The 57,671-nt window shown below is 70.5% G+C and carries 44 protein-coding genes, 1 tRNA gene and 1 pseudogene (1 of these 46 only partly in view); 22 read left to right on the top strand and 24 right to left on the bottom strand.

What is annotated here, in order from left to right:
* The first annotated feature begins 216 nt into the window (after nucleotides 1-216).
* A complete protein-coding gene (locus OG456_RS17530) occupies nucleotides 217-1,077 on the top strand; it encodes a hypothetical protein (protein ID WP_266562047.1) in 861 nt (286 codons plus the stop codon).
* A 326-nt stretch (nucleotides 1,078-1,403) separates the two neighbouring features.
* On the opposite strand, the gene OG456_RS17525 is transcribed toward OG456_RS17530, so the two are convergent.
* A tRNA-Gly gene (locus tag OG456_RS17525) sits at nucleotides 1,404-1,477 on the bottom strand.
* A gap of 525 nt (nucleotides 1,478-2,002) precedes the next feature.
* On the opposite strand from OG456_RS17525, the gene dcd reads away from it, so the two are divergent.
* Together dcd and OG456_RS17515 are read left to right on the top strand one after the other, a co-directional pair.
* Nucleotides 2,003-2,578, top strand: coding sequence for a dCTP deaminase (gene dcd / locus OG456_RS17520; protein ID WP_100596440.1), 576 nt, complete (start codon nucleotides 2,003-2,005; stop codon nucleotides 2,576-2,578).
* An 8-nt stretch (nucleotides 2,579-2,586) separates the two neighbouring features.
* Nucleotides 2,587-3,096, top strand: coding sequence for a phosphoribosyltransferase (locus tag OG456_RS17515; RefSeq protein ID WP_116513529.1), 510 nt, complete (start codon nucleotides 2,587-2,589; stop codon nucleotides 3,094-3,096).
* Nucleotides 3,097-3,311: 215 nt separating this feature from the next.
* Here the strand turns inward: OG456_RS17515 and OG456_RS17510 are convergent, their stop codons facing one another.
* The 9 genes from OG456_RS17510 to OG456_RS17470 all read right to left on the bottom strand — a co-directional run bounded on the left by OG456_RS17510 (nucleotide 3,312) and on the right by OG456_RS17470 (nucleotide 16,036).
* Nucleotides 3,312-3,935, bottom strand: coding sequence for a hypothetical protein (locus tag OG456_RS17510; RefSeq protein ID WP_266562042.1), 624 nt, complete (start codon nucleotides 3,933-3,935; stop codon nucleotides 3,312-3,314).
* A gap of 384 nt (nucleotides 3,936-4,319) precedes the next feature.
* The gene (locus OG456_RS17505; RefSeq protein WP_266562040.1) at nucleotides 4,320-5,936 is read right to left on the bottom strand and encodes an MFS transporter; all 1,617 of its coding nucleotides are present in this window, start codon (nucleotides 5,934-5,936) and stop codon (nucleotides 4,320-4,322) included.
* Nucleotides 5,937-6,095: 159 nt separating this feature from the next.
* Nucleotides 6,096-7,097, bottom strand: coding sequence for a Yip1 family protein (locus OG456_RS17500; protein WP_266562038.1), 1,002 nt, complete (start codon nucleotides 7,095-7,097; stop codon nucleotides 6,096-6,098).
* Between the two features lie 264 nt (nucleotides 7,098-7,361).
* On the bottom strand, nucleotides 7,362-8,810 hold the full coding sequence (locus tag OG456_RS17495; RefSeq protein ID WP_266562036.1) for an FG-GAP-like repeat-containing protein: 1,449 nt from the start codon (nucleotides 8,808-8,810) through the stop codon (nucleotides 7,362-7,364).
* Nucleotides 8,811-8,832: 22 nt separating this feature from the next.
* Nucleotides 8,833-8,979: a hypothetical protein gene (locus OG456_RS17490; RefSeq protein ID WP_266562034.1), complete on the bottom strand. Its 147-nt coding sequence runs from the start codon at nucleotides 8,977-8,979 to the stop codon at nucleotides 8,833-8,835.
* Nucleotides 8,980-9,056: 77 nt separating this feature from the next.
* Nucleotides 9,057-10,529, bottom strand: a complete 1,473-nt coding sequence (locus OG456_RS17485; protein ID WP_266562032.1) for an FG-GAP and VCBS repeat-containing protein — start codon at nucleotides 10,527-10,529, stop codon at nucleotides 9,057-9,059.
* A 200-nt stretch (nucleotides 10,530-10,729) separates the two neighbouring features.
* Nucleotides 10,730-12,106: an FG-GAP repeat protein gene (locus tag OG456_RS17480; protein ID WP_266569318.1), complete on the bottom strand. Its 1,377-nt coding sequence runs from the start codon at nucleotides 12,104-12,106 to the stop codon at nucleotides 10,730-10,732.
* Nucleotides 12,107-12,239: 133 nt separating this feature from the next.
* Nucleotides 12,240-13,529: a VCBS repeat-containing protein gene (locus OG456_RS17475; RefSeq protein ID WP_266562030.1), complete on the bottom strand. Its 1,290-nt coding sequence runs from the start codon at nucleotides 13,527-13,529 to the stop codon at nucleotides 12,240-12,242.
* Nucleotides 13,530-13,753: 224 nt separating this feature from the next.
* Nucleotides 13,754-16,036, bottom strand: coding sequence for a (Fe-S)-binding protein (locus tag OG456_RS17470; RefSeq protein WP_266562028.1), 2,283 nt, complete (start codon nucleotides 16,034-16,036; stop codon nucleotides 13,754-13,756).
* A 275-nt stretch (nucleotides 16,037-16,311) separates the two neighbouring features.
* Between OG456_RS17470 and OG456_RS17465 the strand changes: the two genes are divergently transcribed.
* The 5 genes from OG456_RS17465 to OG456_RS17445 all read left to right on the top strand — a co-directional run bounded on the left by OG456_RS17465 (nucleotide 16,312) and on the right by OG456_RS17445 (nucleotide 21,748).
* Entirely contained in the window at nucleotides 16,312-17,340 is a 1,029-nt protein-coding gene (locus OG456_RS17465; protein WP_266562026.1) for an MraY family glycosyltransferase, read from the top strand.
* Between the two features lie 163 nt (nucleotides 17,341-17,503).
* Nucleotides 17,504-19,357 (top strand): molecular chaperone DnaK, encoded by a 1,854-nt coding sequence (gene dnaK, locus OG456_RS17460; RefSeq protein WP_266562024.1) that lies wholly within the window; start codon nucleotides 17,504-17,506, stop codon nucleotides 19,355-19,357.
* The gene (gene grpE, locus OG456_RS17455) at nucleotides 19,354-20,055 is read left to right on the top strand and encodes a nucleotide exchange factor GrpE (RefSeq protein WP_266562022.1); all 702 of its coding nucleotides are present in this window, start codon (nucleotides 19,354-19,356) and stop codon (nucleotides 20,053-20,055) included. Before dnaK ends, grpE begins: the two co-directional genes overlap by 4 nt.
* 33 nt (nucleotides 20,056-20,088) lie before the next feature.
* Entirely contained in the window at nucleotides 20,089-21,279 is a 1,191-nt protein-coding gene (dnaJ, locus tag OG456_RS17450) for a molecular chaperone DnaJ (protein ID WP_266562020.1), read from the top strand.
* Nucleotides 21,280-21,283: 4 nt separating this feature from the next.
* Nucleotides 21,284-21,748, top strand: coding sequence for a helix-turn-helix domain-containing protein (locus OG456_RS17445; RefSeq protein WP_266562018.1), 465 nt, complete (start codon nucleotides 21,284-21,286; stop codon nucleotides 21,746-21,748).
* A gap of 70 nt (nucleotides 21,749-21,818) precedes the next feature.
* Here OG456_RS17445 and OG456_RS17440 read toward each other — a convergent pair whose 3' ends face one another.
* From OG456_RS17440 to OG456_RS17430, 3 genes and pseudogenes are all read right to left on the bottom strand, one after another.
* On the bottom strand, nucleotides 21,819-22,067 hold the full coding sequence (locus OG456_RS17440) for a hypothetical protein (protein ID WP_266562016.1): 249 nt from the start codon (nucleotides 22,065-22,067) through the stop codon (nucleotides 21,819-21,821).
* Nucleotides 22,060-22,239: pseudogene (locus OG456_RS17435) on the bottom strand (peptidoglycan-binding protein); the annotation flags it as partial. The pseudogene OG456_RS17435 and the gene OG456_RS17440, both read right to left, overlap by 8 nt.
* Before the next feature lie 141 nt (nucleotides 22,240-22,380).
* Nucleotides 22,381-24,141, bottom strand: a complete 1,761-nt coding sequence (locus OG456_RS17430) for a DUF2207 domain-containing protein (protein WP_266562014.1) — start codon at nucleotides 24,139-24,141, stop codon at nucleotides 22,381-22,383.
* A gap of 490 nt (nucleotides 24,142-24,631) precedes the next feature.
* Here OG456_RS17430 and OG456_RS17425 point away from each other — a divergent pair, with 490 nt between their 5' ends.
* Nucleotides 24,632-25,486, top strand: coding sequence for a helix-turn-helix domain-containing protein (locus OG456_RS17425; protein ID WP_266562012.1), 855 nt, complete (start codon nucleotides 24,632-24,634; stop codon nucleotides 25,484-25,486).
* On the opposite strand, the gene OG456_RS17420 is transcribed toward OG456_RS17425, so the two are convergent.
* Complete coding sequence (locus tag OG456_RS17420; protein WP_266562010.1) at nucleotides 25,479-26,264, bottom strand: hypothetical protein; 786 nt, start codon at nucleotides 26,262-26,264, stop codon at nucleotides 25,479-25,481. The genes OG456_RS17425 and OG456_RS17420 overlap by 8 nt on opposite strands.
* Nucleotides 26,265-27,029: 765 nt before the next feature.
* Between OG456_RS17420 and OG456_RS17415 the strand changes: the two genes are divergently transcribed.
* Entirely contained in the window at nucleotides 27,030-28,157 is a 1,128-nt protein-coding gene (locus OG456_RS17415; RefSeq protein WP_266562008.1) for a substrate-binding domain-containing protein, read from the top strand.
* A 46-nt stretch (nucleotides 28,158-28,203) separates the two neighbouring features.
* Here the strand turns inward: OG456_RS17415 and OG456_RS17410 are convergent, their stop codons facing one another.
* The 3 genes from OG456_RS17410 to OG456_RS17400 form a co-directional block, all read right to left on the bottom strand.
* Complete coding sequence (locus OG456_RS17410; RefSeq protein WP_266562006.1) at nucleotides 28,204-29,658, bottom strand: hypothetical protein; 1,455 nt, start codon at nucleotides 29,656-29,658, stop codon at nucleotides 28,204-28,206.
* A 121-nt stretch (nucleotides 29,659-29,779) separates the two neighbouring features.
* Nucleotides 29,780-30,757 carry a helix-turn-helix transcriptional regulator gene (locus OG456_RS17405; RefSeq protein ID WP_266562004.1) on the bottom strand — a complete coding sequence of 326 codons (978 nt, stop codon included), beginning with the start codon at nucleotides 30,755-30,757 and terminating at the stop codon, nucleotides 29,780-29,782.
* Between the two features lie 23 nt (nucleotides 30,758-30,780).
* Nucleotides 30,781-31,764 carry a helix-turn-helix transcriptional regulator gene (locus tag OG456_RS17400; RefSeq protein ID WP_266562003.1) on the bottom strand — a complete coding sequence of 328 codons (984 nt, stop codon included), beginning with the start codon at nucleotides 31,762-31,764 and terminating at the stop codon, nucleotides 30,781-30,783.
* Between the two features lie 309 nt (nucleotides 31,765-32,073).
* Here OG456_RS17400 and OG456_RS17395 point away from each other — a divergent pair, with 309 nt between their 5' ends.
* Nucleotides 32,074-32,418 carry a hypothetical protein gene (locus OG456_RS17395; RefSeq protein ID WP_266562002.1) on the top strand — a complete coding sequence of 115 codons (345 nt, stop codon included), beginning with the start codon at nucleotides 32,074-32,076 and terminating at the stop codon, nucleotides 32,416-32,418.
* 100 nt (nucleotides 32,419-32,518) lie between these two features.
* Here the strand turns inward: OG456_RS17395 and OG456_RS17390 are convergent, their stop codons facing one another.
* Complete coding sequence (locus OG456_RS17390) at nucleotides 32,519-32,947, bottom strand: pyridoxamine 5'-phosphate oxidase family protein (protein WP_266562001.1); 429 nt, start codon at nucleotides 32,945-32,947, stop codon at nucleotides 32,519-32,521.
* Nucleotides 32,948-33,087: 140 nt separating this feature from the next.
* Here OG456_RS17390 and clpB point away from each other — a divergent pair, with 140 nt between their 5' ends.
* Nucleotides 33,088-35,703 carry an ATP-dependent chaperone ClpB gene (gene clpB, locus OG456_RS17385; protein WP_266561999.1) on the top strand — a complete coding sequence of 872 codons (2,616 nt, stop codon included), beginning with the start codon at nucleotides 33,088-33,090 and terminating at the stop codon, nucleotides 35,701-35,703.
* Between the two features lie 193 nt (nucleotides 35,704-35,896).
* Nucleotides 35,897-36,433 carry a YbjN domain-containing protein gene (locus OG456_RS17380; protein ID WP_266561997.1) on the top strand — a complete coding sequence of 179 codons (537 nt, stop codon included), beginning with the start codon at nucleotides 35,897-35,899 and terminating at the stop codon, nucleotides 36,431-36,433.
* A gap of 16 nt (nucleotides 36,434-36,449) precedes the next feature.
* Here OG456_RS17380 and OG456_RS17375 read toward each other — a convergent pair whose 3' ends face one another.
* A complete protein-coding gene (locus OG456_RS17375) occupies nucleotides 36,450-37,559 on the bottom strand; it encodes a hypothetical protein (protein WP_266569316.1) in 1,110 nt (369 codons plus the stop codon).
* Between the two features lie 829 nt (nucleotides 37,560-38,388).
* On the opposite strand from OG456_RS17375, the gene OG456_RS17370 reads away from it, so the two are divergent.
* On the top strand, nucleotides 38,389-40,272 hold the full coding sequence (locus OG456_RS17370; RefSeq protein ID WP_266561989.1) for an HEXXH motif domain-containing protein: 1,884 nt from the start codon (nucleotides 38,389-38,391) through the stop codon (nucleotides 40,270-40,272).
* 48 nt (nucleotides 40,273-40,320) lie between these two features.
* On the opposite strand, the gene fxsT is transcribed toward OG456_RS17370, so the two are convergent.
* The 4 genes from fxsT to OG456_RS17350 form a co-directional block, all read right to left on the bottom strand.
* Nucleotides 40,321-44,571 carry an FxSxx-COOH system tetratricopeptide repeat protein gene (gene fxsT, locus OG456_RS17365; protein ID WP_266561987.1) on the bottom strand — a complete coding sequence of 1,417 codons (4,251 nt, stop codon included), beginning with the start codon at nucleotides 44,569-44,571 and terminating at the stop codon, nucleotides 40,321-40,323.
* Nucleotides 44,568-45,683: a MoxR family ATPase gene (locus OG456_RS17360; protein WP_266561985.1), complete on the bottom strand. Its 1,116-nt coding sequence runs from the start codon at nucleotides 45,681-45,683 to the stop codon at nucleotides 44,568-44,570. The genes fxsT and OG456_RS17360 overlap by 4 nt, the downstream gene beginning before the upstream one ends.
* A 94-nt stretch (nucleotides 45,684-45,777) precedes the next feature.
* Nucleotides 45,778-47,280 carry a hypothetical protein gene (locus OG456_RS17355; RefSeq protein WP_266561983.1) on the bottom strand — a complete coding sequence of 501 codons (1,503 nt, stop codon included), beginning with the start codon at nucleotides 47,278-47,280 and terminating at the stop codon, nucleotides 45,778-45,780.
* A gap of 218 nt (nucleotides 47,281-47,498) precedes the next feature.
* The gene (locus OG456_RS17350) at nucleotides 47,499-48,701 is read right to left on the bottom strand and encodes a pyridoxal phosphate-dependent aminotransferase (protein ID WP_266561981.1); all 1,203 of its coding nucleotides are present in this window, start codon (nucleotides 48,699-48,701) and stop codon (nucleotides 47,499-47,501) included.
* A gap of 231 nt (nucleotides 48,702-48,932) precedes the next feature.
* On the opposite strand from OG456_RS17350, the gene OG456_RS17345 reads away from it, so the two are divergent.
* Entirely contained in the window at nucleotides 48,933-50,636 is a 1,704-nt protein-coding gene (locus tag OG456_RS17345; protein WP_266561979.1) for a calcium-binding protein, read from the top strand.
* A gap of 186 nt (nucleotides 50,637-50,822) precedes the next feature.
* Here the strand turns inward: OG456_RS17345 and OG456_RS17340 are convergent, their stop codons facing one another.
* Entirely contained in the window at nucleotides 50,823-51,203 is a 381-nt protein-coding gene (locus OG456_RS17340; RefSeq protein WP_266561972.1) for a hypothetical protein, read from the bottom strand.
* Between the two features lie 350 nt (nucleotides 51,204-51,553).
* On the opposite strand from OG456_RS17340, the gene OG456_RS17335 reads away from it, so the two are divergent.
* The 7 genes from OG456_RS17335 to OG456_RS17305 all read left to right on the top strand — a co-directional run.
* Nucleotides 51,554-52,075, top strand: a complete 522-nt coding sequence (locus OG456_RS17335) for a DUF2617 family protein (RefSeq protein ID WP_266561970.1) — start codon at nucleotides 51,554-51,556, stop codon at nucleotides 52,073-52,075.
* Between the two features lie 192 nt (nucleotides 52,076-52,267).
* Nucleotides 52,268-53,812, top strand: a complete 1,545-nt coding sequence (locus OG456_RS17330) for a polyamine aminopropyltransferase (RefSeq protein ID WP_266569314.1) — start codon at nucleotides 52,268-52,270, stop codon at nucleotides 53,810-53,812.
* A gap of 53 nt (nucleotides 53,813-53,865) precedes the next feature.
* Nucleotides 53,866-54,678, top strand: a complete 813-nt coding sequence (locus tag OG456_RS17325; protein WP_266561968.1) for an SRPBCC domain-containing protein — start codon at nucleotides 53,866-53,868, stop codon at nucleotides 54,676-54,678.
* A 20-nt stretch (nucleotides 54,679-54,698) separates the two neighbouring features.
* Nucleotides 54,699-55,493 carry an aldose 1-epimerase gene (locus OG456_RS17320; protein ID WP_266561966.1) on the top strand — a complete coding sequence of 265 codons (795 nt, stop codon included), beginning with the start codon at nucleotides 54,699-54,701 and terminating at the stop codon, nucleotides 55,491-55,493.
* 10 nt (nucleotides 55,494-55,503) lie between these two features.
* Nucleotides 55,504-56,055 carry an orotate phosphoribosyltransferase gene (gene pyrE, locus OG456_RS17315; RefSeq protein WP_266561964.1) on the top strand — a complete coding sequence of 184 codons (552 nt, stop codon included), beginning with the start codon at nucleotides 55,504-55,506 and terminating at the stop codon, nucleotides 56,053-56,055.
* A gap of 168 nt (nucleotides 56,056-56,223) precedes the next feature.
* Nucleotides 56,224-57,255 carry a class II fructose-bisphosphate aldolase gene (gene fbaA, locus OG456_RS17310; protein WP_266561962.1) on the top strand — a complete coding sequence of 344 codons (1,032 nt, stop codon included), beginning with the start codon at nucleotides 56,224-56,226 and terminating at the stop codon, nucleotides 57,253-57,255.
* Between the two features lie 73 nt (nucleotides 57,256-57,328).
* Nucleotides 57,329-57,671, top strand: partial view of a MalY/PatB family protein gene (locus tag OG456_RS17305; protein ID WP_266561960.1) — the beginning only. The gene runs 860 nt beyond the window's last position; 343 of the gene's 1,203 nt are visible here — the first part of the coding sequence; it begins with the start codon at nucleotides 57,329-57,331; the stop codon falls past the right edge of the window.

Raw genomic sequence — 57,671 nt, 5'->3', positions numbered from 1 at the left:
TAGCCGGGACTGCCCTGTGCGACTGAATCGCGGATCGTCCCCTGTCGGCCATCGGACGGAAACGGCTAAACCGTCCGGGTGGACATCCTTCTCGAGCCCGTAACGGCTGTGCGTCGACGTGGGCAACATCAACACCGCTCCCCGAGATGCGGCGCCGCTGCCTTCAGTGCCGGGAGCACCCGGTGGACCCGGGACTTCCGAAGGAGCTACCCATTCATGTTCAGCCGTAAGACGTCAGCACTCGTTGCGCAGGCAATGTGTGCCGGAGCCCTGGCGTCGGTCGTCGCCACCGCCACTCCCGCATCGGCGCAGACAATCGTCCCGTGCAGTGCGAGTGCCCTGTCTACCGCCATCGCCAACGCCAACACCTCAGGGGGTGGATCCCTGGTGCTGGCGCCGGGCTGCACCTATGGGCTTAGCGCGCCGTTGCCGGACATCACCAGCCCGATCACCATCAATGCCCGCCACAGCACCATCACTCGCGCGTCCACGGTCAGCTTCGGCATTCTGTCCGTCCTCCCCGGCGGCAATCTCAAGCTCACGGATGCCACCATCACCAACGGTGACGCACCGGACTTCGGCGGCGGCATCGCCAACCGCGGGAAGCTGACCGTGGTGAACAGCGCCATCCGCGACAACCACGCCAACTTCTCGGGCGGAATCGGCGGCGGATTCGGGAGCACCACTCAGATCGTGGGTACCAACATCATGCGCAACACCGCCAATCGGAACGGCGGCGGCGTTGCCAACGACGGAAACATGACCGTCACCAGCAGCCGCATCATCGACAACACAGCCGGCATTGCGGGAGGTGGCGCGGCCAACGACGGAATGCTGCGGATCGAGACCACCAACGTCAACGAGAACAACGCCGGACGGGCCGGGGGCGTCGCCAACTTCGGGCCCGGCATGACGACCATCGTGTCCAGCAACGTCAACAACAACACGGCCACCGCCGCTCCCGGCGGCGTCCTCAACACCGGCGGCACAGTCACCCTTCTGGCGTCCCGGGTCAGGGGCAACCAGCCCACCAACTGCGTCGGCAGCGACATCGCCGTCCCGAACTGCACCGGCTGACAGGTCAGAGACCTGGCCCACCGATGGGCGGTGCCCAGTCCAGCTGACACGGACCCATCACTGGACTCTGCTGCTTGCGCAGGAAACGTCAGAGGCCCTGGATCTCTCCGGGGCCTCTCTCGATCCGGGCACTACGTGCCACTGGACAATGCCGCAACGGTGCGGGCTCAGCGTGCGAAGCACCACAAGGAGCCGCCCGAAAACCCGCCCGACAGCCGTAATGGTGCGGAGGGGGAGGTGGTGCGCGACAGCTGAAGGCCTCTGAAGACAGCTGAACAGCTCCGGACAACGAACAAGGCCCAGGTCGCTGACCTGGGCCTCAAGTATGGAGCGGGTGACGAGAATCGAACTCGCACTCTCAGCTTGGGAAGCTGATGTTCTACCACTAAACTACACCCGCGTAAGACGCCGGTTGAACCGGAGTCGTAACGTCGCACACTGTACCTCATGCCAGGCCCCCGGTGCTTTCACCGTGGGGCCCGGCTGCGTTGTGCGTGCCGGATGTGACTGCGGGTGAAGGGAGTTGAGGCGTACGGTGGGGCCAGCTTCGAGGGTCCTTCCGTGTCCGGAGTGCCGCCTGGAGCGGCGTCCCTTTCATCCCGTAATGTGACCCCTCGTTGTCGGCCAGAAATGGCTGAGTGGCTCGTGGGGAAGGGACTCTGGGACTCGATGGAGCGCACATTCGTCCGTTGTGCCGAGGGGCACGTGTTCAGCACCGCTTCGTTCCCGATGCAGCAGGCCGACCGGCTCGGACCCGGCCGGCTGATCAGATGTCCGCGGTGTGCGCGGCTGAGGAACGCGGTTCCTGTGGAGTTCGAGAAGCGGTAGTCGGCGCGTAGCCGAAGGACAGGCGCGCGGGTGCGCCACAGTCGCGGTGCAATGGCCGGATTGTGGCGGGCCCGCGCGCTCTGCGTATCCTCGCTACGTGCTTCTCTCAGACAAGGACATCCGGGCCGAGATCGACGCCGGGCGGGTCCGCATCGATCCGTATGACGAATCCATGGTGCAGCCCTCGAGCATCGACGTGCGGCTCGACCGCTACTTCCGGGTGTTCGAGAACCACCGTTACCCGCACATCGACCCCGCGGTGGAGCAGGCCGACCTGACGCGCCTCGTGGAGCCGGAGGGCGACGAGCCCTTCATCCTCCACCCCGGCGAGTTCGTGCTCGCCTCCACGTACGAGGTCATCTCGCTGCCGGACGATCTCGCCTCGCGCCTCGAGGGCAAGAGCTCCCTCGGGCGGCTCGGGCTCGTCACGCACTCCACCGCCGGCTTCATCGACCCCGGGTTCTCCGGGCACGTCACGCTGGAGCTGTCGAACCTCGCGACGCTTCCGATCAAGCTGTGGCCGGGCATGAAGATCGGCCAGCTGTGCATGTTCCGGCTGAGCTCGCCCGCCGAGTTCCCCTACGGCAACGAGCGCTACGGGTCCCGCTACCAGGGCCAGCGCGGGCCCACGGCCTCCCGTTCCTTCCTCAATTTCCATCGAACACAGGTGTGAGCAGCAGCATGAGTGACGTACGCGAGAACCTTACGTACGAGAAGTTCGGCACCGCCGTGCGCGAGCTGGCGCAGACGATCGCCGACGACGGGTACGAGCCGGACATAGTGCTGTCCATCGCGCGTGGCGGCGTCTTCGTGGCCGGCGGTCTCGCGTACGCCCTCGACTGCAAGAACATCCACCTCGTGAACGTCGAGTTCTACACGGGTGTGGGGACGACGCTCGAGATGCCCGTCATGCTGGCGCCCGTGCCCAACGCGATCGACTTCTCGGACAAGAAGGTGCTCATCACCGATGACGTCGCCGACACCGGGAAGACCCTGAAGCTGGTCCACGACTTCTGCCTCGACACCGTGGCCGAGGTGCGCTCCGCCGTGATCTACGAGAAGTCGCACTCGCTCGTGAAGTGCGAGTACGTCTGGAAGCGCACGGACGACTGGATCAACTTCCCGTGGAGTGTCTTGCCTCCAGTACATAAGTCGGGAGAGGCGCCGAAGGAGAACCGGGAAGCGCTCTGACCTGCGATTCTTCGCACGTCTAAAACCTGACGGATGCGCCAAGGCCCCTCAGGTGATCACCGAGGGGCCTTGTGCTGTTCGAGAGTCTCGCCTTCTGATCCGTAGCTCTATGCAGAACGGTCAGCGAAGCCCCAGCGGGCGTCTATGCGACTGGGGCTTCGCGCCTGCGTGACAGTGACTCAGCTCAAGACGAGTCCGGGGTGTGGCGCCACAGCTCAGGGCGCGTTCAGCCCGAAGTTCTGGTGGCTGTTGTTGCTCGCACCAGGGCTGTTGATGTTGCTGTTCGTGGTGATGTTGTTGAACATCGGGATGACGCCGTTGAGGTTGATCGGCAGGATCGAGCCCCCGCCGCCACCGCCACCGCCCCCGCCGTCGCAGTCGCCGCCGGTGATCGTCGTCGGGTCGCTGGCCGAGTGGGTGAAAGTTTCTCCGCCTTGCTCCTCGGTCTCGGTCTCGATGACCGTGACGGTGTTGCTGACGGAGCACGGTGCGTCGGCGGCGATGCTGACGGTGACGTCGAGTGGGGCAGTGAGAGCGCCGATGAAGTTAAGGCCGTCCCCGCAGTGGACCGTCGTACCGCCGTTAGTGATGTCGCAAAATTGCGCGAGAAGGCCTCCGAGGGCCGTGGCCCTGACACCCGTGGGGAGATTGTCCGTGACGTCCAGAAGGCCGGTCGCACCTGTGGCCTTCAGCGTGATGGTGTAGACGCCTTGCCCTCCCCGTGCGAAGTTCCCTTCGTGGCTCTTGGCGACGCTCAAATTCGATTGAGCGTGGGCGGGTGCGGCTAGGGCAAACGGCAACGCGACGCCCAGCCCCACCACCGTGCCGAGGGCAGACATCCGCCGCCTCAACCCGTGTCTTTTCATCTACGGTTTCTCCAGTCCGTGAGGGTCCGCTGCGGTCAGCTCCGGAAGCGAGTGGAGGAGCCGACGTGGGAACGTACTGACCCGGCAACGACCCATTGGTCGGCAAGCGACGCGAGAAACGCCCATTTCACTCGATTAACCCGTCCAAGCCTCCCGGACCGCCGAACAACCTACGGAGCGGCATCGGTCGGTGTCCTGCCCGCTTTGAGGTCGTGCGTGATCAGGGGTCCTTACGCCTGGTCCGTCGAGCCGCCCGTGGTGAGCAGGGCCGGGCAGGTTCTGGACGCCTGAGGAGCCGTATATGTGAGTGGGGCCCGGCACACACAGTGCCGGGCCCCACTCACATATACGGGCGGGCTATGGCGTTGCGGACCGTGGCTGGGTCGTCGGGATCCGTGAGCTGAAGAACATGGCGAGCAGCGCCATGAGGGCGAGGATGGCGAGTGCGGCGCGCAGGCCGTCGAGCCGTGCCTCGCTGTTCGCGTCGAGCGCCGCCTGTGAGACCTCCGTGCTCGTGCCGGACTCGTCGAGCGCGGTCTTGAGCTGAGCGTCCGAGAGGAAGGGCGCGCCGCTCTGGAGCTGGACGGAGGTCTGACTCCTGACGTCGGCCGGGACCGCCGGATTCTGCTCGATGCTGGTCACGAACGAGGTCGTGAGCGCGGCGATGAGGATCGACCCGGCGAGTGCCGTACCGAGCGAGGCGCCCAGGTTGGTGACGGCGTTCTGGACCCCGCCGACCTCCGCGCTCTGCGCCTCCGGCACCGCGGACACGGTCACCGACCCGAGCTGGGACGCCAGTGCGCCCATGCCGAGCCCGATCAGCAGGAGGGGAACGGTGACGATTTCCGCACCGGCTTCCGCGTCGAGTGCGGCCATCATGACCACCGCGCCCGTGAGCATCGCGAGGATCCCGAGCCGCACCACGCGACGCGGCGAGACATCCGGGAAGAAGCGCGGGATCAGGATCGCGGCGGCCAGCAGCGTCAGCGAGAGCGGCAGGAGGCGGGCACCGGTCTTGAGCGCGGACAGGCCCAGGGCGACCGACAGGTACAGCGGGACGACGAAGAACACGCCCATCTGCAGGAGGTACTGGAAGAAGAACATCGTCAGGCCGCCGGTGAGCTGCTTGTTCTGCAGCAGGGCCGGGTCGATGAGCGGCTCCTTGCGCTGCTTCACCAGGCGGGCCTCCCAGCGGAGGAAGAGCCAGATCAGCAGCAGACCGGCCAGCGCCAGCCATACGACCAGCGAGACCCCGAGCCACGAGGGCGCGCCGGGCTTGGGCTGGAACCAGCCCCATTCGTCCGAGCGGAGGACTCCGTAGACGGAGATCCCGAGGCCGAGGGCGGAGAGCACGCAGCCGACGAGATCGATGCGGGTGCGTTCGCCGGCCGGCGCGTCGGCGATGGGACGGGCGAGCACCAGGATGCCCAGCACGACCACCACCTCGCCGGCGAACACCCAGCGCCAGGAGAAGTACGTCGTCGCGAGCCCTCCGACGAGCGGCCCCACCGCGATCGCCACGGCCGCCGCGGCCGCGACGAGTCCGTACGCGGCGGGACGGCGTTCGGTGGGGAAGTTGCCCGCCACGAGCGCCACGATCGCGGGCAGGATGAGGGAGGCTCCGAGCCCCTCGAGCAACGCCCAGCCGAGCAGCAGTACGGGGAGGTTCGATGCGAGCGACGTGGTCAGGGAGCCGCAGCCGTAGACGCAGCAGCCGATCATGAACGCGCGTTTGCGTCCGATCAGCGCACCGACCTTGCCGCCCGGGATCATGAACATCGCCATCACGAGGGTGTACGCCGTGATGGCGCCCTGGATCCCCGTCACGGTCGTGCCCACGTCCTCGGCCACAGTGGCGATCGAGACGTTCATGACCGAGCTGTCGAGAGCCATCAGGAACTGGCCCGCCGCGAGGGTCAGCAGGACGAGTCGCGCCGTCGCCGGACTCTCAGCGGTGCCTGCCGCAGGTGCCATGGGCGAATCGTGGCAGTTTGCCGGGGGAGGGCGGTGCTTTGACCCGCCACCGGCAGCAATCTGTTGGCGGCGACGGGGTGAAGACGATGGGGTGACGCCGTCGATGCGAGTGGGGCCCGGCACTGTGTGTGCCGGGCCCCACTCGCGTTCACCAGTTCTCTAGAACGTGCCCAGCTTGATGATCGACAGGAGCGCGATCAGCTGGATCGCGGAGGCGGCCAGCGCCTTCGGCCAGGGCAGGTCGTGCGACCTGCCGACCATGAGCGTCAGCAGGAAACCGGCCAGGGCCCACGTCGCCCAGCCGAGGATCTGCACGAACGGGGCGTCGCCACCGAGGAACATCGCGAAGAGCAGGCGCGGGGCGTCCGTGATCGCGGTGATCAGCATCGCCAGTCCGACCGTGGGCTGCCATGCTCCGTCACCGCCGAGCTGGCGGGCCAGTGTGTGCGTGACCACGCCCAGGACGAAGAGGCTGATCGTGATCGCGACGCCGGTCGTGAGGACGTACGGGACCGCCGCCGAGATCGTGGCATTGATCACGTCCTCGCGGGCCGAGTCGAAGCCGAAGATCGCGAGCAGCCCGTAGAGGAACGTGACGATGAGGGCGGGGCCCCACATCGCGTAGTCCCGCATCTGGAGGTACGTCTGGCCGGGCCGCAGGACGACTCCGGACAGGAGTTGCTTCCAGTGCAGCCGCGGCCCGACGGGCGCGGCCGGGGCCGAACCCGCCCGGTACGTGTCGCCCTGGCTGTACGGGTCCTCGCCCACGGAGAACGCCTGGGTGTGCCCCGGGTTGTTCGCCGCGTACGGGTCGTAGCCCTGGCCCTGCTGACCGTTCCCCTGTGGGCCGTTCGGGTCACCGAAGTACTCCGGCTCCCCGTGACCTCCGGACTGGGGCCACTGCTGCTGACCGTACGGCTGCTGCGGTTGCTGCCCGCCGTACTGGTGCTGCTGCGGTTGCCCGTTCGGGGGCGCGGGAGGGTAGCCGTACGGGGCCTGCCCCTGGGGGGCCCGCTGTCCGTACGGTCGCGATTGCGGGGCGCGGTTGTCCCGGCCGCGTCCGATCCTGAATCCAGCCACGTCATCGAACGTACCTGGTCCCGGAGAGGGAGGTACCGGGCCCAGTGGATCGGGCCCGGGTTTGCTGCCGAGCTGTGACATCCCCTAAGGGTGTCGGGAGGGCGTCTACGGGATGGTCGGGAGTACGGATCCGTACCGCAGGGGATTGACGGACGCCGGCGGTCGGAGCGTGCTCGGGGGGATGCGTCGGGCTGGGCGCCTTCGGCGCCGCGCAGCTGGCGCACGAAGGCGCCGCCCTCCTGAGGGAGAGCGACGCCCGGGACGACGTACTCAGTGCCCGGCTTCAGGCGCCGTCCGGACTCACGACATGTCGGATCACGGGGACTGTGACGGCTGTCGCCGGAATCAAGGGGCGGACACCGACGCCCAGTTGGTGTCGCTGGTGGTGGGCAGGCCTGTCGCTCCGGCCATCACGCTGCACGAGCTGCCGAGGCTCACGCCGGTGGACGTGCCCTTGAACACCCAGATGCCGCCGGTGGGGCGTGTGGCGCCGGGGGCGACCTCGCCGGGTGTGCCGACCACGAGGTCCGCACGGCCGTCCTTGGTGAGGTCGGCGAAGCGCACCGTCGTGCCGAAGGCGTCCGAGTGCTCAGCCGTACCGGGTACGCCCGTCGAGTTCTGCGTGATGGCGTAGGAGCCCGCGCCGGTCGGTCCGGCGGGACCGCCGGGGACGATCACGACCTGACCGGCCTGCCTGACCGACCCGAGTGCCTCGCCGGGCGCGCCGACGGCGATGTCACCGAAGCCGTCGTGGTTGATGTCGGCGACGCTCAGGTCCGTCCCGAACGTGTCGTTGGACTCGGAGGTGCCGGGTACGCCGGGCGTGGACTGGTTGATGAGGAGCGGCTGCGCCGCGGGGTCGATGCCCTGCGCGCTTCCCGGCCAGATCGCGATCTGGCCGCCCTTGTGGCCGGTGCCCTCCTGCGGCGTTCCGTCGACGGTCATGTCACCCGGGTCGCCGACGACGAGATCGCCGTACCCGTCACCGTTCACGTCTCCGACGGTGGCGTTGCTCCCGTCGGTGGGGAGCGGCTCGGTGTAGGAGTTGTATGGCCGGTTGACGTATACGGCGCCCTGCGGATGGCCGCTCAGACCGACCGAGATCTCGATCTGGTCGAAGTAGTTGTCGGAGAGCCGGCCGGTCACGAGCTTCGCGGCCGAGGGCCCCATGATGCGCTCGGACCTGCTGTAGGCCTTGCCGGAGCGGGTGATGGGGCCCTGGAGGACCCACACCGAGCAGGCACCGGCGATGTGCACCGACGGGCGTGGGGCCGGCGATGCGGGGACGGCGGCGAGGTCGACGCCGAACGCGCAGCCGGAAGGGTCTCCGGCGCCGTACGTGAGGGGCAGGACGGTGCCGGAGCCCAGCCCCTGCGGGCTGCCCCAGACGACGGTGACGGAGCCCTTGTTGGACGCGCCGTCCGTGTCCTCGTACGGCGTTCCGACCAGCAGGTCGGCGTAGCCGTCGAGGTCGAGGTCGGCGGAGGCCACGGATCCGCCGAAGTGGTCGGCGGTCTCGGGTGAACCGGGGATCCCGGTGCTCGCCTGGGTGATCAGCTTGCGCTTCGCGGCGGAGGGTCCTGACGCGGTGCCGTACAGCACGACGACGGCTCCCGCCGCTTCGTGGCCGGACACGGTGGCCTGCGGGGCGGCGACCACCAGATCGCGATACCCGTCGCCGTTGAAGTCGTCCGCGTACTTGGCGGACGCCGCCGTCGCGGCCGTGGGCAGGGCGAACGGGGTGAGGCCGGCCGTGAGCAGGGCGGCCGCGGCCGTGACGACACGTATGCGCATCAGGTGAGTCTCCAAGGATGTGTCAGTGGGCAATGGCCGAGCCGAGGTCCATGTAGCCGCCCGTGAAGTCGCCCTGAAGCCCGGAGGGCGCAGCGGCCGCGGAGGTGATGGGCAGGGTGAGCAGGCCCGCGGTGAAGGCTGTTGTCAGGAGGAATGTGCGTTTGCGCAACGGTGCTCCAGGTGGGTGCTCAGTCGGAAACGGGCCCGCACCGAAGCGGTGCGGGCCCGACAGGCTGACAGCCGGCGCTAGTTCGCCGCGTTGCCGCCCAGCTGCGGGTATGCGTCCGTCGAGATGGCGAGGGACGTCGCCGAGAAGGAGCGCGCGCCCGTCGTGGTGATCTTCGTGCCGTTCGACGGGAGGTAGGTCAGCGCGCCGTTGCCGCTGTTCTCGCCGTACGCGCCGATCGTCAGGTCGGCCTTGCCGTCGCCGGTGACGTCGGTGAGCTTGACCTCGTTGCCGAAGTAGTCCTTCGTCTCGTCCGAGCCGGGGACGCCGGCCGTGGACTGGGCGAAGAACTGGCCGCCGGACTGCGTGTTGATGCCGCTGGCCGATCCGTACAGGACCGTCACGGAACCGGTGTCGGTGACGCCGCCCAGGTTCTCGCCGGCGGCGCCGACGACCAGGTCCTGGTAGTTGTCGCCGTTGACGTCGCCGAGGGACAGCTCGCCGCCGAAGTCGTCGCCGCGCTCGGAGTCGCCGGGCACGTTGCCGGTGTTCTGGCTGATGGCGGTGGTGGTGGCGGGGCCGCTCGTCGAGCCGTACGTGATGTTGACCTTGCCGCCGTCGGTCGATCCGGTCGGGTCCGGGGACCCGTCCGTGGGCTTGTCCCACTGCTGGCCGGTCACGATATCGCCGAAGCCGTCGCCGTTCACGTCACCGATGTCGGTGATGACGCCGGGCTTCAGCGTCTGCGCGGACGAGACGACGAGGCCGGACGCGCTGCCGGGGATGTAGTAGTTGGTGTTCCAGCCGTCGCTGGTGTTCGTCTCGAAGCCGTCGACCACGAGGTCGGTGGCGCCGTCGCCGTTCACGTCACCCGCGGTGAGGGTGAGCGGGCCGGTGCCGCTGCCGGACTGGATCGGGGGCTTGAGCGTGTAACGGCCGCCCGCGGTACCGGTCTTGGCGATGCCGCCCTTGTAGACGTAGATCGTGGCGGTCGAGGAGCCGACCGCGAGGTCGTCCTTGCCGTCGCCGTCGAAGTCGCCGGCGGCGAGCGTCTTGCCCCACTGGTCGTGGGAGGAGACGGCCGGGTCCGCGATCGTCGTGCCGCCGGTGAGGCCCGACGCCGAGCCCCACATGATCATGACGGTGCCGCCGTCGGTGTCGCCGTCCACGTCCTCGTAGCGCGCGGACACGGCCAGGTCGTCGTAGCCGTCGTCGTTGAAGTCGCCGTACGCGCTTACCCAGCCGAAGCCGTCGTTGGTCTCGGCGGTGCCGGGGACACCCGTCGTGTTCTGGCTGACGGTCTTGCGGGTGGCGGCGTTCAGGCCGTTCGCGGAGCCGTACAGGGCGACGAACTGGCCGGCGCCCTTCTTGCCGCCGACCGTCGACCAGCCGGCGGAGAACGCGACGTCCCCGATGTGGTCGCCGTTGAAGTCGGCCTCGTGGTGGTGGACGGAGTCGGCCGCGAGGGCCGAGCCCGTGGAGAGGGAGAGCAGCCCGCCCGTCAGCGCGACCGCGGCGGCCGAGGCGAGGGCGATACGTATGTGCTTGTGCATGCGGGATTCTCCTGCAGCATGCGGGGATGCCTGGCGGGCATCCGCAGTCAATGGGGTGCGTTCCGCGGGCGTTTGCCGGGAGTTGTCCCGGGCGTGGCCCTGCGGTTGGCGAACAGGAGACTCGTAGTGGGGCCGGAGGGTTGTATGTGGGTCACAGTTATTTCCGGCCGCCCGGGTTTTCGGTGTTCCCGGGGGCCCGTTCAGCGCAGGACTGTCCCGAAGGCGCGCCCCGCTCCGCTCGTCGCCGTCCCGAAGTCCGCGCCGTTGAAGGACGTGGCGTACGACGTGGTGACGTACGGGACCGCGCCGCGCAGGACCCAGACGGCGCCCGCGTCGGCCGAGGTGCCGATGTCCTCGCCGTTCGCGCCGATCGCCAGGTCGGCCCGGCTGTTCTTGTTGATGTCCTTGAAGCGCAGGGACGAGCCGAAGTGGTCGCCCGCCTCCTGGACGCCGGGCACCCCGGCCGTGTCCTGGTGGTAGGCGCGGCCCGCGCCCAGCCCGCCGGTGCCGCCCTTGAGGACGGTGACGCTGCCCGTCCCTGTGACCGTGCCGACGCTCTCACCGGGCGCGCCCACGGCGACGTCCGCGTACCCGTCGTGGTCGAGGTCGCCGGCGCTCAAGGCGGCGCCGAAGCGGTCCTCCGGCTCGTCGGCGCCGGGCACGCCCGCGGAGTCCTGCGTGTACGTCTTCGTGGCCCCGAAGGAGCCCTGTCCGCCGTAGCGCACGGTGACCGAGTTCGCGGCGGCGTTGCCGGTGACGAGGTCGGTGTAGCCGTCGCCGTTCACGTCGGCGGCCGCGGCCGCTTCCCGGGTGGCGCGCGGGTCGTCGCCCTCGGCGAGTACGCCCGAGTAGTAGCCGATGTCGCCGACGCCGCCCTTCATGTACACGGTGTAGGGCTTGCCGTCGGCGCGCTCCCCGTAGAGGACGTACGTGTAGCCGTCCTTGGAGAGGAACGTGGCCGCATCCATGCCCTCCAGGCGGACGCCCTCGGGCAGGAAGTCGACCTCGGGCGCGATGGCACGGGTCGGGTCCGCGCTCTCCGCGTAGTACCACCAGCTGTCGGAGCTGATCACGGCGAGGTTGGCGGATCCGTCGTCGTCGATGTCGACGAAGGAGGCGGCCTCACCGAAGCGTTCGGTGCCGGTGGTCGGGGAGTTGAGGACCTTGGCGCCCCGGTTGAAGGCCCTGGGGCCGCCCCGGACGATGGTGACGGAGCCCGTGGTGTTGCCGGTGACCCGCTCGCCGGGCGCGCCGACGATCAGGTCGGCGTAGCCGTCGTCGTCGACGTCGCCCGAGGCGACGTTCTCGCCGAACTCGTCCTCCGGCTCGGTGACTCCGGGCACTCCGACCGTGCTCTGGGTGACGGTCACGGAGTGGGACGGGCTCACGCCGCTCGCGGAGCCGAACGTGACCGTGACAGCGTTCGCGCCCGGGGTGCCGACGGCCAGGTCGCGGTAGCCGTCGCCGTTGAAGTCGTCCTTGAGCGTGGTGGCCGCGGAGGCGGTTCCGGCGAGCGGCAGGGTGAGTCCGGCCGCCGCGACGACGGCGGCACCTGCGGCGATGGCGAGCTTGCGCATGCGCACGAGAAGCACTCCCGGGAAATGGGGGGAAGGGGTTCCGGGGGTGTGACTCGTGAGGTGAGGGGATGGTTGTGTCCGGGTGGCCGTGCGGTGAACGGCGGACACGGGGGGCCGGGGTGGGCGCCGGCTCTCAGAACTCCGCTGTGGAGAAGGTGACTTGGGGCTTCCCGGCCAGGAGCGAGCCGCCCTTGACCCCGGGGTACACGGCGATCGTGTCCGTGCTCTCGCCGCGGTACGTGCGGACCACGAGGTCGGCGCGTCCGTCGCCGTCGAGGTCGGTCGTCTTGAGGACCTGGCTCGTGCCTGCGGCCTCGGGAGTGACGGTCACGGCCGCCTTGCCGTTCACGGGAAGGATCTTCGGGGCCTTCGACGCGCCGCCGGACACGACGAGTTCGGCCACGCCGTCCCCGTCGAAGTCACCCGCGGTGATGGCCGTTCCGGTGGCCTTGAGGGCGTGGGCGCCCGGCCGGGAGAGGGTGACCCCGGAGGCCGTGAGCAGTGCGGTGTCCGCGCCGGCGCCCTTGGTGAAACGGCCGACGGCGAGGCCGAGGCCGGACGGCAGCGCGGCGCCCGAACGGGCTGGTCCCTGCGGGCCGCCCAGCACGATCCGCGACGGCGACGAGCCGCCGGAGGTACGGCGCACGAGCAGGTCGTCGTACCCGTCGCGGTCGACGTCGAAGGCGGGGCCCACGGGTACGTTGCCGGGCGCGGTCAGTGGTTTCCCGGCCGCGCGCGGGGCGCCCTTGCGGGTGAAGGGGCCACGCAGGAAGCTCAGCCGACCGCCGCTCGCGTGAACCGTGAGGTCGACCGAGCCGTCCCCGTCGAAGTCGCCGCACACCGGCTGGTCCGGCCAGTCGTTGCCGAAGCGGGCCTGCGCGGGCACGACGAGTTTCACGCCCCGGTGGGTGAGTCCGCCCGGGCCGCCGAAGAGGATCTGCAGCGGCACCGGCGGCTGCCCCTGCCCGTCGAACGGCGGATCCGTCGACACGACCAGATCGGTGAAGCCGTCCTTGTCCAGGTCGCAGCTCGCCTCGGAGTCGAACGCGGCGGGCGTCTCGCCCTTGGTGGGCGCCGCGTACTTCGCCGGACGCAGCAACTGCCGCGCCCCGGGCACGAGTCCGTGCCCCTTCTTCCCGTACACGACCCCGATCCCGGCGTCGTCTCCGAGCCCGTCGTGCACGAGGTCGTCGAGTACGAGGTCGGGGGCGCCGTCGCCGTTGAAGTCGTCCGGCACCTTGCTGCCGCGGCCGCGCGGGACGGGGAGCGCGGCGCCGGACGTGCCGGACATGGCCACGGGGTGGTGCTTGGCGGCGGGCTTGTCGTCGCCCCCGCAGCCGGTGACGGCGGCGACCATGAGCAGGGTGCACCCCGCCGCGGCCCCGCGTATCGCGGCGCTGCGGCCGCCCCGTATGCCCACCATCGCCTCTGACCCCGCCCGCCTCATGTGCCACTTGACCCGTTCATGATGCCGTTGGGGTGAGGGAGGGGGTAGGGCCGGGGCCTGCCGGTTCGCTCACGGAGCGCGGCCCCTGTCCCGTAAACGCCCCTCCTGTGTCCTGTGAACGCCCCCGCGAACGCCGAAGGGGCCGACCGGGTCTCCCCGGTCAGCCCCTCCGCGTACGTCGGTACGGAACTACGGAACCGCTACTTCACCGGCTCCGGTTCCGGCGCGTCCTCGGTCTCCTGCGAACCCGCCGGGTCGACCGGCGTCTTCACGGAGTCGAGGAGCAGCTGCGCCACGTCGACGACGGTGACGGACTCCTTGGCCTGGCCGTCGTTCTTCTTGCCGTTGACCGAGTCGGTCAGCATGACGAGGCAGAACGGGCAGGCGGTGGACACGATGTCCGGGTTCAGCGACAGCGCCTCGTCAACACGTTCGTTGTTGATGCGCTTGCCGATCCGCTCCTCCATCCACATCCGCGCGCCACCGGCGCCGCAGCAGAAGCCGCGTTCCTTGTGGCGGTGCATCTCCTGCTGGCGCAGGCCCGGGACGGCGTCCATGATCTGGCGCGGGGGCGTGTAGATCTTGTTGTGACGGCCCAGGTAGCACGGGTCGTGGTAGGTGATCAGACCCTCGACCGGGGTGACCGGGATGAGCTTGCCCTCGTCGATGAGGTGCTGGAGCAGCTGGGTGTGGTGGATTACTTCGTAATCGCCGCCGAGCTGCGGGTACTCGTTGCCGATGGTGTTGAGGCAGTGCGGGCAGGTCGCGACGATCTTCTTCGCGGACTTCGGCTTCGCGGACTCGGGCACGACCTTGCCGTCGTCGTCGAGTTCCTCGCCGAACGCCATGTTCAGCGCCATGACGTTCTCCTGGCCGAGCTGCTGGAACAGCGGCTCGTTACCCAGGCGGCGCGCGGAGTCACCGGTGCACTTCTCGTCACCGCCCATGATCGCGAACTTGACGCCCGCCATGTGGAGCAGCTCCGCGAAGGCCTTGGTGGTCTTCTTCGCGCGGTCCTCGAGCGAGCCGGCGCAGCCGACCCAGTACAGGTACTCGACCTCGGTGAGGTCCTCGATGTCCTTGCCGACGACCGGTACCTCGAAGTCGAGCTCCTTGAGCCACTCCAGGCGCTGCTTCTTCGCCAGGCCCCAGGGGTTGCCCTTCTTCTCCAGGTTCTTGAGCATCGTGCCCGCCTCGGACGGGAACGCGGACTCGATCATCACCTGGTAGCGGCGCATGTCGACGATGTGGTCGATGTGCTCGATGTCGACCGGGCACTGCTCGACGCAGGCGCCGCAGGTGGTGCAGGACCACAGGACGTCCGGGTCGATGACGCCGTTCTCTTCGAGGGTGCCGATCAGCGGCCGCTCGGCCTCGGCGAGAGCCGCGGCCGGAACATCCTTGAGCTGTTCCTCGGTCGCCTTCTCCTCGCCCTCCATCGACTTGCCGCCACCGGCGAGCAGGTACGGGGCCTTGGCGTGCGCGTGGTCGCGCAGCGACATGATCAGGAGCTTCGGCGACAGCGGCTTGCCGGTGTTCCACGCGGGGCACTGCGACTGGCAGCGCCCGCACTCGGTGCAGGTGGAGAAGTCCAGCAGACCCTTCCAGGAGAACTGCTCGACCTGGCTGACACCGAAGACATCGTCCTCACCCGGGTCCTCGAAGTCGATCTCCTTGCCGCCACTGGTCATCGGCTGCAGCGCGCCCAGCGCGACGTCGCCGTCCGCCTCACGCTTGAACCAGATGTTCGGGAACGCGAGGAAGCGGTGCCAGGCGACACCCATGTCGGTCTTCAGGGCGACCGTGATCATCCAGATGAAGGAGGTCGCGATCTTCAGCCCGGCGAAGAAGTACGTGAGGTTCTGCAGCGTGGAGACGTCCATGCCGCGGAACCAGGAGACGACCGGGTACGAGACGAAGAACGAGGCCTCGTAAGCGTCCACGTGGTGCTGGGCGCCCTCCAGGGCGTGCAGCGTGAAGATGCAGATGCCGACGATGAGGATGACGGCCTCGACGAAGTACGCCTGTCCGGTGTTCGAGCCGGCGAAGCGGGACTTGCGCCCCGGCCGGTCCGGCCGGTTCAGCTGCCGGATGACGATCAGCGTCAGGATCCCGATGGTCGTCATCGTGCCGAGGAACTCGACGAAGACGTTGTACGGGGCCCATTCACCGATGATCGGGAGCAGCCAGTCGGCCTGGAAGAGCTGGCCGATGGCGTTCACGATCGTCAGCAGCAGCGAGAAGAAGCCCACCGCCACGAACCAGTGCGCCACACCCACGATGCCCCAGCGGTTCATCCGGGTGTGGCCGAGGAACTCCTTGGCCACTGTCACGGTGCGCTGTACGGGTTCGTCGGTGCGGGTGCCGGCGGGGACGTTCTGGCCGAGCCGCATGAAGCGGTAGATCTGCGCGATGGCTCGGACGAACAGTGCGACGCCGACCACGATCAGGACCAGCGACACGATGATCGCGGCGAGTTGCATTCGGGGGCTCCTCGGGCCTGCGAGGGTGGATATTCAGCGATTACTAAGCGGTAACTTATTTCAGTCCATGCTGAGACTACCCACTTGTGTGGCCGCACTGTAGCCAGCCGGGCGGTGATCTGCGTCGCTGAGGCCACCCTGGGTCGACAGCGAAAGCGGATCGTGTTATTCACCCCATATTGCGACATAAGCGACTAGCTTATGAAGGTCTCCGGCCGGGCGTGCCCCTCCGGTGTCACCCCGATACCGCAAACCGAGCTGACGGGACGTCCGCCGTGTCCTACGGGATCGCCGCCGCCGCGACCGCCCTGCTGGTGGCCTCCGCCCTCACCGCCCTGCTGCGTCTCGTCGCCCTGCGCACCGGATTCACCGTCCGGCGGATCGGCCGCACGGGGCGGCGGACGCCGCGCCTGGGAGGCGCCGCCGTCGCCACGGTGACGGCCGCCGTCACCACCGTCGGAGCCTCGACCGGACTCGCCCCCCTCGACTCCGGCACGCTCACGCTGCTGATCGCGGCCGGGGCCGTGGCCGTGCTCGGGTTCCTCGACGACGTGCGCCCGGTGGGGGCGCGGGCCCGCGTCATCGTCGAGGCGGGGGCGGCGACCTTCGTCGTGCACGCCGCTCAACTCGACTTTCTCGTCGGCGCGTTGGCCGTCCTGTGGATCGTCTTCGTCACCAACGCCTGTCGGCTCATCGACACCTCGGACGGCGTGCTCGGCACCGTCGCCGTCGTGACCGCGCTCGGCCTGAGCGCCTGCGCCGCCGCCGGAGGGCTCGGCCCGCTCGCCGCGGTCCTCGGGGTGCTCGCGGCGGCGCTCGCCGGGTTCCTCATGCACAACTGGTACCCCGCTCGGATGCACCTGGGGGGCTGCGGGTCCCTGTTCACGGGCTTCCTCCTGGCGTCCGCGGCGGTCCTGGTGAACGCGGGCCACGAGGCGCTCCCCGGTGCGGGCTCGCTGTTCGCCGTGACGGTCGTGGTGACCGCGGACGCGGCCCTGGTGACGGTGTCGCGGCGGCGCGCGGGGCGGCCTCTGCTCCAGGCCGGCGCGGACCACATCGCCCACCGGCTCCGCCGGCTCGGCCTCACCCCGACGGGCGTGGCGGTGGTGCTCGGTGTCGCGTCGCTGGCCGGTGCGGTGACCGCGCTCCTGCTGCACGACGGGACGCTGGGCCCGCTGGCCGCGCTGTGGCCGGTCTGCGCGGCAGCCGGGTCGGTCGCCGGGCTGCTGCGGGTGCCGGTCTACGGGGTGCGGCGGCGCGGTCACCGGCCCGTACGGACCGCTGTGGTGGACGTCGCCCGCTAGTGACGAAGGTCCCGACGTAGCGGCTGACCTGCACAGATGCCCTGGCTGTCCATAAGGGCCACATAAAAGTTGAGTCGGCTCGACTCAGCTCTGTTGACCGAACCGCGGTCGTCATGCATCCTTGAGCCAGATCCACTCAAGTAGTCATGCTGGAGGAATTGAAATGGCACGTGCGGTCGGCATCGACCTGGGCACGACTAACTCCGTCGTCAGCGTTCTCGAAGGCGGCGAGCCCACCGTCATCACCAACGCCGAGGGCGCCAGGACCACGCCGTCCGTCGTCGCCTTCGCCAAGAACGGTGAGGTGCTCGTCGGAGAGGTCGCGAAGCGCCAGGCGGTCACCAACGTCGACAGGACGATCCGTTCGGTCAAGCGCCACATGGGCACTGACTGGAAGATCGAGATCGACGGCAAGAGCTTCAACCCGCAGCAGATGAGCGCCTTCATCCTGCAGAAGCTGAAGCGCGACGCCGAGGCGTACCTGGGCGAGAAGGTCGCGGACGCGGTCATCACCGTCCCGGCGTACTTCAACGACTCCGAGCGCCAGGCGACGAAGGAGGCCGGCGAGATCGCCGGTCTGAACGTTCTGCGTATCGTCAACGAGCCGACGGCCGCCGCCCTGGCCTACGGTCTCGACAAGGACGACCAGACCATCCTCGTCTTCGACCTCGGTGGCGGCACCTTCGACGTGTCGCTCCTCGAGATCGGCGACGGCGTCGTCGAGGTGAAGGCCACGAACGGCGACAACCACCTCGGTGGTGACGACTGGGACCAGCGCGTCGTCGACTACCTGGTCAAGCAGTTCAACAACGGCCACGGCGTGGACCTCGCCAAGGACAAGATGGCGCTCCAGCGCCTGCGCGAGGCCGCCGAGAAGGCGAAGATCGAGCTCTCGTCCTCGACCGAGACCACGATCAACCTGCCCTACATCACGGCGTCCGCCGAGGGCCCGCTGCACCTGGACGAGAAGCTCACCCGCGCCCAGTTCCAGCAGCTCACGTCCGACCTTCTGGAGCGCTGCAAGACGCCGTTCCACAACGTCATCAAGGACGCGGGCATCCAGCTCTCCGAGATCGACCACGTCGTTCTCGTCGGTGGCTCGACCCGTATGCCCGCCGTCGCGGAGCTCGTCAAGGAGCTGACCGGCGGCCAGGACGCCAACAAGGGCGTGAACCCGGACGAGGTCGTCGCCATCGGCGCCGCCCTGCAGGCCGGTGTCCTCAAGGGCGAGGTCAAGGACGTCCTGCTCCTCGACGTGACCCCGCTGTCCCTCGGCATCGAGACCAAGGGAGGGATCATGACGAAGCTCATCGAGCGCAACACCACGATCCCGACCAAGCGTTCCGAGATCTTCACGACGGCCGAGGACAACCAGCCGTCCGTGCAGATCCAGGTCTACCAGGGCGAGCGCGAGATCGCGGCGTACAACAAGAAGCTCGGGATGTTCGAGCTCACCGGTCTGCCGCCGGCCCCGCGTGGTGTCCCGCAGATCGAGGTCGCCTTCGACATCGACGCCAACGGCATCATGCACGTGACCGCGAAGGACCTGGGCACGGGCAAGGAGCAGAAGATGACCGTCACCGGCGGCTCCTCGCTGCCGAAGGACGAGGTCGACCGGATGCGCCAGGAGGCCGAGCAGTACGCGGACGAGGACCACCGTCGCCGCGAGGCCGCCGAGACGCGCAACCAGGGCGAGCAGCTCGTCTACCAGACGGAGAAGTTCCTCAAGGACAACGAGGACAAGGTCCCCGGCGAGGTCAAGACCGAGGTCGAGGAGTCGCTCACCGAGCTGAAGGAGAAGCTCAAGGGCGAGGACACGGCCGAGATCCGCACCGCCACCGAGAAGGTCGCCGCCGTCTCGCAGAAGCTGGGCCAGGCCATGTACGCCGACGCCCAGGGCGCGCAGGCCGCGGGCGGTCCCGAGGCCGGTGCCCCGGGCGACGGGCAGAAGGCCGCTGACGACGACGTCGTCGACGCCGAGATCGTCGACGAGGACCGTAAGGACGGTGCCGCGTGACGGAGGAGACCCCGGGCTTCAGCGAGAGCGACGAGCCTGACGTCCCTTCCGGCGCCACCCCCGACGACGCCGAGCCGAAGGCCGCTCCCTCGCCCGACAAGGGCGAGGGGGCGGCCCCGGCCGGGGACGCAGCATCGGCAGGAGCCGCTTCGGCGGTTCAGAACGTAGGCCTGACGGCTCAGCTGGACCAGGTACGCATGGCGCTCGGTGAGCGCACCGCGGACCTCCAGCGGCTCCAGGCCGAGTACCAGAACTACCGTCGCCGGGTGGAGCGGGACCGGGTCACGGTCAAGGAGGTCGCCGTCGCGGGCCTCCTGACCGAGCTGCTCCCCGTACTCGACGACATCGGCCGTGCCCGTGAGCACGGAGAGCTGGTCGGCGGCTTCAAGTCGGTCGCCGAGTCGCTCGAGGTGGTCGCCGCCAAGATGGGGCTCCAGCAGTTCGGCAAGGAGGGCGAGCCCTTCGACCCGACGATCCACGAGGCCCTGATGCACTCGTACGCGCCGGACGTCACCGAGACGACCTGCGTCGCGATCCTGCAGCCGGGCTACCGGATCGGCGAGCGCACCATCCGCCCCGCGCGGGTGGCGGTGGCCGAGCCGCAGCCCGGGGCCCAGCCGGCCAAGGGCGAGTCCCCCAAGGGCGGGGAATCGGCTGCCGCCGACGACAAGGAGAGCGGTGGCCCGGACGAGGGCTGACGTCAGTAAGCAGCGAGAGGAGGGACGTCGAGGATGAGCACGAAGGACTTCATCGAGAAGGACTACTACAAGGTCCTCGGCGTCCCCAAGGACGCCACCGACGCCGAGATCAAGAAGGCGTACCGCAAACTCGCCCGTGAGAACCACCCCGACGCCAACAAGGGCAACCTCAAGGCGGAGGAGCGCTTCAAGGAGATCTCCGAGGCGAACGACGTCCTCGGCGACCCCAAGAAGCGCAAGGAGTACGACGAGGCGCGCGCCCTGTTCGGCAACGGCGGATTCCGTCCGGGGCCGGGCGGTGCGGGCGGCGGCACCTTCAACTTCGACCTGGGCGACCTCTTCGGAGGCGGCCCCCAGGGCGGTACGGCAGGGGGTGCCGGCGGGTTCGGCGGCGGACTCGGGGACGTCTTCGGCGGCCTGTTCAACCGGGGCGGCGCGGGCACCGGCACGCGCACGCAGCCGCGCCGCGGCCAGGACATCGAGTCCGAGGTCACACTCAGTTTCACCGAGGCGGTCGACGGGGCGACGGTGCCGCTGCGCATGTCGTCGCAGGCGCCCTGCAAGGCCTGTTCCGGCACCGGCGACAAGAACGGCACACCGCGCGTGTGCCCGACCTGTGTCGGCACGGGCCAGGTCTCGCGCGGTGGCGGCGGCGGTTTCTCGCTGACCGACCCGTGCGTGGACTGCAAGGGCCGCGGCCTGATCGCGGAGACACCCTGTGAGGTCTGCAAGGGCTCGGGCCGTGCGAAGTCCTCCCGGACGATGCAGGTCCGCATCCCGGCCGGCGTCTCGGACAACCAGCGCATCCGGCTGCGCGGCAAGGGCGCGCCGGGCGAGCGCGGCGGCCCCGCGGGCGACCTGTACGTGGTCGTGCACGTGGACTCCCACCCGGTCTTCGGCCGCAAGGGCGACAACCTCACGGTCACGGTGCCGGTCAGCTATCCGGAGGCCGCGCTCGGGGGCGAGGTCAAGGTCCCCACGCTCGGTGGGCCCCCGGTCACGCTCAAGCTGCCCCCGGGCACGCCGAACGGGCGGACGATGCGGGCCCGCGGCAAGGGCGCTGTCCGCAAGGACGGCACCCGTGGCGATCTGCTCGTCACGGTGGAGGTCGCGGTCCCCACGGATCTGACCGACGCCGCGAAGGACGCCCTCGAGGCGTACCGGAAGGCGACTGCGGACAGTGATCCGCGGGCAGAACTGTTCCAGGCCGCGAAGGGAGCATGAGCGTATGGACGGCCGTCGACGACAGAGTTCCTTTGTTGGCAGGGCCTATGAGCTGACCGACGAGACTCCGGTCTATGTCATCTCGGTGGCCGCCCAGCTCAGCGGGCTGCATCCGCAGACCCTGCGCCAGTACGACCGTCTCGGCCTGGTCTCCCCGGACCGCACGGCGGGCCGGGGCCGGCGTTACTCGGCCCGCGACATCGAACTGCTGCGCACCGTCCAGCAGTTGTCGCAGGACGAGGGCATCAACCTCGCGGGCATCAAGCGCATCATCGAACTGGAGAACCAGGTCGCTGCGCTGCAGGCCCGGGTGGCCGAGCTGTCCTCCGCGGTGGAGGGCGCGGCCGCCGCGATGCAGCAGCGCGAGGCGGCCGTCCACGCCTCCTACCGGCGGGACCTGGTCCCGTACCAGGAGGTCCAGCAGACGAGCGCGCTCGTTGTGTGGCGGCCCAAGCGGCCGCAGGACTGACCTGTGCACAACTGACCTGTGCACGTGAAGGGGCCCGGAGGTTGTCACCTCCGGGCCCCTTCACGTGCACCTACCGTCCCGCCGCCTCCCACAGCGCCACCACGAGTGCGGCGCAGGACGTCAGCGCCGCCAGTGACGGCAGCGGCCAGCGCGAGCGCTCCAGGGCGTTGAGGCGGTCCTCGTGCTCGCCCAGCGTCTTGTCCGTCTGGTCGGCGCGCTGGGGCACCAGCGCCAGGTTGCCCTGGGTGGCGGCGAACCCGACGTCGACGGAGCGCCGGAGCCGCTCCAGCTCCGGGGCCACGTCGACCTGTTCACTCATGACCCGCCTCCGGTACGCGCAGCCGGTCCCAGCTCACCCTGCCCGGGATGCCGTCCGCGTCCGCGCCCGCGTAGCCGTGCCCGCGCTGCCAGGCGGCGTACGAGAGGACGTCTGCCTCGCCCCACACGGGCCCGGGGCCGACGCGGTAGCGGCCGCAGCCCTCCGCGACCAGGCCAGGCGGTTCTTGCGGCGCCATGGTGGTGCCGGTGTTGCGTCCTCGTACACGGTGATCCCTCCTCATACGCCTGTTGCGACCTCCACGCTCACGGCAGGCACAACAACCCGAAGCGTGCGACCGCCGACGGCCCGGCAGTCACCAGGACCCTCCGCCCCCGCCTCCCGCCCCGCCACCGACCCCGCCGTCGGAGCCGCCGGAACCGGAGGAGGAACCGGAACCCGACCCTGACCCGCTGGACGACGGTGGCCTCGTCGACGCGGCCGTGGACGAGACCAGGGCCAGGGCGATCGCCGGACCGTACAGGGGCATCCGGTTCATGGGCCGCCGGGTGGGGCCGGGCGCCGCCGAGGGGGCCGTGGTCGACTCGGTGATGCTCTCGGACCAGCGGTCGATCTCGCCCAGTGCCACCGCCCACGCCGTGTACCGCTCCAGCTGTTCGGCGTCGGTTTCCGGGGCGGTCGCCGAGTCCGTATCTGTAGCTGTAGACGTATCCGCATCACTCGGGGAGTGGGTCAGCCCGTCGGCGTCGTGACCTCCCGAAGCAGCCAAGTACCGGCGGAACGACTCCACTTGCATCCACAGGGTCGTGCCCCGGGCCGTGCGGACTCGTAGTTCCCAGGCGCGTACCGCCAGAGCCAGCCCGGCCCCCGCGAGGACCGCGCCCACCGTCAGGAGCGGCTGCCACGCCGGGCCCGCGCCGCTGCTGAGCACCCCGCCGGTGATGACGAGCACCGGGCCCACCACCGCGGCGATCACACCAGCGCGCCGTGCGACGCGGCTGCGGTGGGCGCCGGTCGGATCCCACAGTCCGCAACTGCTTTGCCATCTCGCCAGTTGTTCGTCGAGGACGTCCCACGCCGTCACGATGTAGCGGTCGTAGACGCCGAGTATCGCGCTGTCGCGTCCGGCGAACACCTGGTCCAGTACGGCCTTGACGTTGCGGTCGGTCGGCGGGGCATCCTCGGGCGGCCTGCGCCGCAGGACCGGATAGTGGTCGTTGTCGTCGATGTCGAGATGCCCGTCGGCGGCGGTACTGATCAGCCAGGCCACCTTGTGCTCAGGTTCGATCCGTTCGGTGAGCAGGACGCCGGCCTGGGCCGGTGACAGCCCCTTGGGAGGGCGGGATGACGGCGTGAGGGAGGACGCGAGCCGCGCCGCGTCGACCCGCCGTTCCCGGTCGGCATCACCCGCGACGTGATCACGACCGGCGAACCGCAGCGCGCACGCCGTGAAGGCTGCGGCTTCCAGGGCGATTACCGTGGCGAGCACTCCAGGCCACAGCTTCCCGGGAGCCCCGCTGTCGCGGACCGGCCCGGAGGGGGCGGCGGCAGCGGTCACGGGGTCGGTGAGGCGGCGCCCGGCATCGGCGTACAGAGTGGTGCCCTTGCCCGCACCGAGCCTGTCCAGTTCGACGGTGAGGTTGCCCGGCGCGCCGCCCGATACGGCGCACTTCTGCCGTGAACCGGTCGCGCCCTGCACGCAGCGTGCCCCGTCGAGCTCGAACGGCGCCGCCACATGGATCTCTACGTGGCTGAGTTCGACCCGCCACCCCGCCCCGACCGCGTCCCAGGCGAGCTTGCCGTGCGGGGCGACGTCGTCGAGGTGGTACTGGATGCGGTAGCGGTGGAGGCCGTGGACCGCGAGGGTGGGGTCGCCGATGCGAATGCGGGTCTGCGATCCCATGTCGATCAACTCGTACGGGACCGGGGCGGACGCCGACGTGACGGAGACCTCGGCTTCGGGTGACAGCCCGGGGACATCGCGGTAGATGCCGTGCTTGTCCTCGAGCCCGGTACCGAAGTCGTAGTCGATCACCTCGGTGATGCGGGCGTCGCCACTGCGGGAGACCTGGGCACTGGCCCACAGTCCAGTGACCCGCTCGGTGTTCCCGACCACTGCCGCCAGTGCCGTGGCGCCCCCCAGCGCAATCGCGAAGACGGTGGTCGCCAGTAAGGTGCGACGCCGACGACGCCGCACCGAATGATCCGTCCCACTGCTCACAGCAACCCCCCCAGTCGCCGAGAAGATCGGCAGCGTAGCGCGGGCTGCGCGGTCCGGGTAGGGGCCCGTCCGGTTGGCCGAGATCGGCCTCGTACGGCGACCGTGGCGCGGAAACCCGTACGCCGGTGACGTGGACGGCAACACCAAAGAAACGGTCGAGAGGGAAAGAACCCAGGCCAAGCCCCACCCCGCCTCCCGCCGCCGAGGCTGAAGCCACACGGACGGGTGAAGGTCTCCAACTGGGCTTGCGCATATGCCTGTTGCGCCCATTACGCTCACGAGCAGCGACAGCAGCAGCACAACAACACCAGATATGCGACGGCCCCCGCCGGGACGGCAATCCCAGTGCGAGGGCCTGACCACCGAGGAAGCAAGGACCTTCCCGATGGATACCCAGCACCCTAGCGCGCCCTCGCGCGCCCCGGGCGGCATCGTCCACGACAACGCCCGCCACCACACCCGCTTCACGGCCATCGGCAATCACCTCGCCCAGCACCGCGATCTCTCCGGTCTCGCGATCGGCCTCGCCGTGTACATCCAGTCCCTCCCGGCGGGGGCCAGAGCCGACGTCCGTACCCTCGCCGCCCGTTTCCCGGAGGGCACCACGCGGATCGCCGCGGCCCTGCGCGAGCTGGAGGCCCACGGCTACCTGCGGCGCGAGCGGCATCGCACCCCGGACGGGCGGGTGCGTACGCGTACGGTCTCCTGCAATCGTCCGGGCGCCACCACCTCCGAAGCCCCCGCAAGGCGCCGGCCCCCGCAGAAGAAGAAGCCCCGGCCCCTCGCTGTCCCGCATCCGGAGCACACCCCTGGCCCCGGCATCCTCCAGGTGGCCACCGACCTCCTCGCCGCCCTCCACCGCGCGGACTCCCGCCTCGTCCTCTCCGTGCGCGACGCCGAACGCCTCGCGCCCGGCGTGGCCGCCTGGCTGGAACGGGACCTGACCCCCGCCGCCGTACGCCACGCCCTCACCCGCGACCTGCCCGAGGACCGCCCGATCCACCGCCCGGCGGCTCTCCTCGCGCACCGCCTGACGGCACAACTCCCGCCCCGGACCGGCGGCTTCGCGGCAACCGCTACCGCTGAACCACCACCCACCGTCCGTCACCCACTCCGGAACTGCGACGTCTGCGACCACGCCTACCGGGGCCCGGAACCGGACTGCTGCCCCGGCTGCCGCCCGACGCCGCACCTGACCGTGCCGCCATCACGTCATGCCATGCCACGTCACGTCACGTGATCGACGGATCCTGCTCGTCCCGCACCGTCCACTCGGTGTCCTTGACGACGGAGTCCGTGTTCGCGCCGACCCCGCGCAGCACCCCGTACACGAAGGCGGCCGCCGCCAGGCCGCACAGCAGCCAGGCGAACAGGGCCGGCAGGCCGTCGGTGCCGAGGAGGAGGGCGGGCAGGCAGAGGAGGGATGCGAGGAGGGCGCCGGTGGCGATGGGGCCGTGGACCGGCAGGCGGAACTTGGCGTTGCGGCGCAGGGGGCGGGCCCTGCGGTCGCGGGTGGTGGGGCGAGGGTCGCGGGCGCTGTGGGTGGCGGTGCGGTAGGTGACTTCGGCAGGGTTCGTCAGGCCCAGGATCGTGGTGCCGTCGTGGTCGGCCACGAATGCCACCGGCTGCATGCTCTCGATCAGCTTGTAGCGGCGTGACCACATCAGCCAGCCCTGGGCGCCGCTCAACAGCTCTCCTGCGCAGGCGAGTTCGCTGACTTCTGTCGTCGCGAGCGGGATCTCGTCGCCGCCCGCGTCGTGGAGGAGGAGGCTGTACTCCTGTGTGACGGAGATCTGGCCCGGGTGGTCGCCGCGCTCGCTGTAGCGCAGGAGTAACGGTCGCCCGACGCGTACACGCACCGCGTGCACCTCGCCGGCGGCGGCGTCCTCGATCAGGACCCGCACCTTGTCCCGGAAGACTTTGGGCGACGCCGAGCGGCGCAGGAACGTGGCGATCTTCAGCGTGCCGAACAGGGTGAGGAAGAAGAGGAACGAGCCGATGAACGTGCCACCTGTCATGGCGAGCCAGACCAGGGTGCAGGGGGTGAGTGCGATCAGTGTGGCGCCCGTTGCCCGCCCTAAGTCACGGGGAGGCGAGGGGAGTTGGGCCGGTAGGGCGGGGGGCTCGGCGGGCGGGGATGTGACCGGCGCCTTCAGGCGGGGCGCGGTGAGGCACGCCAGTGCCCAGGCGGCCGTGAGTATGGCGCCCGCGGCCAGCGCCCCGACGGTGTCGAGTCGCGGGGCCGACGGGGTGACAGGTACGTAGACCAGAGCCAGAGAGGTCGCAGCGGCGGCCAGCGCCCCGGTACCCAGGGCGCGCGTGAGCAGGGTGGAGCGTCTCATGGTGCTCCTCTCTTCCTCGGAACCGGCAGGAGGAGTCCGTCGGCCCGGGGAGGGGGAAGCACCGGACGGCTGACGGGTTGATGCGTGGTCAGTGTGCCGGTGGGGTCGGAGTGCGTAAAGGGGATCTGACCGGCTCGGACGAGCCGCCCGAGACAGGGCGCGAGAGTCGTGAAGGTGCTGGGGAGGAGGCCGGTGCGGGGCGCGGAGGGTATGTGTTCAACTCGTGAGTTTGCTCACGGTGACGGTGGACGTGACGCGGTAGAAGCGCTGTGACCTGTGCGGCGTCTGGGGTTACCCGGAGTACGGCTGAATTCATCACTGGAACGCTCCGACCCGTTTTCGTCTCGTTAGGGATTCACCTCTTGACGCTGCGTGTTGGGCGGAGTTGGCTTCCAGCCACCTCGGCCGCAACGACGCGGTCACTTCAGGGAGGTATGGAAAGTGAATCCGCGTACGAAGCGCGCCGTCGTTGTCGGCGTCGCGTCCGCCATGGCAGTGGCTCTCACCGGGTGCGGGAGCAGCTGGCTCGAGCCGGAGAGCGACTCCGCGGGCAAGGCGTCCGCCCGGCAGAACCAGGACCTGAAGATCGGCGTCCTCCTGCCGGAGAAGGAAACCGCCCGCTACGAGAAGTTCGACTATCCGCACATCAAGAAGGAAGTCGAGGACCTCACCAGCGGCAAGGGCCGGGTCCTCTACGCCAACGCGGAACAGAACGCGAAGAGCCAGGAGAGACAGGTCGACCAGATGATCGCCGACCGTGTCGACGTACTCATCCTGGACGCGGTCGACTCCAGGTCCATCGCGGGATCGGTCAAGAAGGCCAAGGACGCGGGAATCCCCGTCATCGCCTACGACCGCCTGGCCGAGGGCCCCGTCGACGGCTATGTGTCGTTCGACAGCGACCAGGTCGGCCACGTGCAGGGCATGGCGCTCCTCAAGGCCCTGGGCAGCAAGGCGTCCAAGAACAGCCGGATCGTCATGATGAACGGCTCGGTCACCGACCCGAACGCCGCGCTCTACAAGGACGGCGCCCTGGCCGAGCTCAAGGACCAGGTGACGATCTCGAAGTCGTACGACACCAAGGACTGGAAGCCGGAGAACGCCCGGGCCAACATGGCGCGCGCCATTCAGGCCATCGGCGCGAAGAACATCGCCGGTGTCTACTCCGCGAACGACGGCATGGCCGGCGGCATCATCACCGCGCTCAAGACCGCCGGCGTCACCGACCTCCCGCCGGTGACCGGTCAGGACGCCGAACTCGCCGCTGTGCAGCGCATCGTGACGGGCGACCAGTACATGACGGTCTACAAGCCGTATCCCGAAGAGGCCTCCGCCGCCGCGCAGATGGCCGTCCTCATCGCGCAGCAGCGCGACATCGAGTTCGACGCGCTCGCGAAGGACCGCGTCGACAGCCCCACCACCCCCAGTGTGCCGTCGCTCCTGGTCCAGGTCGTCCCGATGACGCAGAGCAACATCAAGTCGACGGTGGTCAAGGACGGGATCTACAAGGTCGGGGACATCTGCACGGCGAAGTACACGGCGGACTGCGCGCGGATCGGGCTGAAGTAGGCCGGCGGACGGCACGGCGCCCCTCCGTCCGGGGCGCCGTGCCGGATCAGCTGCCGGAGATCGTGAACTCGGCCGCGTTGTTGGCCAGCTTGGGGTCGAAGGCCGAGATACGCAGCTCCGGGTCGTCGTTCCGCGTGGCGACCGACCCCTTCGCGCCGCCGTCCACGACACGGTCGACGCGCAGCGTGAAGTCGAACGTCGAACGGGCCTTCTCCCAGAGCAGGATCGGCGTCCGGCACGTGTACAGATTGGTGCCCGTCGCGTCGCAGCCGGCGGGCTTGCCGGTGACGGTCGTGCCCTCCGGGAGGCGCACGTCGATCGTGGCGACGGGTTCGCCCGCACCGAGCGAGGCCACCCACGCCGGGCCGCGGTTCTTCACCCCGACGCGGGCCTTGACCGTGTCACCGGGCGCGACGGACGTGATGTCGCGCGCGACGGCGACGAGGTCGGCCTTGTTGTCGGCGGTGATCTGCGTGGAGCGGTAGTTGTCGCCGGTGTTCAGGTCGGGCTCGGCCGCGGCGCTCAGCGCGCGGGCCGCGGGAACGGCGGCGGGGACGAGGTCGTCCCCCGTCCCCTGCACGAACGGCCGCCCGGCGAGGGCCTGCTGGTACGCCTCGTCCGAGTACGGGTCGACCGAGTAGTCGAACCGGTCGTACAGCGCCGCGCCCGTCGCACGGACCGCGCCGGCCGCCGACAGGTCGTACTCCTGGCCCGGCTCGACGGGCTGGTCGAGCACGCAGACGGCGGTGGTGCCGGACTGGTTGACCGTCGCGTCGTCGTCCAGGTAGGTGCAGTTGCCGAAGCGCCGCGAGAGGTCCAGGCCGTGCGAGGCGAAGAGGGTGAGGAGGGTGCGGTCGGCGGCGCGGTTGCCGTGGTTGGTCAGCCGGATGGGCTGCGCGAGGTCGGTGCCGGGCCGCACGCCGGTGCGGTACGGGAGCTGGCTGACGCCGAGGTCGGGGCCGTCTCCGAGGCTGATCGCGGTGTCGGCGGGGTAGCCGGTCAGCGGGCCGAACGAGCTGTCCGCGGTGGCGGTGAAGTGCAGTGTGCCGGTGGCGTCGGCGGGCGCGCCCGCGGCGGCCCGCAGACCGATCCCGGCGACGCCGACGTACTGGCCGCCGCTGTCCAGGGAGCCGAAGTCGCAGGTCGCGGTGGCCTGGTCGGCGGCCGGGGTGCAGGTGGCGGGCCAGGTCACGTCGGCCACGCCCGCCAGCTCGGACGCGTCGACGGTGAGCCGGCCGCCCGTCACGGAGTTGTGCGTGTTGTCGTGCCCGATTCTGACGTCGATCGTGTTCGCCGTCGCGCTGCCGTCGGCCGCGGCGGCGGGCAGCACGAGGTCGTACGGCGCCGCGATCCAGAGCGCGTCCGTCTCCGGCTCGTCGGCGCTCGCGGGCGCGACGGATCCGAGGGCGAGGACGGCGCCGGTGACCAGGGCGAGCGGTATGCGGCGGCGCGTCAGTGCGCGTCCGCGGCCGGGGGCCCGGTGGGCCTGAAGTGCCTGCATGTGTCGTTCTTCTCCCTGTGCCGAGGTGCGGGCGGACGGGAGTTGGACCTGCGGGGGTGGGGGTTGGTTGTACGGAGATCCACTTCGCCCGTTCGAGGGCTGCCGGATCCTTTCGCGGAGGTCAGCGGTCCTGTTCCAGCATCCCGGACTGGCCGATGAGATAGCCCAGTTGGGCCCGGCTGTCGCTGCCGAGCGTGCTGGCGAGCTTGGCGATGTGGACGCGGACCGTGCGGATGTTCATGCCGAGGCGTTCGGCGATGACGGCGTCCGTGTGGCCCTCGATGAGGAGGGCGGCGATGGTGAGCTGGCGGGAGGTGACGCCGTCCTTCGCCGGGAGCTGCTGCGCGGCGACGGGGAACATGGGTGTGGCCAGCCGCCACAGCCGCTCGAACGTCGTCATGAGGTAGGAGATGAGGGCGGGGTGGCGTATCTCCAGGGCCACGGTGCGGTCCGTGTTGGCCGGGATGAACGCGACGGTCCGGTCGAGCAGGACGAGGCGCTCGGTGACCTCGTCGAGGGTGCGGACCGCCACGTCGCCGCGCAGCTGTTCGTAGTGGGCCAGCACGGCGGGGGAATGCCGCGAGGTGTGCTGGTAGAGGGTGCGCATCCGGCATCCCCGGGCCAGGAGTTCCTGCTCGATCGGGCGGGCCGCGGCAAGGCCGGCGGGAGGTCGCCCGCCACCGGGCTGGATGGTGAGGAGCTCCTGGGTGGCGACCGCGCTGGCTTCGCCGATGGCGTCGTTGATCCGCTGGGACCCCAACAGCACATGGATCATCGGCGAGTTCTGGAAGGACGCCCGCTCGGCGTCGAGCGCCATGAGCGGTGCGAACGCCTTGGCCAGTTTCGCCTCTCGGTGCCGCTGGTGCGCGATCTCGTCCTCGATACCCCCCAGCAGGCCCGGCAGGGCCACGGAGGGCGGCACGGGGCGCTGCCACCGGGCGTCGTCCGGATCCGCCCGCAGCAGCCCGAAGTCTACGAGGCACGGCACGGCCGCGGCGTCCTCGTCCTTCACGCGGCCCTCGCGCAGGGCCCGGGAGTAGAGCGCCGTACCGGCGGCGCACAACTCCTCGGCTCCGTGAGTGTGGGCCTCGGCGGTCACGTGTGGCTCTCCTCGGTCGACATTCAGTGATCCTGGTCGAGGATCCCGGACTGCGCTATGAGAAAGCCGAGTTGTGCGCGGCTTCCGCTGCCGAGCGCGGCCGCGAGCTTGGCGATGTGGGCTCTGCAGGTGCGTACGTTCATGCCCAGGCGGCGGGCGATGGCCTCGTCCACATGGCCTTCGATCAGCAGCTTGGCGATCGAGCGCTGGACCCCGGTGATGCCGTCGGTCGGGGGTGCGTAGGGGGTCTCCTCCAGGAGGGGGACCGCGCGGCACCACAGCTGCTCGAAGACCTTGGCCAGGTATTCGACGAGGCCCGGATGGCGGAGTTCGAGGGCGACCGGATGCTCTCCGGGGACCGGGATGAACGCGACGGTCCGGTCGAAGACCATCAGCCGCTCTATGAGTTCCTCGAGGGTGCGTATCTCGACGTTGCCCTTGGCCATGTGCTCGGCGTAGACGAGGGTTCCCTGACTGTGCCGGGCCGTGTGCTGGTAGAGCGTGCGCATGGTGATGCCGCGCGCGATGACCGCCTGGCCCCGCTCGAGTGCCTCCGTCAGGGAGTGCTCGCTGCGCCCGCCGCCGGGCTGGACCGTGAGGATCTCGGACTGGCACTCGGCGATGGCGAGTTCGATGGCCGAATTGATCCTGTTGATTCCTTCGAGCACGGTCACGGCGTGTGTGGTGGGCAGATCCTGCGCACTGATGGCCATGAATGGCTCGAAGTAATCGGTCAGTTCGACCGCCAGGCTTCTTCGCTCCTGGATTTCCCGTTCGATGGGGTGGAGGCGCTGTGCCAGGGCGGCGGCGGGAGGAACCGGGCGGAGCCAGCCGGCGTCATCCGGGTCTGGGTGGAGAAGGGCGAAATCCATCAGGCAGGGAGCGGCCGTCACTTCGCTTCGGGCGATGCGTCCGGAACGCAGAGCACTGGCGTAGAGCCGCCTGCCCTCGTCGCACAGTTCAGTCGTGGCATGAGGATGTGTCCGATATGCGTCATCCGTGGTCATAGATCCACCCCCCAGGGTCCTGAACGTGCAGGAACATGATGCATCGATCCTGTGGTGTTTGGATGGCCGAATGAGCCATCGTCTAGTGAGTCGGGGGAGAGAAGCCATGGAAGTGAGGACGAAGCCCACTATGTGCAAGAGAATGCTTCGCTCGGTGATGGCTGTTGCCTTCTCCGCCGGTTTGGCTTTCGGTGTGCTCAGCACCCAGGACCTCTCCTGGAGTGGCACACCCGCCACTCACGTGTCCGCCGGCATGAACATCGCGCCTCCGGATCTTTCCTGGAGTGTCGCTCCCGTGGACGCGGCCGTATGACCACTCCGCCCGACGACAGAACATTTCGCCGTGAGATGGCGACCGCCTACCGGTCCGGGTGGCATTTCATCGACCTCGCCACGGCGATTCCCCATCGCGGCGATTCGTTGATGGTCACCCTGTTCGGCGAGCCGATCGTCGTCGTGCGGGACGAGTTCGACGACGAGGAGATCCGGGCCTACCGGTGTCTTCGCCGCCCTCGGGGCGCCCCGCAGCCGGTGCGGTGTGCCATCAGATACGGAATGGTCTTCGTCAACCTCGACCAGCGTGACCACCAGCTGGTCGGGGAGGCGGGACCGGAAGTTCCGCGTACCACCTCAGCCACCCCCCGCAGTGCCTGACGCGATTCCCCCGTCGTTGTAGATCGCGCAGGTACTTCCCCCCGCAGCGGCGTCACCGTGGACCTGAACACGGTGGCGCCGCTGCAGCTCTGTGCGGCTGTCACGACGGGGACCCGTTGCCCGTCGCCCGCGTCAGCGTGATCTCGATGGCGACCCGGTCCGGGTTCGGCGCGGGCACACGCTCGTAGCGCTCCGCGTACCGGCGTACCGCCTCCGCGACGCGGTCCGGCTCCGTACGGACCACCGCGAGCCCCTCAAGGGTCGCCCAGCGCCGGCCGTCGACCTGGCAGACCGCGACCCGGGCCCCGCCCGCCTCCGTTCCCGACCCCGCGAGCACGTGCGACACCTTCGCGCTCGACTTGTTCGCGATCACCCGCGCGAGCCCCGCCTCGGGGTCGTACGTGACGCCGACCGGCACGACGTGCGGGGTGCCGTCGGGGCGCAGGGTCGTCAGCGTGCACAGGTGCCGTTCCCGCCAGAAGCCGAGGAAGGTCGGGTCGGGGTTCAGGGGGTCGTTCCGCTTGGCCATGCTCCGGAAGATATCCCCGTTCAAGGACATATCCCGCCCCGGGATACCCAACCCGCTCCTTGAGTGGAATCGACTCAACTTTGTGTATGCTGACAGGGTCAGTGTGCTGGAGAGGCAGACGCAAGGAGGAGAGTGGGCACGTGGACGCCGAGCTGACGAACCGGAGCCGGGACGCGATCAACGCGGCCACCAGTCGGGCCGTGTCCGCAGGGCACGCGGATCTGACCCCCGCGCATCTGCTCCTGGCGCTTCTCGAGGGCCAGGAGAACGAGAACATCACGGACCTGCTGACGGCCGTCGAGGCCGATCAGGCTGCCGTGCGGTCCGGGGCCGAGCGGGTTCTCGGCGCGCTGCCCAGCGTGACCGGCTCGACCGTCGCGCCGCCCGGACCCAACCGGGACCTCCTGGCGGTCATCGCCGACGCGGAGCAGCGCGCCAAGGAGCTCGGGGACGAGTACCTCTCCACCGAGCATCTGCTCATCGGCATCGCCGCGAAGGGCGGCACTGTCGCCGACGTACTGACGGAACAGGGGGCGAGCGCCAAGAAGCTGCTCGCCGCCTTCGAGAAGAGCAGGGGAGGGCGCCGGGTGACCACACCCGACCCCGAGGGCCAGTACAAGGCCCTGGAGAAGTTCGGCACCGATTTCACCGCCGCCGCGCGCGAAGGCAAGCTCGACCCCGTCATCGGGCGCGATCAGGAGATCCGGCGTGTGGTGCAGGTGCTGTCCCGCCGCACGAAGAACAACCCCGTCCTGATCGGTGAGCCCGGCGTCGGCAAGACCGCCGTCGTCGAGGGGCTCGCCCAGCGCATCGTGAAGGGGGACGTGCCGGAGTCGCTCAAGGACAAGCGGCTCGTCTCGCTGGACCTGGGCGCGATGGTCGCCGGCGCGAAGTACCGCGGCGAGTTCGAGGAGCGCCTCAAGACCGTCCTCTCCGAGATCAAGGAGAGCGAGGGGCAGATCATCACGTTCATCGACGAGCTGCACACGGTCGTGGGGGCCGGCGCGGGCGGCGACTCGTCCATGGACGCGGGCAACATGCTGAAGCCGATGCTCGCGCGCGGCGAGCTGCGCATGGTCGGCGCGACCACGCTCGACGAGTACCGCGAGCGGATCGAGAAGGACCCGGCCCTGGAGCGCCGCTTCCAGCAGGTGCTGGTCGCCGAGCCGACGGTCGAGGACTCGATCGCGATCCTGCGCGGGCTCAAGGGCCGGTACGAGGCCCACCACAAGGTCCAGATCGCCGACAGCGCGCTCGTCGCCGCCGCGTCGCTCTCCGACCGCTACATCACCTCCCGCTTCCTGCCGGACAAGGCCATCGACCTCGTGGACGAGGCCGCGTCCCGGCTGCGTATGGAGATCGACTCGTCGCCCGTCGAGATCGACGAGCTCCAGCGCGCCGTCGACCGGCTGAGGATGGAGGAGCTGGCCCTCTCCAAGGAGACGGATCCGGCCAGCAAGCAGCGCCTGGAGAAGCTGCGGCGCGACCTCGCCGACAAGGAGGAGGAGCTGCGCGGCCTCACCGCCCGCTGGGAGAAGGAAAAGCAGTCCCTCAACCGCGTCGGTGAGCTGAAGGAGAAGCTCGACGAGCTGCGCGGCCAGGCCGAGCGCGCCCAGCGCGACGGCGACTTCGACACCGCATCCATGCTCCTCTACGGCGAGATCCCCACCCTGGAAAGGGACTTGGAGGCCGCCACGGAGGAAGAGGAGGAGGCGTCCAAGGCCGACACGATGGTCAAGGACGAGGTCGGCCCGGACGACATCGCGGACGTGGTGGCGGCCTGGACCGGCATCCCGGCCGGGCGGCTCCTGGAGGGCGAGACGCAGAAGCTGCTGCGCATGGAGGACGAGCTCGGCAAGCGCCTGATCGGCCAGAGCGAGGCCGTACGGGCGGTGTCCGACGCCGTGCGCCGCACCCGCGCCGGGATCGCCGACCCCGACCGGCCGACCGGTTCCTTCCTGTTCCTCGGCCCGACCGGCGTCGGCAAGACCGAACTGGCCAAGGCGCTCGCCGACTTCCTGTTCGACGACGAGCGGGCCATGATCCGCATCGACATGAGCGAGTACGGCGAGAAGCACTCCGTGGCGCGTCTCGTCGGCGCTCCTCCCGGCTACATCGGGTACGAGGAGGGCGGTCAGCTCACCGAGGCGGTGCGCAGGCGCCCGTACAGCGTCGTCCTGCTCGACGAGGTCGAGAAGGCGCACCCGGAGGTCTTCGACGTCCTGCTCCAGGTGCTCGACGACGGCCGCCTCACGGACGGCCAGGGCCGCACGGTCGACTTCCGCAACACGATCCTCGTCCTCACCTCGAACCTGGGCAGTCAGTTCCTGAGCGGACACAGCCTGGTGGAGCCGACGACGAGTGAGGAGCAGAAGAAGCAGCAGGTCCTGGAGGTCGTACGGGCGTCGTTCAAGCCCGAGTTCCTCAACCGGCTCGACGACCTCGTCGTCTTCTCCGCGCTGAACAAGGAGGAGCTGGAGCGGATCGCGAAGCTGCAGATCGGCCGGCTCGCGAAGCGGCTCGCCGAGCGTCGGCTCACCCTGGACGTCTCCGACGCGGCCCTGGCCTGGCTCGCAGAGGAGGGCAACGACCCCGCGTACGGCGCGCGGCCGCTGCGGCGCCTCGTGCAGACGGCGATCGGCGACCGGCTCGCGAAGGAGATTCTCTCCGGCGAGGTCACCGACGGCGACACGGTCCGCGTGGACACCTTTGGGGACGGCCTGAGCGTGGGCCCGGCCACCGGAAAGACGCTGTGACGCGAGGCGAACGCCGATGCCGGACCGGGTCGGGGCCCTGCCGCTCGGGAAGACGGACGGCAGGGCCGCTGCTCTACGGGGGTGATCCCGTCACGCCGGGGCCGCAACTCGGTCCGATCCAACCGGCTGGGGGTTGTCACTTCCCGCCCGGCATGGGGGAGGATGGCGGAATCCGTACGAAGGGACCAAGCACGTGAGCATCGACCCGTCCTCGATTCCGAATTTCGGGGGACAGCCCCAGCAGCCGCAGGGCTCAGGACCGGCGGGCCCCGTCGTCCCCGATCAGGACCTCGTCAAGCAGCTCCTCGAGCAGATGGAGCTCAAGTACGTCCTCGACGAAGAGGGTGACCTGGCGGCTCCGTGGGAGGAGTTCCGCACGTACTTCATGTTCCGCGGCGAGGACGACCAGCAGGTCTTCTCGGTGCGGACGTTCTACGACCGCCCGCACGACCTCGAGACCAAGCCGGCGCTCCTCGAGACCATCGACGACTGGAACCGCCGCACCCTGTGGCCCAAGGTCTACAGCCACACCCACGACGACGGCACGGTCCGCCTCATCGGTGAGGCGCAGATGCTCATCGGTACGGGTGTCAGCCTGGAGCACTTCGTGTCGTCGACGGTCAGCTGGGTGCGCGCCGCCATCGAGTTCGACCGCTGGCTGGTCGAGCAGCTCGGCCTGGAGCAGGCCGTGGACTCCGCCGACGACGAGAAGCCGTCCGACGACGAGTAGGCACGTCAGCAACTGATCACAGGGGCCTGTGCGCGTACGCGACCAGATACGTCCCGTACGTAAGTGAGAGCCCGGCCAGGGCGCCCATCACCAGAAGGGCGCTGCGTGGCCGGGCTTTCGCCGTTCGCGCCAGTGCGAGGGCCAGCGGCAGCAGCAGCGGGAACGCGGGCAGCAGGAAGCGCGGCTTGGACGGGAAGAAGCCTGCGCCGCCGAGCGCGATGAGCAGGAGTACGCCGCTGTAGACGATGAGCGGCAGCGGGGCGGCCCGCTCGGCGATGAGCAGCGCGAACAGCAGCACCGCGGCGGCGACGATCAGGAGTGTCACGGAGAAGACGAAGGGGTCGCCTTTGAGCAGCAGTTTACGTACGACGCGCAGCGCGCCGACGCCGAAGTCGAAGCGCGAGCCCCAGTCCCGCTGCACGTCGAAGTAACCGCCGAGCGGATCGCCTCGTTGGACGCCGACCCACAGGACGTAGCCGGTCCAGCCGAGCGGGGCGATCGCGGCGCCTGTCCACAGCCTGTGGGAAACGTTTCTGCCGCGCTTGTGGATCACCTCGTACGCCGCCGTGACGAGGACCGCGGCGGCGACCGCGAAGCCGTTGGGGCGGGACGCCCCGGCCAGCGAGGCGAGCGTGCCCGCCCAGATCCACCGGCCGGTCAGGACCGCGTGCAGGGACCAGGCGGCGAAGGCGGTGAGCAGCGGCTCGGTGTACGCCATCGTGAGGATCACGGAGTGCGGCAGCAGCCCCCACAGCAGGACCAGGAAGACGGCGACGGGCCGCGAGTACAGGCGCACCCCGATCGCGTAGATCCCGGCCGCCGCGGCCAGGGACGCGGTCCAGGCGATGAGTATCCCCGTGGCGCCGCCGCTGAGCGGGAGCACGGTGCGCACCGCGCGGACGAGGCCGGGGTAGAGCGGGAAGAACGCGAGGTCGTTGAAGATGATGCCTGGTCTGTAGTGGACGGAGCGGCCATAGCCGTTCGCGGCGATCCTCAGGTACCAGAGCGAGTCCCAGGACCGGCCGAGCAGGGTGCCGGAACGCTTTCCGGTCAGCGAGGCGGCGACCGACATCGCGACGACACCGGTGAGCCGGACCGCGGCGAACAGGCCGAGCGTGGTGAGCAGGGGGGCGGCGGCCCTGAGCCGGGCCGAGGGGGGACGTGGTTCGGCGCCGGGCTCCGCGACGGGGACGGTGGCGGGGGCCGGGTCGAGTTGCTGCTGGGTCACATCTCCGCACCCTGCGGGCACCTCGCGGGGCGCGCGAGCCGGGAGGGTCCGCACGGGTGCGGATGAGGGACGGTCGGCGCGGCTGCGTGACAAGAGGCGCCGGGAAGTCCATGTCTGATCGTCAGGAAACCGTGTCGCGGGGACGAGAGGAACCGTGTGCGTGGCCGCGCCGGGGGCCCGCACCTTCAGAACGCATCAATTGCCCCACTGGACACGCCAGTTGAATGCCCGGTCAACGGCGTGTCGCGGCACCGGATGCCGCCTCCCGCGGCCATGAATCGAACAATTCAAGCCTTGATGGCCACCGGAGCCCCTTTCGGCGCGGCTGACCACGGGCCACTATGGGAAGGAGGTGGGTCTGCGCCGCGGGGCCGCGAGCGGGAGCCGACAGGGGGAAGTTTGACGTGAGGACTTCTACGACTGACATCGAGACCGGACTTGTCGATCTCAGCCGTTGGGGCCTTCAGGAGGCCATGGCACTGAGGGACCCGCTGGTGGCGGAAGCGCAGCACACGCTGCTCGAGCATCTGAGCGAGGATGCCGTCGGGCAGGTCGGCGACGGCGGCGGCCAAGACAACCCCTACCTCAGCGCTAGACGGCACAGCGGCACGGTGCCTCAGGAGCCACGGCACGAACACGGGCCGCCCGTCCCGTCTGGCCCGGCATCCCCATGCGACGGATCCGACGGGCCCGACCGGCCTGCCCTGCCGTGCTGACACGGCACCACGTGCCGGTCGACGACCTGGAGGCCATCGCCGTCGGCCGCGTCGGCGAACCCACCGGGGCCCGTGTCGCGGCGGCGGAACGCAGCCGCCGCATGCTCATGCTGCGAGCCCTGGCCGCCGCGGAGGCGGATCGCGGGACGGACGAGGGCGAAGGGCCGCTGCCCCCACTGGCGCACGCCTTCGAGCTGCTGGTCCGCGCGGAGGCCCTCGATCCGCGGGCGGTGGCGAGCGTGCTCGGGCACCCGCCGGTCGGCGTCTGGGCGGTCCGCCTGCTGGGGCGGCTCCGGGCCGGCGCCGGGCCCCGGTCCGGCGAGCCCCCCTTGTGGCGGGAGGCGGGCTACGCGCACGCACTCGCCGCGGCGGCCGCCCTGCGGGCAGGACTTCCCGCGTGCGTCCGCGTACCCGCGTGGGAGGGCAAGGTGATCCTGCCGACGGTCGGGCACGCCGTTCTGGACGATGCCCCCGGCGACCACGACGTCGCCACGCTGGAGACGGACGGGTGCGGCGCGGCCCGTGTCACGCTCGGCCCGCACGCCGTCGAACTGCCCGCAGCCCCGCACCTGCCCGCCTCCGGCTGGCATCCTGCCCGCCTGCTGAGCTGGACCCCGAGCGAGCCGGACCCATCGGTCCTCCTGGACGACGCCGACCCCTACCGCGACTTCCGGTCCCCCTGGCTGCCTCCGGCCCCGCTCACGGACGGAGAGTCGGACACCTGGCAGCGGCATCTGCACGACGCGGCGCGCCTGCTCGGGGCCCGTCACCCGGACGCGGCCCGCACGGTGCCGCTCGTCCTGAACTCGCTCGTGCCGCTGCCGGGCATGCCCCGCTTCCGCACCGCCAGCGCCTCGTACGCCGAGGCGTTCGGCAGCGCCCTGGTCTCCCTGCCACGCGACGCCGTCGACTTCGCGGTCACCCTCGTCCACGAGTCACGGCACTCCGTGCTCAACGGTCTGAGCCACCAGATCCAGCTCGTCGACAGGGCGGCGCGAGGGCCTCTGCAGGACACGCTGTTCTACGCGCCCTGGCGCACCGACCCGCGTCCGCCGTGGGGCCTGCTGCACGGCACGTACGCGTTCACCGGCGTCGCCGACTTCTGGCGCGCCGAACGGCACGCCCTGACCGGCCCACGTGCCGTCCTCGCGCACTTCGAGTTCGCCGTGTGGCGCGAGGCGGTGGCCATTGCCCTGCGCACGCTGGTCGCCCAACCCGGGCTCACCCCCTGGGGCCGCCGATTCGTCGACGGGATGGCGCGCCAGGCCGCCCCGTGGGCCGATGACGAGGTACCGGCCGAGGCCCTCGCCCTGGCGGAAGCCGAACTCGCCGATCTGCGGGGTACGTGGTGCAGCCACAATCTCGAGCCCGCCCCGGCCGCCACCCGCCTGCTCACCGACCGCCGGCTCGGCGGCGGTCCCGGAGAAGAGGCGACTGCCCCGCCGTCCCGGTTGCGCGCGGACGCGCCGCCGCGTCTGCCCGAACTCCGTTGTGAACTGAGGCGGTTGCACCTCGCCGACGCAGGAACGTTCACTCCGGACACCCGTGCGCGGCTCTCCGGCATCGAACGGTCTCCGGACCTCCTCGAAGCGGACATGTGCCTCCTGCGTGGCGGGCCGGCGAACGCGGCGCGCGCGGTGGACCGCTACCGCGCCGTCCTGACCGGATCGCCCGGCACCCGCCCGGCCTGGGTCGGTCTCGGCCTCGCCCTGGAGGCGTCCGGCGAGGGCGCCCCCGCCACGGCCCTGCTGCACCGCCCTGAGCTGGTGCGGGCGCTCGCCCTGGAGGAGCGGGCCCGCGGCGCGCGGACGCCCGACCCGCTGGAACTGGCCCGCTGGACGGCGCGGATCCCCGGGCTCACCTCACGGCCCGCGACGGACGTGCCACAGCGCTGACCCCGCCCCGGACAGGGCCAGGACGGGGGCAGATCGATACAGCCGGCGTCACATCAGCAGCGGGTCGATGTCGCAGTTCGCGGGCCTGCCGTCGGCGGCCGCCGACGTCGCCGGGTGGTCCTCGCCCAGGGTGCGCCCATAGCGCTCGGCCGTGTCGGCGTACAGCTCGTCCGCCTCGTCGTCACGCCGCAATTGCCGCAGCCCGAGCGACAGGTTGAGCGCCGTGGCGAGGGTGATGGGGTGGTCCTCGCCGAGCTTGGTGCGGCACAGGTCGAGCGCCGTCGTGGCGAGCTCCACCGACGCCTGCATCTCGCCGAGTTCGAACAGGTCGGCGACGAGATTCGCGGTGCAGGCAAGGGTGTTGGGGTGGGCCTCGCCGATCAGCTCGATCAGCTTCTCCCTCGAGTCCACGTTTCTCGTGCGGGCCTCCTCGGTCCGCCCGGCCAGGCGCAGACAGATCGCGTGGTTGACGCGTCCCGCGACGGTGTGCGGATGCCGCGGGCCGAGCAGCGCCTCGTACCCCTCGTACCCCTCCTGTCCGAGTTCGAGTGCCCGGGTGAGGTCGCCGCTGTGCCGTACGTCGATGGCGTGCGAGGCCAGCGCGTTCACCGTGTGCGGGTACAGATCTCCGTATCGGGTGCGGAACATGGCGAGGGCCCGGCCCGAGAGCTCCAGCGCCAGGGCGTGCTGGCCGGCGCGCCGTTCGGCCACCGACAGGACCCGGAGCGCGGAGATCGTGTTCGGGTGGGTGTCGCCGACGGTGTTGCGGAAGCGCTCCTCGACGTCACGCGCCTGGTCGCGGGCCGCCAGGTACTCGCCGCCCTCTTGGAGGTCGAACGTCACTGCCGCCATCGTCCCCAGCGTCGACGCCGCATTCTCACCGAGCTCCGCGACCTTGCGGCTGTGTGTCATGCGGTCGAGCGCGAGCGCCGCCCGGAAGTGCCCGATGAACCGCAGGTTCAGCGCGTGCCGGTGGGCGCTGAGGAGGGTCGACGGGTCGTTGGGGCCGAAGAGGCGCTCGCAGGTCTCGAAGGCGTGCCGGTCGAGTTCGAGTGCCGCCTGGAAGTCGCCGCGCAGCCGCAGGTCCCAGGCGAGCATGCTGGTGATGTCGAGCGTCGACTCGTGCTCGGGGCCGAAGACCTCGGTCATGCCGGCCAGCGTCCGCTGGTCGAGTTCGTACGCCTCCGAGTAGCGGCCCAGGATGCGCAGTGCGTCGGTGAAGAACTTGGCTGCGGTGAGTACGTGTTCGGCGTTGTCCCCGTCGGCCGCTCGCCAGGTTTCGTACGTCTCCTTGGCCAGGTCCAGGGAGCCCTGGTGGTCGCCCCAGTAGTACATGTACTGGACCTCGTTCAGGACGAGTTGCCTCACCCACGGGTCCGTCGACTCGACGGCCCTGCTGTTGAGGACGTGCGGCAGCAGGTCGCCGTACTGCTGCCACCGGTGGGACTTGTTGGGCTCGCCGGCGTCGTCCCTGGCGAGCAGGCGGTGGGCGCCGGCGCGCATCTGCGACTTCAGCGGCTCCGCCATCTGGTTGATGAGGACCCGCTGGACCAGGCGGTGCAGCTGGATGGTGTTGGTGTTGTGGTTGATGCGCGCCAGCGCGTAGCGGTTGATCTCGCGGATGGCGCGGCCGAGCCGGATCGGGTCACTGAGCGCCGCACTGAGCTCCGGGGGCACGGGGGCGTCTCGGACGCCGGTGAGCAGGCGCCGGGAGATCGGCTCGGGCGCGAAGAAGGCGCACAACTGCAGGAGTTGAAGAGCCGCGGGGTGGTTCTTGCGCAGCCGGTCCAGGGACACGTTCCAGGCGGCGGCGACGGACAGCGGATAGTCCACCGGCGGGTCGCTGACCATCAGCTCGTTGGCCTGCTGCTCGAACATGCGCAGGTACTCGTCCGCGGGCATGCCCGTCTCGGCCAGCCATACGGCGGCCTGCTCGATGCCGAGCGGCAGGTCGCCGAGGGTCTCGGCGAGCCGGTCCGCGGTCGCGTTGTCCAGGTTCGGTGCTCTCATCTGGAGCAGCGAACGGCTTTCCTCGCGGGTGAACACGTCGACCTCCAGGGGACGCGCCGACGAGGCCCACTGCGAGTTCCGTGAGGTGACGAGGATGCGGCCCGGGCCGTTGGTCGGGAAGAACTCCCGTACGGATTCCGGGTCTTCCGCGTTGTCGAAGATGAGGAGCCAGTTCTTGAACGGTTCGCCGACGCGCAGGGCCTCGATGACGGCCGGCACCGCTGTGTTCGCCTCGCCGCTGCCGACGTTCAGACCGAGCCGGTTGGCCAGCTGGACGAGGAACTGCCGGATCTGCTGCGGCTGTTCGGCGGGGATCCACCACACGATCTGGTACTCGTGCAGATGCCGGTACACGTACTCGACCGCGAGCTGGGACTTCCCGACGCCGCCCATGCCCTGGAGCGCCTCGGGGAGTACCGCCGTGGTTCCTTCCTGGAGCCTGCGGTGCAGGTCGTCCAGGAGCTGGACGCGGCCGGTGAAGGCACGGTTCCGGGGAGGGACGTTGCCCCAGACGGGGGGCGGCTTCTGCAGCGCGTCACCCCTTGACCCGGCCTGGGTGGACTGCAAGCCGCTCACTTCTTCGACCCCTTCTTCGTTGCCGGTGTCCGGCGGGGCGGTGGGCTCGGCCCCACCGCCTGACTGACTGGGTTCCCCGGAGGCTGTGGCCACCGGAGGTGGAGGTTCGTCGAGGCGTGCCTCAAGCTCTCTGGCGGCGGTGGCATGTGGTCCGGCCATGGCCGCGAAAGCGGGCAGAATAGACGAAATCCATGGCCGTAAACCTTCCATGGAGATACTCCGCGCGCGATCCGGCTCGCGCAGAAGGGCGACGCCTTCCCCGTACGCCGGTACGGCGACCGCCAAATGGTCCAAGGCGAGCATCAGCGCGCGGGCCGTCTCGCCGCGCGTCCCGTCCGAGAGCAGCTCCCGCCGCACGCCGTCGCCGAATTCGAGCTCGACGCCCGGCCCGGCACTCTCGCCGGGCTCGGCCTCCGTGCGTCGCAGCAGCCCGCTCAGGAGCAGTTCCGCCACGTGCCAGTTCCGCGCCCCGGGGATCAGCCCCTCCTGGAGCAGGCGCAGCACGTCGAGGTTGAGCGGGACGGCCGCGGAGAGGCGGGCCAGGTGGTAGGCGGTGGGGGAGAGCTGGGCCCGCACGGTCTTGACCTGGACGTCGGCGGGCAGCGTGGCGGCGGGCCTGCGCGCGACGGCGGTCTCGTCGCCCGGCGTCCGGTCCAGGACGCGCACGGTGTAGCCGCCCTTGCCGTCGTGCGCGAGGAAGCGGGCGAGGCCGCCGATCCCTTCGGGGGTCAGCGTCACCACGGGCAGCCGGACCCCGTCGCACGCGTCGGCCTCCGAGAGGTCGGCGGTGGGCATGACCAGGCCCACGGGCTCGGCGGTCCAGGTGCTGTTGGGGGACGCGGGGCGCGGGCTGGTCAGCAGGAGGCTGCTGGTCTGCGTGCCCGCCCTCGCCCAGACGTGCTCGGGCAGCACATGGACGATCGCGACGGGCATCGTGCGGGCCCACCGGGCGAGCCTGCGCCGGGCGCTGCCGTCGCCCCAGTGGTCGGCGTGCAGATCGGTGAGGACGAGGACCAGATGCCGGCCGTCGGTGCCGCCGGCGACCTCGCCGCCGGAGCCGTCCTCCTGCCAGCGCACGGTCCGTACGTCACGGAAGGCGCCCGAGCAGTGCAGGGTCTCGGCGAGGCGTTGCGCGGTGTGCGACCACAGCCGCATCGAGTCGCCCGAGTCCACCAGGAGCGTCACGGTCAGCCAGCGCTCCTGATCCGGCTCCAGCTGGGGCAGCCACATGCCGGTCTCGGCGTGCAGCTCGGCGGTGGCCTCCTCGTTCAGGAAGACCTGGCTCCGGGAGGCGATGCGCCGCTTCAGCGGATTCAGCGCCTTCTCGATCTCCCGCGAGCGGTCGAGCGCGAAGCCGTTCCCGAGGCTCATGAGGAGCGAGTCAACATGGCCGCCGGGATCCGTTTCCGGCGTCGGCGGCCCGGTCAGGGGTGCGGGCTGCTCTACGGGTTCCTCCGTGACCTCCGGCACGGGGGCGTCCAGGTCCTCGGGGCGCGGGCGTTCCCCCTCGGGCGCTTCGGGCAGCTCGACCGGCCGGCCCGGCCGTGGCCTGCCGCGCTGGGCGTCCTTCAGCCGCAGCCAGCGCTGCGCGGCGAGCCACAGGACCTCGCCCGCCTCGTACCAGTGCGGCTGTGGGGACGCCTCGGCCAGCGATGCGGCACCCGGCCCGATACCGTCACCCGCCACGCCGCCGTGGGAGGGCGACCGGTTCATCCAGTGCCGACCTCGTCGAGCCGTCGCCACAGCGCGTGCAACAGCGTGCTCATGGACCCCTCGTCGGGGCCCGCGGGCGTGGTGCGCAGGAACTCCGAGTTGAGGAGCTGGTCCGCGGCGAGCGAGCCGCCGGTCCTCGCGTGGCTGAGGAAGTCGCGGATCATCGCCGTGCGCCCCTCGTCGTCGTGCGAGAGCTGCGCCGCCAGCATGGCCGCGAGCTGGCCCGCGTCGGGCGCGGGGAGATCGAGGTAGAGGCAGCGCCGCAGCAGCGCGGGCGGCAGCGTGCGCTCGCCGTTGCTCGTGATCACGACGACGGGGAACGCGGCGCAGCGCACCGCTCCGTGGTGGATGACCGCCGTGCCGTCCGGGTCGTCCGTGTGCACTTCGGCGTCCGGGAGCCTGGAGCGCACGCGGGCCAGCTCCGGGATGCGGAACTCGCCCTCCTCGAAGACGCTCAGCAGGTCGCCCGCGAGGTCCGTGTCGGACTTGTCGAACTCGTCGACGAGCAGGACGCGCGGGGTCTTGCGGGGCAGCAACGCCGTTCCCAGCGGGCCCAGTTGGACGTAGTCGCCCAGGTTGTTCAGGCCGTCCGGGTCGGGTGCCGGATCGCCCGCGGCGCCGGGTTCGGAGCCGCGCAGGGCGCCGCGGGTGGCCGCTTCCTGCACTCTGCCGATGGCGTCGTACGCGTAGAGGCCCTCTTTGAGGGTGCTGCGGCTGGTGATCGACCAGCGCAGGACGCGGCCGAGGGAGAGTTCACGGCTGATGCAGTGGGCGAGGCTCGACTTCCCGATGCCGGGAGGGCCCGCGACGATCAGCGGCCTGCGCAGGAACAGCGCGGCATTGACGAGATCGAGTTCCTGCTCGGACGCCTTGCGGACGACGGGGCCGTCCGGCGGGCCGAGGCGGCGGGTGAACTCGTCCTCGTCGCCCGGGGGCGGATCGGAGATCAGGGGTGCGCCGGTGAAGCGGCGCCAGGGCGGGGGCGGGGGTAACTCGCGGGACACGGGCTCCTTGCCGCGGGGCCTCGCCGTGCCTCGGTAGATGCGCCATGCGCCGGGGTCGGCCGCGGCGCCGTCGGCCTGTGCCGGAACGTGCGGATCCCTGTCGGCCATCGACCGTTCCCCCTCACCCTGGTTCGTGCCCGGTCGGTGCACGTCCGTACTCCCCAACCGCCCCAGCCCGAACACCTGGTTGGGCTGGAAGTCTTCAACTCGCTGATTCCGGTACTTCGGGAAGGCGGCTCGGATCGTCCCACAGCACAGCGATGCGAGAGTCGATGGAACCCTCCGGCCCATCGTCGCGTGTTCCGGGAGAGAAGCGCAAGCGCGTGACCGTCTCCAACAAGTCGTCCCAGGCACCCGTTTCGGCGAGCCTGTGGAGTTCCGCGTGCTCGGTGTCGTCGAGGGGTCCCTGGTGAGCCCAGAGCAGCACCGGCAGGCCCGCCTGGAGGCCGAGCGTCAGCTCGCTGAGCCCGTGTTCCGAGTCGGGTGACGACCCGAGAGTCATCAGCACAATGGCCTGATTGTGCTTCAACTTGGCGTAGAGCGCCTGCTGTTGGGATCCGGCGCCGGTTTCGCACCGGTGCACGCGTCCCGTGCCCCCGCTCCTCAGCACCTCCCAGCGCGCGTTCCACACCCGGTGGACCTGGCGTGCCTCCATCCGCTCCAGACTGCGTATGACGACCTTGTAGTCCATGCCCAGCGGAGGGCGGTACGGGGCCGACGTGCCGAGGCCGGGCTGCCGCGACCCGAAGGGGGTCGGCCGGGTCCAGTCCTCCACCGGTGTGTTCGCCATCGCCAGGGAGAGGATGAACTCCACGACGATGCCGCCGTGGTGGTTGCGCAGCCGCTCTTCCTCCCGGTCGACGAGGGTGGCGACCCAGTCGGGCACCTCCGTCAGGCGCAGCTCCCGGTCGTCCCGCTGGCGCGGCTCCCACGCGTTGCCGGTACTCGTCCAGCAGGTGAGTGCGACACGGTCGGGTGACTCGGTCAACGGCTGGAGCCGGATCACCAGAAAGGCTTCACGGCCCGGGTCTCTTCGCCAGCTCCCGGTGGAGGAGCGGACGGCGTCGAGCATGCGCTGCCCCTGGGGTCCCGCGTCGGCGAGGGAACGGATGTGGCGGCTGAGCCAGACCCTGAGCGGGTCGCCGCGCTCCGGGCCGACCAGATAGGCCAGTTCGTGCAGGAAGCGCACACTCCTCGGTATCCCGTCCGACGGAACGTTGCACTGCTCCAGGAGCTCGTACGCCTCGCGTGCCGTGCGGGTCGTCCTCGGCAGCGGCCCGAAGCTGTCCCCGGCCACATGGCGGAACAGGTCGGCGAGGTCCGGCACGGAGCCGCGGTCCAGGCCGCTCAGGAGCGGGTCGAGCGCGGCCCGCTGCGCCGGGTCGCCGGCCGGCGGCAGCGGCGACTCCACGAGGGCGGACGCCTGGAGCGAGGCCAGATCGTCGTCCGCCAGGTACCGGACGGCCTCCACGAGCCGCAGCCAGCCCTGCGGCACCGCGCCGAACACCCGCACCATTTCGACGATGTGCGGCTTCTTCTCGCCGAACTCGGCCACGGGCAGGCGCTGTCCGAGCCGGTGCAGCGCCCGGTCCACGCACATCCGGCGGCTGCGCCGGTCCTCCATGACGGACACCCGCATCAGCGCCTCCACGAGCTGCTCTTCGCTCGCGGGAAAGGCCGGGTACGCGGACGGGCGCTCAGGCATGGCCGTCTCGGCGGTTGCGCCACCGGGTGGCACCCGTCGGACAGCTGTCCGCAGTCGGTCGAGCCACTTCCACGTGTCCCCCTCACGCGTCCCGCGGCAGCGGTCGTACTGTCGCTGCCCGAGCCAGCAAGGGTATGACGAAGAGCCGCGTGTGGGTACGGTCGCAACCGTCCCATTTGGATCACGCGTTCATCGGGGTACCGCTTCGGACCCGCGTCTCAGGCGAGCTTCTTGAGGCGGTCGACCGCCTCTTCGAGCACCGGGATCCGCTTGCAGAACGCGAACCGTACGAAGGGGGCGCCCGCCTCGCGGTGGTCGTAGAACACCGCGTTAGGGATGGCGACGACGCCCGCGCGTTCGGGCAGCGCCCGGCAGAACGCGAATCCGTCGCTCTCGCCGAGCGGGCGGATGTCGGTGGTGACGAAGTATGTGCCCGCGGGCCGGAACACCTCGAAGCCGGCTGCCACTAGACCGTCCGCGAGGAGGTCGCGCTTGGCGCTCATGTCGGCGCGGAAGGCGTCGTAGTACGAGTCGGGCAGGGCGAGTGCCTCGGCGACGGCGTACTGGAAGGGGCCGGACGCGACGTAGGTGAGGAACTGCTTGGCCGAGCGGACCGCGGTGACCAGCTCGGGTGAGGCGGTCACCCAGCCGACCTTCCAGCCCGTGAACGAGAAGGTCTTGCCGGCGGACCCGATGGTCACCGTGCGCTCTCGCATGCCGGGGAGCGTGGCGAGCGGGATGTGCCCGGCGTCGCCGAACGTCAGGTGCTCGTACACCTCGTCCGTGATCACCAGGAGGTCGCGTTCGACGGCGAGGGCCGCGATCGCGGTGAGTTCCTCACGCGTGAGGACGGTGCCGGTGGGGTTGTGCGGGGTGTTGATCAGCAGGAGGCGGGTGCGGTCGGTGACCGCGGCGCGCAGCTCGTCCAGGTCGAGCCGGAAGGCGTTTCCTTCAGCGGCTCCGTCGCGGGCACCGTCGGGGCGCAGGGTGACGGGGACGCGGGTGCCGCCCGCCAGCGCGATGCTCGCCGCGTACGAGTCGTAGTACGGCTCCAGTGCGACGACCTCGTCGCCGGGTTCGACCAGGGCGAGCAGCGAGGCGGCGATGGCCTCGGTGGCGCCGGCCGTGACGAGGACCTCGCGGTCCGGGTCGAAGGACAGGCCGTAGCGGTGCTCCTGGTGGGCGGCGATCGCGGTGCGCAGTTCGGGGACGCCGGGGCCCGGCGGGTACTGGTTGCCGCGGCCGTCGCGCAGCGCCCGTACGGCCGCCTCGCGGATCTCCTCGGGGCCGTCCGTGTCGGGGAAGCCCTGGCCGAGGTTGATCGAGCCGGTCGCCGTGGCCAGCGCGGACATCTCCGCGAAGATCGTGGTCCCGAACTCGGCGAGACGGCGGTTGAGCAGGGGGCGCGCGCTGGAGGTCATGGCGCCATCCTGCGCCGGACTTCCGGAGTTCCTCAACTCACCTTCGGGACGGGCTGCCGCGACGTCGCCCGACGGTTTTCCCTATTCCGACATGTACTTCGCATTGGCGTTTATGCATCTATTCACCACATATAGTGCGCCTGCGTGTGCTGTCTGGTACGAGGCGTCTGGCCTGCCACCGCCGGCCACACGCCGACACCCGGACACCCGGACACGGAATCGGAGATATCGGTGAGCAGAGAACAGGCGCAGCAGCTTCCCGTGACCGCACCGCCGGAGCGGCGGCGGGCGGCGCTCGACGGGGGCAGGCGGCGGTGGGGCGTGGGCACCGCTACGGCCCTGTGCATGGCGCTGGCGCTGGCCGGGCTCGTACTGGTCCCGGCGGATGCGGCTGCGGCCACGGCTGGGGCTGCGGCTGGGGCGAAGGCGCCTCGTGCGGTCGGTCTGGCGCGGACGTTCACCTTCACCGGCGCCCCGGAGAGCTTCACCCTTCCGGCTAACGCGACGGCGACGATCACCGCGGACGGCGCCGGCGGCGGCAGCTCCCGCACCCCCACCTGCGGCGGCACGGGTGTCAACGCGGTCGGAGGTACAGGGGCGCGGGTCGTCACCACCCTTCCGGCCTCCGCTACGCCGACGGCCCTGACAGTCGAGGTGGGCGGAACCGGGGCCAGGGGCTGCGGCGGCAGCGGCGCCGGCGGGTACAACGGCGGCGGCAACGGCGGCATCGCCAACACCAGCTCCGCGGGCGGCGGCGGTGCTTCGAGCGTCTCGGCAGGCGGCAGCCTCCTGGTGGTGGCGGGCGGGGGCGGCGGGGCCCAGGGCCGCGCCGGCATCGTGCCCGTGGCCGGCGCCGGAGGCAACGGCGGCACCCCCGACGGCACCAAGGGTGCCGACGGCTACAACAACGGCCCCTCCTCCTCGGGGGGGCAGGGCGGTGGGGGAGCCACCACCAGCTCGGTAGGCACCGGCGGTGCGCCCGGATCCGCTCCACCGTGCCTGGCCACCGCCGGCACCGACGGAAGCGGCTTCTCCGGCTCCACCGTTGGCAGCGGAGGCACCGGAGGCACCAGGTCCACAGGCTGCTCCAGCGTCTTCAGCGGTGGCGGGGGCGGCGGAGGCGGCTACTTCGGCGGTGGCGGGGGCGGCTCGGGCGCCACCACCGCTCTCTTCACCACCGGGGGCAGCGGCGGCGGCGGAAGCAGCTTCGCCACCCCGACAGGCACCGGCACCGCCTTCAGCCTCTCGCCCGTGGGCACATTCGACACGAACGGCCGGCTGACGATCAGCTACGAAGTCCCGGACCTGGCCTTCACCACGACCAGCCCACTGCCGGACGCGACCCAGGGCACCCCCTACTCCACCACCCTCCAGACCACCGGCGGCACCGGTAACCCCACCTTCGCCGTCACCGGCGGCGCGCTGCCTCCCGGCCTCACCCTCAACACCACCACGGGCGCCATCACCGGCACCCCGACCACGACCGGCGGCTTCACCTTCACCGTCACGGCCACCGACCCCGACCCGGGTGTCCCGCCGGCCGTAAGGCAGTTCACCATCACGGTCCAGGCCGCCACCTGCGCCACCGCCACCCCGACCGTCACCGGCACCGACCGCGCCGACGTCCTCATCGGCACCCCCGGTGACGACGTCATCTTCGGCCTCGGCGGCAGCGACTACATCGACGGCCGCGGCGGCAACGACATACTGTGCGGCGGCGCCGACAGCGACCGCGTCATCGGTGGCGACGGCAACGACCGCATCGAAGGCCAGGACGGCGCCGACGTCCTCACCGGCGGCAACGGCAACGACGCCCTCTTCGGCGGCAACGGCAACGACGTCCAGGACGGCGGCCCCGGCACCAACACCAACAACGGCGGCTCCGGCCGCAACGTCTGCCTCCGCCCCTTCACCGGGCCCGGCTGCACCATCTGAGAACGCATGCGAGAACGCCGCTGACACCCGACCACCCTGACCGCAGCCGACCGCCGGCAACCGTCGGTGGCCGGCCGGCCGGCTCACCCGGGTTCTGCTGGGCGGGTCAGGGGCCGACTTCCCTGAAAGACCCTCAGAAGTTCCTCAACTCTGCTTTGACGGGGCGCGGGCCCGGGAATCCCCGAGTCACGCCCGACGGGGGCGTTCTCGGGGGAATGAGAGGAAGGTGAGGGCCGTGATCATCGGAGCCATCATCTTTGGACTTGTGATCGTGGGCATCGTCGTGGCCGTGTCGTCCGCGGGCGGCTCGGGCAAGGCGCGGAGCGGGAAGACGTCACTGAGCAAGGGCCGGTCGGGCCGCTCCAGCAGCAGCTGGTGGGCCGGTGGCGGCGGTGCGGTGAGCGGGTACTCCTGCTCGTCCGGCAGCTCCGGCAGCTCCGGCGGACACCACGGGCACTCCTGCGGCGGCGGATCCTCGTGCGGGGGCGGAAGCTCCTGCGGAGGCGGGTCCTCCTGCGGCGGCGGGGGCGGGTGCGGCGGCGGAAGCTGACCGCGCCACCAGGACACGTACGGCCCACAGGGAGGCGGCTGACACGGGGCAGCCGGTCCGCGTGGGCCGTACGTATGCGGGGGACGACGGGAGAGGCGTGTGACGGTCAGGGGGCCATATGCGCCTGGAATGGTCCGTTGCGCGGGAACCGTACGCAAGTTGCCCGGAGAAGTTGAACAGTTGAGCTGTGGGGTCCCCGGAGGGGATGGAAACCCGGCGAAGTTGGGTAAAAACGCTGTGGTGGCGCCACCGTTCATGATTCCCTCTTAACCGTCAAAGCGGCCCTCGTACGTTCTCGTGGGCACGTGCCGGCCCTCCCCCCTCAGCGCCGGCCTCACCTCCTTTTGCGTGTTAGCGGAGCCGACCCATGCTCACGACCCTGAACACCGCCTACACCGACACACGCGCGGACGACCTGGCCTGGGCTCTCGGCCGCGAACCACTTCCCGCGCTCGCCACACTCGAACTCGAACTCGAAGGCGCTCAGCTGCAGTTGAGACTCCTCGGCGCCTCGCACCAGGTACTCCTGGAGGAGGAGCGGGGCAGCTGCTCCGAGACCGTCGCCTGTATCCCGGGCAGCAGCACCCCGCTGCCGCTCGGCGTCGCCAAGCGCGTCGGCGACTGGGAGTACGAATTCGCGGCACACGTCGAGACCCTCTCCGAGGGCTCGTTCGCGGGCCGCGCACAGGAACTCATCGCGCTGGTGGCCGACCATCCCAACGGTCTCGCCGGGGTGTTCCCCGGCAGCCCGCACGCCTTCACCGCGCTGCTCGCCCACCGGCAGGAGGGGCAGGTGCGCTGGCGCACCTGGCACGCCTATCCACAGGAGGGTCAACTCGTCGTCACCCGGACCCGGGTGGGCGTGCGGACCCCGGCCGCGATGCTGTGACGCCCTGGGCCGCAATCCATGCGCGCACGGGCCCACTTCCACACGTGTGGGTGACCGGGCGGAGTTGTGCGGTGACGTAGCGTTCGCAAGGTGATCGAGCCGCGCACCCCCGTCCAGTCCGGCGTCCCGCGCGCCCGGAGCGAGGAGGGCAGGGCACCCCTCCCCGTAAAGCCGGCGACGGGGCGGTTCCTCGTGCTCGCGGGCGTCTTCCTCTGCGCGGCCTGCGGACTCGTGTACGAACTCGAACTGGTCGCGCTCGCCTCGTACTTGATCGGCGACTCGGTCACCCAGGCGTCCGTCGTCCTGTCCGTGATGGTCTTCGCCATGGGTATCGGCTCGCTCGGGGCCAAGCGGCTGCGGCTGCGGGCCGCCGCCGGGTTCGGCGCGGTCGAGGCCGCGCTCGCGCTGGTCGGCGGGTGCAGCGCGATGGCGCTCTACGCCGCGTTCGCGTGGACCGGCGACTGGGGCGGGTCCTGGGCGGGCGGCTCGCGCTACCTCCTCGTCGGGTTCTCCCTCGCCATCGGTGTGCTCATCGGCGCCGAGGTGCCCCTCCTGATGGTGCTCATCCAGCGGATCAGACGGCAGGACCCCGGCGGCGCCGTCGCCGACCTGTTCGCCGCCGACTACGTGGGCGCGCTCGCCGGCGGGCTCGCCTTCCCGTTCCTGCTGCTGCCGATGCTCGGGCAGCTGACGGGCGCGCTGCTGACCGGCGCGGTCAACGCGCTCGCGGGCGGCGCCCTCGTGCTCGGCCTGTTCCGCAGGGACCTCACGCGCCGCGGCCGCTGGACGCTCCTCGTGGCGAACGTCGTCGTGCTCGGCCTGCTCGCCTCCGCCGCGGCCCTCGTCGACGACTTCGAGCGGGCCGCCCGGCAGGCCATGTACGGCAAGGACGTACGCGTCGCCGTCCAGACCGGCGTACAGGAGGTCGTCGTCACCGGCGGGAAGCGCGAGCCGTTCAACCTCTACCTCGACGGGCGCCTGCGCGTCAGCAGCCGCGACCAGCAGCGCTACCACGAGGCCCTCGTGCGGCCCGCGATGGCCGGACCGCACGCGCGCGTGCTCATCCTCGGCGGCGGTGACGGCCTCGCCGCCCGCCAGGTCCTGCGCTTCCCCGGGGTACGACAGGTGGACATCGTGGAGATCGACCCGGGCGTCGTACGCCTCGCGAGAAACGATCCGCCGCTCAGCGCGCTCAACGGGCACGTCTACGAGGACCCGCGCGTGCGGGCCGTGACCGATGACGCCTTCCGCTGGCTGCGCGGGCCCCACACCCCGTACGACGTGGTGATCTCCGATTTGCCCGACCCCGGGATCACGGCCAGCACGAAGCTGTACTCGCAGGAGTTCTACGGCCTGGCGGTCCAGGTCCTCGCCCCGGACGGGCGGCTCGCCGTGCACGCCGGGTCGCTGTCGTCGCGGCCCCGCGTGTTCTGGACGGTCGACTCGACGCTGCGCGCGGCGGGGCTGCGGACGGTGCCGTACTGGGTGGGCACGGGCGCACCGCCGGCCCCGGCCGCGCGGCAGCACGGGGCGTGGGACCGGCTCACCGGGATCGCCGACGGGCCCGACCGGACCCTCGACGGGACGCGGGCGCCGAGCGACTGGGGGTTCGAGCTCGCGGGCCCGCGACCGCTGCCGGAGGGGGCCGTGCCGCGCGAGCGGGTGCGGGCGGCGGAGCGTTCGAGGATCACCGGACTCGCGCCGTCGACCTTGGTTCATCCGCGGTACGCCGACTGAGTACGGGCCGAACACGGGACGCGTGGGGCCGGGCGTGGGTAGGCTCGGGCGGCATGGAGCATGAGGTGTTCGTTCCGGTTCCGGCGGAGTCGTTGAGGGGCGCGCTGGCGGCCCCCGAGTTGGTGGCGAGGGCGGTGCCCGGACTTCAGCGGGAGGCCTCCGGCGACGGCGGCCGGCTGAAGCTCCGCATCGGCGGCCACACCATCACCTACCGTGGCTCCCTGCGCGTCACCGAGACGGAGACCGGGGCGTTCGCGGTCGAGGGCGACGGCACCGAGGCGCGGGGGACCGGTTCCGTGAAGTTCGCGGTGACGGTACGGGTCGCCGCGGCGTCCGGCGGCTCCAAGGTCACGTTCGTGGCGTCGGGCAGCGGGGACGGCCGGGTCGCCGAACTCCCCGACGACGCCGTGCAGTCCGCGGTACGTCGCCTCCTGACCCGTTTCGCGGAGGCCCTGGGCACGGTGGCGGAACCGGGAGCGGAGGACGTGGCTCGTACCGACGACACCGACGCCACCGACGACGCGGGGGACTCCACCGACGACTCCCACACCTCCGTCTTCGAGACCGAGATCCCGCCGCCCTCGCTCGCCCCCTTCGCGAAGCTGGAACCCGAAGCCGACGCGGCCGGCGAAGACGCCGGATTCGACGCCGACGTGCCGCCCGCCGAGGCCGCTCACGCCCGCCGCACCATGATCGGCCGCAGCGCCGAGGAGGTCGACCACGCGCCGCCGCGCGGCCGCTACGCCCCGGTGCCCGCGCCCGAGTCCACGACGGCCACCGCCACGCTGCGCTGGGCCGCGCCCGCCGCCGCCGTCGTGGTCGCGTCCGCGATCGTCGTCGGCCGGGTACTGCGCCGCCGGCGCTGATCGAAAAGTAAGGTCGGCCCGTGACTACCCAGGAAACGACGCTGACCGCGGGTGACGCGGAAGTGACCGTGCAGCCGGGCAACGGCTGCCGCGTGAGCAGCCTGCGCATCGGCGGCACCGAACTCCTCCGGCAGGGGGAGAGGTACGGCTGCTTCCCGATGGTGCCCTGGTGCGGCCGCACCAGGGACGGCAGGTTCCGGGACGGCGGGCGGACGTACCAGATGCCCCTGAACTCGCCGCCCCACGCGATCCACGGCTTCGCCCGCGACGCCGAGTGGACGACCGCCCGCGCGAGCGCCGACGAGGCCGTCTTCACGTACGACCTCGCTGAGCCCTGGCCCTGGCCCGGCCGGGTCACCCAGATGGTGCGCCTCACCGAGGACTCGCTCACGCTGACGCTCGGCATCGAGACGTACGGCGACTCGTTCCCCGCGCAGGCCGGCTGGCACCCCTGGTTCAACCGGACCCTCGACGGCTCAGCCGACGGCGTGCGCGTCGACTTCTCCCCGGCCTGGCAGGAGGAGCGCGGCGACGACCACCTCCCCACCGGCAAGCGGATCGACCGCACGGACGGCCCCTGGGACGACTGCTTCGGCATGCCCGACGGCGTGGACGTGACCCTGACCTGGCCGCAGCAGTTCGAGGTCAAGGTCGCGAGCCGGGAGCAGTGGGTCGTCGTCTACGACGAGCAGGAGGCAGCCGTGTGCGTGGAGCCGCAGACCGGCCCGCCGGACGGCCTGAACACGCTGCCGCGCCTCGTCACCCCGGTGGACCCCCTGGAGGCGACGACCACCTGGACGTGGCGAGCGCTCTAAGCTCGTAGCCATGACGAACGACGTGCGCGACGCGCTTCTCCAGCAGATCAAGGACAAGGCCGTGGTGCACGGCAAGGTGACGCTCTCCTCCGGTCTGGAGGCGGACTACTACATCGACCTGCGCCGCATCACCCTCGACGGAGAGGCGGCCCCGCTGGTGGGCCAGGTGCTCCTCGACCTGACCGCCGACCTCGACTTCGACGCCGTGGGCGGCCTGACGATGGGCGCCGACCCGGTCGCCGGCGCCATGCTGCACGCGGCCGCCGCCCGGGGTGAGCGCCTCGACGCGTTCGTGGTCCGCAAGGCCGCCAAGGCGCACGGCATGCAGCGCCGCGTCGAGGGCCCGGACATCAAGGGCCGTCGCGTCCTCGTCGTCGAGGACACGTCCACCACCGGCGGTTCCCCGCTCGCCGCCGTCGAGGCCGTGCGCGAGGCCGGTGCCGAGGTCGTCGGCGTCGCCACGATCGTGGACCGCGCCACCGGTGCCGCCGAGAAGATCACCGAGGGCGCCGGGGTCCCGTACCTGTTCGCGTACGGCAAGGACGAACTGGGCCTCGACTGAGGCCGCTCGACAACGGGCCGGACCCCAGTGAGCGACCAGTACTGGAGCTGTCCGGCAAGTCTGGAAAGATGAGGGCGACGATGACGTCGCCATCCGGGGCCGATCCAGACGAGAGGCCCCAGGTCAGGGTCTGACAGCACACACCCGCACATCCCAAGGAGCGGACACATGCCCATCGCAACCCCCGAGGTCTACGCCGAGATGCTGGACCGGGCGAAGGCCGGCAAGTTCGCCTACCCGGCCATCAACGTGACCTCCTCGCAGACGCTGAACGCTGCGCTGCGCGGCTTCGCGGAGGCCGAGAGCGACGGCATCATCCAGATCTCCACCGGTGGTGCGGAGTTCCTGGGCGGCCAGTACAACAAGGACATGGTGACGGGCGCCGTGGCCCTCGCCGAGTTCGCGCACATCATCGCCGAGAAGTACGACGTCACCGTCGCGCTGCACACCGACCACTGCCCCAAGGGCAAGCTGGACGGCTACGTCCGCCCGCTGCTCGACATCTCCGCCGAGCGCGTCAAGGCCGGCCGCAACCCGCTGTTCCAGTCCCACATGTGGGACGGCTCCGCGGAGACCCTCGCCGACAACCTGGCCATCGGCCAGGAGCTGCTCGCGAAGGCCGCCGCCGCGAAGATCATCCTCGAGGTCGAGATCACCCCGACCGGTGGCGAGGAGGACGGCGTCAGCCACGAGATCAACGACGAGCTGTACACGACCGTCGACGACGCGATCCGCACCGCCGAGGCCCTGGGCCTGGGCGAGAAGGGCCGCTACCTGCTCGCCGCGTCCTTCGGCAACGTGCACGGCGTGTACAAGCCCGGCAACGTCGTCCTGCGTCCGGAGCTCCTCAAGGACCTCCAGGAGGGCGTCAGCGCCAAGTACGGCAAGCCCGCCGGGTCGCAGCCGTTCGACTTCGTCTTCCACGGCGGCTCCGGCTCCACCGAGCAGGAGATCGCGACGGCGCTGGAGAACGGCGTCGTGAAGATGAACCTCGACACCGACACCCAGTACGCCTTCACGCGTCCGGTCGCGGACCACATGTTCCGCAACTACGACGGTGTCCTGAAGGTCGACGGCGAGGTCGGCGTGAAGTCGCAGTACGACCCGCGCACCTGGGGCAAGTCCGCCGAGGCGGGCATGGCCAAGCGCGTCTCCGAGGCCTGCGCCAACCTGCGCTCCACGGGCACGAAGCTCAAGTAGGCAATCGCGTACGACGCCGGGGCCCGGCACTCCTCTTCCTGGGGTGCCGGGCCTCCGGCGTACCCGGAGGGAGATGACTGTGCGCTACGACTTCGACACCCAGGTCGACCGGCGCGGCACCTGGTGCGTCCAGTGGGACGGGGTCGCGGACCGGTTCGAGGTGCCCGATCTGCTGCCGTTCACCATTTCCGACATGGACTTCGCCTGCGCCCCCGAGGTCCTCGCGGCGCTCGGGTCCCGCCTCGCGCACGGCGTGTTCGGCTACACGGACTGGCAGAACGACGACTTCCGCGGCGCGGTACGCGACTGGTTCGCGACCCGGTACGGCACCGAGGTCGACGTCGACCGGCTCGTGTACGCCCCGTCCGTGCTCAACCAGATGTCCCAGCTCCTGCGCATGTGGACGCGGCCCGGCG

The organism is Streptomyces sp. NBC_01446 (assembly GCF_026340095.1).
Lineage (GTDB): Bacteria > Actinomycetota > Actinomycetes > Streptomycetales > Streptomycetaceae > Streptomyces > Streptomyces aureus.
Note: the sequence above shows the minus strand (reverse complement) of the source record. Positions and strands in the feature narration are given on the sequence as shown.

Coding starts and splice junctions, on each gene's coding strand:
- OG456_RS17530 (WP_266562047.1), top strand. CDS start 217: ATGTTCAGCCGTAAGACGTCAGCACTCGTTGCGCAGGCAATGTGTGCC.
- OG456_RS17515 (WP_116513529.1), top strand. CDS start 2,587: ATGAGTGACGTACGCGAGAACCTTACGTACGAGAAGTTCGGCACCGCC.
- OG456_RS17510 (WP_266562042.1), bottom strand. CDS start 3,935: ATGTCTGCCCTCGGCACGGTGGTGGGGCTGGGCGTCGCGTTGCCGTTT.
- OG456_RS17505 (WP_266562040.1), bottom strand. CDS start 5,936: ATGGCACCTGCGGCAGGCACCGCTGAGAGTCCGGCGACGGCGCGACTC.
- OG456_RS17500 (WP_266562038.1), bottom strand. CDS start 7,097: ATGTCACAGCTCGGCAGCAAACCCGGGCCCGATCCACTGGGCCCGGTA.
- OG456_RS17495 (WP_266562036.1), bottom strand. CDS start 8,810: ATGCGCATACGTGTCGTCACGGCCGCGGCCGCCCTGCTCACGGCCGGC.
- OG456_RS17485 (WP_266562032.1), bottom strand. CDS start 10,529: ATGCACAAGCACATACGTATCGCCCTCGCCTCGGCCGCCGCGGTCGCG.
- OG456_RS17480 (WP_266569318.1), bottom strand. CDS start 12,106: ATGCGCAAGCTCGCCATCGCCGCAGGTGCCGCCGTCGTCGCGGCGGCC.
- OG456_RS17475 (WP_266562030.1), bottom strand. CDS start 13,529: ATGGTGGGCATACGGGGCGGCCGCAGCGCCGCGATACGCGGGGCCGCG.
- OG456_RS17470 (WP_266562028.1), bottom strand. CDS start 16,036: ATGCAACTCGCCGCGATCATCGTGTCGCTGGTCCTGATCGTGGTCGGC.
- dnaK (WP_266562024.1), top strand. CDS start 17,504: ATGGCACGTGCGGTCGGCATCGACCTGGGCACGACTAACTCCGTCGTC.
- dnaJ (WP_266562020.1), top strand. CDS start 20,089: ATGAGCACGAAGGACTTCATCGAGAAGGACTACTACAAGGTCCTCGGC.
- OG456_RS17445 (WP_266562018.1), top strand. CDS start 21,284: ATGGACGGCCGTCGACGACAGAGTTCCTTTGTTGGCAGGGCCTATGAG.
- OG456_RS17440 (WP_266562016.1), bottom strand. CDS start 22,067: ATGAGTGAACAGGTCGACGTGGCCCCGGAGCTGGAGCGGCTCCGGCGC.
- OG456_RS17425 (WP_266562012.1), top strand. CDS start 24,632: ATGGATACCCAGCACCCTAGCGCGCCCTCGCGCGCCCCGGGCGGCATC.
- OG456_RS17420 (WP_266562010.1), bottom strand. CDS start 26,264: ATGACAGGTGGCACGTTCATCGGCTCGTTCCTCTTCTTCCTCACCCTG.
- OG456_RS17410 (WP_266562006.1), bottom strand. CDS start 29,658: ATGCAGGCACTTCAGGCCCACCGGGCCCCCGGCCGCGGACGCGCACTG.
- OG456_RS17400 (WP_266562003.1), bottom strand. CDS start 31,764: ATGACCACGGATGACGCATATCGGACACATCCTCATGCCACGACTGAA.
- OG456_RS17395 (WP_266562002.1), top strand. CDS start 32,074: ATGACCACTCCGCCCGACGACAGAACATTTCGCCGTGAGATGGCGACC.
- OG456_RS17390 (WP_266562001.1), bottom strand. CDS start 32,947: ATGGCCAAGCGGAACGACCCCCTGAACCCCGACCCGACCTTCCTCGGC.
- fxsT (WP_266561987.1), bottom strand. CDS start 44,571: ATGAACCGGTCGCCCTCCCACGGCGGCGTGGCGGGTGACGGTATCGGG.
- OG456_RS17360 (WP_266561985.1), bottom strand. CDS start 45,683: ATGGCCGACAGGGATCCGCACGTTCCGGCACAGGCCGACGGCGCCGCG.
- OG456_RS17355 (WP_266561983.1), bottom strand. CDS start 47,280: ATGCCTGAGCGCCCGTCCGCGTACCCGGCCTTTCCCGCGAGCGAAGAG.
- OG456_RS17350 (WP_266561981.1), bottom strand. CDS start 48,701: ATGACCTCCAGCGCGCGCCCCCTGCTCAACCGCCGTCTCGCCGAGTTC.
- OG456_RS17335 (WP_266561970.1), top strand. CDS start 51,554: ATGCTCACGACCCTGAACACCGCCTACACCGACACACGCGCGGACGAC.
- OG456_RS17325 (WP_266561968.1), top strand. CDS start 53,866: ATGGAGCATGAGGTGTTCGTTCCGGTTCCGGCGGAGTCGTTGAGGGGC.
- pyrE (WP_266561964.1), top strand. CDS start 55,504: ATGACGAACGACGTGCGCGACGCGCTTCTCCAGCAGATCAAGGACAAG.
- fbaA (WP_266561962.1), top strand. CDS start 56,224: ATGCCCATCGCAACCCCCGAGGTCTACGCCGAGATGCTGGACCGGGCG.